This window comes from Rahnella bonaserana (genome assembly GCF_019049675.1).
Taxonomy (GTDB): domain Bacteria; phylum Pseudomonadota; class Gammaproteobacteria; order Enterobacterales; family Enterobacteriaceae; genus Rahnella; species Rahnella bonaserana.
On record NZ_JAFMOW010000052.1, the window covers coordinates 57,672 to 107,310 of the forward strand.

A 49,639-nucleotide genomic window follows, 5' to 3' on the forward strand; every position below is an offset into this window, starting at 1 on the left:
ACGGCCGCTGTGGCAGTAATCGATACCGTCATCCACACCCAGCGGCTGCGCGATAATAAAGTTGCCGCTCACCACATTGATGTGCGCACCCTGCAGTGGCGTATTATTCAGGCTCATTGAGAGCCGGGCGGTGATATCAAGCTGTAAAAGGCCAGCAGCCTGCTTAACCAGTTCCAGTGAACGGGCGTCGGTGACGCGAATATTTTTATGGTAAATCGGTTCGTAATTGTGCTCAGAAAGGTTTGCATCAATCTGCGGACGGGCGCCATAAACGACCACCAGACGAATGCCTAAGCTATGTAACAGCCCGATATCATTGACAATATTACTGAAGTTCTCATGTTCAATGGCTTCACCTCCGAGCATGACAACGAATGTTTTGCCACGGTGAGCATTGATATAGGGAACTGAGTGGCGAAATCCCTGAACCAGTTCAGTACTACGTTCCTTCACGGCAAAACCTCGTTTGAATTTTTATTCGTAATTTCTGTATTTTTATTCTTTTGGGGCTGTGTGGCAAGTAAGAAATCTCTGTTTTTGAATTAACACTGATTACATACAGGCAACAAATTGATAAATCGAATAAATGTTAAGGAATGACATGCGGGATTCGATTCGCTAGAATTCGCAAAATGATTTTTTTATCACCTGTTTTTTACTTTTAGATACTTTTGAGACTGCATGACTGACGATAATCACAATCCCGGACGACGACGCCTTCTTCAAACCGTAGCTGCCTCCTGGATGCTAAGTGTGAGTAAAGTAGGTTTTGCCGCCAGCTCACAGGTTATCGCGGTACGCATCTGGCCTTCCTCGACGTATACCCGCATCACTCTTGAATCCAGCACTCCCCTAAAATATAAGCAGTTCCTGCTCAGTTCCCCGCCGCGAGTGGTTATTGATATTGAGGGCGTCCACCTGAACAGCGTGCTTAAAGGCATTGGCGAGAAAGTTCAGCAAAGCGACCCTTATATCCGTCAGGCGCGGGTAGGGCAGTTCGATACCAAAACGGTTCGCATGGTGCTGGAACTCAAGCGTGCCATCAGTCCGCATGTCTTTACGCTCAAACCGGTGGCGGAGTTTCATAACCGTCTGGTTGTCGACCTTTATCCGCAAGAAGGGGAAGTCAATGTTCAGGACGATCCTCTGCTGGCATTACTTGAAGATTACAACCGCGGGGATGTCGCAAGAACCTTGCCGCCGGAAACGAAGAAAGACGGGCAGGCGGGGCGAAGCAGGCCACTGGTGATCATGCTTGATCCCGGCCATGGTGGTGAAGACCCCGGGGCTATCGGCAAATACAAAACCCGCGAGAAAGATGTCGTGTTGCAGATTGGCCGCAGATTGCAGAAACTGATCGCGCGTGAACCCAATATGAAAGCACACATGACCCGCAATGAGGACGTATTTATTCCGCTGAAAGTCCGCGTGGCAAAGGCGCGAAAGCTAAGGGCAGATCTCTTTATCTCTATCCATGCGGATGCGTTTACCAGCCGTGCAGCCAAAGGATCGTCGGTATTTGCGTTATCAACGAAAGGCGCCACCAGTTCTGCCGCACGTTTTCTGGCACAAAGCCAGAATGAATCGGATCTGATAGGCGGCGTCAGCAAAAGCGGTGACCGCTATCTCGATCATACGATGTTTGATCTGGTTCAGACGGCGACCATCAGCGACAGCCTGAAATTCGGTAAAGAAGTTTTGACGCGCATGGGCAAAATTAATCATCTGCACAAAAACAAAGTCGATCAGGCAGGATTCGCCGTTCTTAAAGCGCCGGATATACCTTCGATTCTGGTCGAGACTGCCTTTATCAGTAATATCAATGAAGAGAAAAAGCTCCGGACTGCGCATTTTCAGCAGCAGGTAGCGGAGTCCATTCTGGCCGGGATCAAGGCGTATTTTGCTCAGGGTGGGATGTCGGCGAAAGGATGATTCTGGTATGGGGCGGGAAGTTCATTCCCGCATTTCGCCGGAATTCAGATACAAAAAAACACCCGTTAAGGTGTCTGATGTTTTACTGTGCTGCTTGTGTTTAGTAGTTGGTTGCGGGGGCCGGATTTGAACCGACGACCTTCGGGTTATGAGCCCGACGAGCTACCAGGCTGCTCCACCCCGCGTCCGTCACTACTTGGTACTGCTTTACTTCATCACATTATCCGAACTGAGCATCTTCATACTTCAGTCTCGAATTGGTTGCGGGGGCCGGATTTGAACCGACGACCTTCGGGTTATGAGCCCGACGAGCTACCAGGCTGCTCCACCCCGCGTCCGTATACTGCTTTACTTCATCGTACAATTCAACTGAGCATTTAATGCATCGAAATCGAATTGGTTGCGGGGGCCGGATTTGAACCGACGACCTTCGGGTTATGAGCCCGACGAGCTACCAGGCTGCTCCACCCCGCGTCCGATGGAGGCGAACTATACTCCCCATGAGATTTCGTGCAACCCTTTTTTGAATTTATTCAAATAAAGCACTTAGTTGCTGACTTTTTATCCATAAAATGGCCATTTGAGACGCAATTTGGTTCAGTACACTTTTTTCGACTGGGGCAATTCCTTTCTGACAGGTCGTTTGTTATCGTTTCGCCAGTCATTTCCCTGAATGTAAGAGAGCGCAGCAATAATGAAAGGACGTTGGAGTAAATATCTGCTGGGTGGTCTGGTGATAGCGGTTCTGGCGGGGTGTTCATCGCGACCGACCGACCGTGGCCAGCAGTATAAAGATGGTCGTCTGGATAATGCGCTTGAATACGTGAATGAGCCGAATGCGACAGGCAAACCGGTGAATGCGCTGGATTACTCCAATCAGGTTGCCGCAGTCCAGATTGCCTCTTCTTCTTTATATGGTCGTAATAACACGACGTTTCAGGCTGTCGAACAATGGTTACGTTCGGGCGCGGATACCCGCAATCTGAGCCAGTACGGCATCAGTGCGTATCAGATGGAAGGCGCCGACAATTTTGGTAACGTCCAGCTGACCGGTTATTACACGCCGGTGGTGCAGGCGCGCTATACCCGTCAGGGCGAATTCCAGTATCCGCTGTACCGTATGCCGCCAAAACGTGGCCGTCTGCCCGATCGCGCGTCGATTTATTCCGGTGCGCTGAGCGATAACTACGTGATTGCCTGGACGAATTCCCTGATGGATAACTTCATGATGGAAGTGCAGGGCAGCGGCTATGTCGATTATGGCGATGGCCGACCGTTCATGTTCTTTGGTTATGCAGGCAAAAATGGCCATGCTTACCGCAGTATTGGCAAAGTGTTGATCGACCGTGGTGAAGTGGCGCGTGAAAACATGTCGATGCAGGCTATCCGTCAGTGGGCCGATACGCACAGCGCGGCAGAAGTCCGTGAACTGCTGGAACAAAACCCGTCATTCGTGTTCTTTAAACCTGAACCGTTCGCCCCGGTTCGCGGTGCCAGCGGTGTTCCGCTGATTGCCAAAGCGTCGGTAGCGTCTGACCGTTCGCTGATCCCGGCCGGTACAACCTTGCTGGCTGAAGTGCCCGAGCTCAACGATAAAGGTAAGTTTACCGGTAAATATCATATGCGTCTGATGGTAGCGCTGGATGTTGGCGGGGCGATTAAAGGACAACATTTCGATATGTATCAGGGGATTGGGCCTGATGCAGGACATTCTGCAGGATATTATAATCACTACGGACGCGTCTGGGTGTTAAAATCAGCGCAGAACGGCAAACCGTTGTTCACGGCCTACGCGCCCTCTCACTAGATTTCGATATAACGCACTGAGGTTTATCTTTTCATGACAGCTACATATTCCGACGCTTACCAGCAACGTTTTGGCGGAACTGCCCGGCTTTATGGTCAGCAATCGCTGGAGTTGTTCTCGCAGGCGCATGTCTGCGTAATTGGTATCGGCGGAGTGGGTTCATGGGCGGCGGAAGCGCTGGCGCGAACCGGCATTGGTGCGATAACGCTGATTGATATGGATGACGTCTGCGTGACCAACACCAATCGTCAGATTCATGCGCTGCGTGAAAATGTCGGGCAGGCGAAAACAGAAATCATGGCACAGCGCATTCTGGCGATTAATCCGGAGTGCAAGGTGACGTGTATAGACGATTTTATTACGCCGGATAACGTCGCAGAGATGCTCAACCAGGGTTTCAGCTACGTGATTGATGCTATTGACAGCGTACGGCCTAAAGCGGCGCTGCTGGCTTATTGCCGTCGTTATAAGATCCCGGTGGTAACGACAGGCGGTGCGGGCGGACAAATCGATCCAACCCAAATCGCTGTCGTGGATCTGGCGAAAACCATTCAGGATCCGCTGGCGGCAAAACTGCGTGAACGTCTGAAAAATGATTTCAATGTGGTGAAAAATAGCAAAGGTAAGCTCGGGATTGACTGTGTATTTTCCAGCGAACCGTTAATGTATCCGCAGGCTGATGGTTCTGTGTGTGCTTCAAGAGCCACGGCAGAAGGGCCGAAGCGGATGGATTGTGCTTCCGGTTTTGGTGCGGCGACGATGGTGACCGCGACGTTTGGTTTTGTCGCGGTGTCTCATGTGCTGAAGAAAATGATGGCGAAAGCACAGCGTCAGGCTCAGGCCGCCTGACGGGCAAGCGCGATTACGCCTTCTGCCAGCGCATTAAGGCCGCTTGCGCGGCTGGTGCTGAGCTGCTCACGCAATCCTAATACATCAAACAACGCCAGCGGATCCCGGTTTAAGATCTCGTCTGGCGTTTTGCCTTCTACGGCAGTCAGCAATACAGCCAGCAAACCTTTCACGATTCGGCCTTCACTGTCGCCATAAAAATGCATCGTCCCGTTATCTGCTTTTTCCGCGCCCAGCCAGACCCGGTTTTCACATCCGGATAGCTCATTTTCAGGTGTTTTCAGCGTAATATCCAGCGGTGGTAAGGATTTTGCGAGCAGGATTAACTGACGGTAGCGGTCTTCCCACTGACGAAATGACGCAAATTTTTCGGTCAGTGAGGCTTCAGTGATCTCATGGCCGAAAGGATGTGGCGCTGACATGGTATTCCCCAAACAATGAATTAATCGGCTAATAAGTCGAGGGCGTATTTTACCGCAACGACCAGCCGCGTAACGTCCTGTTCATTATTATACGGCGCAAACGAGGCCCGTAATGTTCCGCTGATGCCCAGAGCGTTCATCAGGGGCTGAGCGCAATGCTGTCCGGCGCGCAGGGCGATAGCCTGTTCGGCCAGCAAAGCGACAAGATCACTGTGATGTTCACCGGCGATATCGAATGCCAGAACGGACGAATGCTGAACACGAAAACTGCGGAAGCCTTCAATTTGCGCAAGCTGTTCCTCAGCCAGTGCCGCCAGATGCTGTGCATGTTTCTCCGCCGCTTGCATATCCACGGTTTTTAACCATTTCAGTGCAGCAGACATTCCGATCACACCGGCAATATTTGGCGTTCCCGCCTCGAAACGGTGCGGAACGGCCTGCGGTGTGAAATCCGTCATAGAAGCCTGCGTCAGCATTTTTCCGCCGCCCTGCCACGGCGACATACTTTCGAGTAATTCAGTTTTGCCATACAACACACCGATGCCGGTCGGCCCATAAAGCTTATGACCGGAGAAAGCATAAAAGTCTATATCGAGCTGTTTTACATCCGGCGCGCAATGCACCACGCCCTGTGCGCCATCGATAAGAACGGGCGTGCCGTTAGCGTGTGCCAGTTCAACGGCGCGGGCAATATCAGGCATTGCGCCCGTCACGTTCGACATTTGCGTCAGCGCCAGCAGGCGTGTTTTGCTGCTCAGCAGACGGGGAAGGGTGCTGATATCCGGTATGCCAAGTTGATCTACCGGCAGCGTGACGACGTGCGCCTGACACTGCTGCGCCACCATCAGCCACGGAATAAGGTTAGCGTGATGTTCTGCCTGGCTGACAATAATTTCATCACCAGGCAGCAGGCGCGGACGTAGCCAGCTTTGCGCCACCAGATTGATGGACTCCGTGGTTCCCCGCGTCCAGACGATATTTTCGTTACGCGGCGCATTGATCCATTGCGCCATCTGTAATCTGGCCTGTTCGTATTGTTCCGTCAGGGTTTGCGCCGCACGATGCTGGCTGCGGTGGACGGTAGCGCCTTCCTGAGAGTAGAAATTCACAGTGGCATCGATCACTGCCTGCGGCTTCAGCGCGGTGGCTGCGCTGTCGAGATAGCATTGTCCCTGAGACAGTGCAGGAAAGTGCTGGCGGAAACCGGCAGGGTTAAAGTCAGTCATACGAAATCAAATCCTTCAGCCTGAGTTAAAGAATGCAGGTTTTTTTGTAACACAAGCCGCTTATCCATTTTAGGAATGGTTACCTGGAAATTTATCAGAAGTTTGTTATGCTGAATTACGTTAACTAAATACATTAGCCTGGAAGTTTAACCAGGAATTTTAAGCATTTTAATCTGCAAGGAGTCTATGATGAAGAAGATCGCCGCCGTAATTTCAGCTGCACTGCTGACCACAACACTTGCCGCCTGTTCAAGCAACTACGTGATGCATACCAACGATGGCCGTACCATTGTTGCTGATGGCAAACCTAGCACGGACAATGATACCGGTATGATCAGTTATACCGATGCGTATGGCAACAAGCAGCAGATCAATAAATCTGAAATCAAAGAAATGGCAGAAGGGAACTAATCCCTCAGGTGAATTCCCCGATGGGTTGAAGCCGGGGTAACCTCACATTCTGCTTTATGACAAAACCGGCTCTTCTTGCGATGAGGCCGGTTTTGTCACATTATGCGCCCGCATAACGCCGTACTTGCCTTAATTTGTCCTGAAAAACCAACAGGCAAAAAAAAGCACCGCAAATTGCGGTGCTGAAAAATCACTTTGGACAGACAGGGTAATGTACAGGAAGTGAAAAGTTTGTAGCATTCAAGCTACGTGTCTGGATTGCCAGACAATTGCAAACACAACATCACAACCACAAGCCAAAAGTATTTCAGCATCCTCATACCAATCTACTTTTCGTTCCGGCTCAGGAAGTGGCGCCACTATAGGTTTTTGCCTGTACATCCTCAACGGACAAATTATAATGTCTCGGATTAAAAAAACTAATATCTAAACCCGCGGACAGGCGCTCCGCTTACCGGCGAATAAGAAGTATCCATTCTATGTCAAAACGTTTACCGCCTTTGAATTCTCTGCGGGTATTTGATGCCGCAGCGCGCCACCTTAGTTTTACTAAGGCTGCCGAAGAATTGTTCGTCACGCAGGCCGCTGTTAGCCACCAGATTAAGTCACTTGAGGACTTTTTAGGGTTAAAACTGTTTCGAAGACGTAATCGCTCATTGTTACTGACCGAAGAAGGGCAGAGCTATTATCTGGATATTAAGGAGATATTCTCCTCCCTGAATGAGGCGACGAGAAAACTTCAGGCGCGCAGCGCTAAAGGCGCACTGACGGTAAGTTTGCCGCCGAGCTTTGCGATTCAATGGCTGGTGCCAAGATTGTCTGGCTTTAACTCAGCTTATCCGGGCATTGATGTGCGTATTCAGGCCGTGGACCGTGAAGAAGACAAATTATCCGACGATGTTGATGTGGCGATTTTCCATGGACGGGGCAACTGGCCGGGGCTGCGGGCCGAGCGTTTATATGCTGAATATTTACTTCCGGTTTGTTCTCCTTCTTTTCTGATGAGTGATAATCCGCTGAAGGAACCGGCTGATTTAAGCCACCATACGTTGTTGCACGATGCTTCGCGCCGCGACTGGCTGGCCTACACCAAACAACTCGGGTTACAGCAGATCAATGTCCAGCAAGGGCCTATTTTCAGCCACAGCGCGATGGTGGTTCAGGCTGCCGTTCACGGGCAAGGCATAGCGCTGGTGAATAATGTCATGGCGCAGACTGAAATTGAGGCCGGACGTCTGGTCTGCCCGTTCAGCGAAGTTTTGATCAGTAAAAATGCTTTTTATCTGGTTTGTCATGACAGTCAGGCAGAACTGGGTAAAATAGCCGCCTTTCGTCAGTGGATCCTCGCGCGAGCAGCCAGCGAGCAGGAAAAACTGCGCTTTCGTTTCGATCAGGCATAAGGCCGGATCCCCTGGGATAGAAAGTTCTGAGTCTGCTTATCAGACTGATTGATTTGGATTTTCATCGGCAAATAACGATAACAGGTAACGCATAATGACCAGTCGTTCAATGTTGATCTTCGCTGCAATCAGCGGTTTTATTTACGTCGCTTTCGGTGCCTTCGGCGCACATGTGTTGAGCCAGTCGCTTGGCGAAGCAGAAATGGCGTGGATCCATACCGGATTAACGTATCAAAGTATTCATACCCTGGCGGTGATGATTTTAGCTGTTGCGATGCAGCGCCAGCGTAATGTGTGGTTCTACTGGAGCAGCGCCTTTTTAGCGCTGGGAACCGTGTTATTCAGCGGCAGCCTTTATTGTCTGGCGCTGTCGCATCTCCGTTTATTCGTTTTTGTAACTCCGATTGGCGGTACCTTGTTCCTGGTCGGTTGGATTTTGATGTTGATCGGCGCACTGCGCCTGAAGAAAAAGGCCGAACGCCATGAATAAAGTTGCTCTCTACTGCCGTCAGGGTTTTGAAAAAGAATGTGCAGCAGAAATTACCGACAAAGCCGCAAAGATGGAAATCTTCGGTTTTGCCCGCGTGAAAGAAAACAGCGGATATGTGCTGTTTGAATGCTACCAGCCGGATGATGCTGACCGTATCGCTAAAGATTTGCCCTTCCGCGAACTGATTTTTGCCCGTCAGTTAATAGTGGTCGGCGAATTGCTGAAAGATTTACCGCCGGAAGACCGTGTTTCTCCGATCGTCGGCATGGTTCAGAACGTGATCACCAATGGCGGTGAGCTTCGCGTCGAAGTGCCGGACACCAATGAAAGCAAAGAACTGACTAAGTTTTGTCGCAAACTGACCGTGCCGTTGCGTGCTGCGATGCGTGAACGCAAAGTGCTGGGTAAGAAAGAGAATGCGTTGCGCCCGGTCGTGCATGTGTTCTTTATTGCGCCGGGTTGTTGCTATGTGGGGTATTCCTACAGCAACAACAATTCACCTTTCTACATGGGTATTCCGCGCCTCAAGTTCCCGTCCGAAGCGCCAAGCCGTTCAACGCTGAAACTCGAAGAAGCTTTCCACGTCTTTATTCCGGCGGATGAGTGGGATGAACGTCTGGCCAGCGGCATGTACGCGGTCGATTTAGGCGCGTGTCCGGGCGGTTGGACGTATCAGCTGACACAACGCAGCATGATGGTCACGGCTATCGACAATGGTCCGATGGCGCCAAGCCTGATGGAAACCGGTCAGGTTATTCATCTGCGCGAAGACGGCTTCCGCTATAAATCCACCAGTACTAAAAACTACTGGCTGGTCTGTGACATGGTAGAGAAACCGGCGAAAGTGGCTGCGCTGATGTGTGACTGGCTGGTCAACGGCTGGTGCCGCGAGGCAATTTTCAACCTGAAGTTACCGATGAAAAAGCGTTACGAAGAAGTGTCTAACATTCTCGAGCGCATCGACGAACGGCTGAAAGAAAATGGTGTGAACGCGGAGATCTTTGCGAAACAGCTTTATCATGACCGCGAAGAAGTCACCGTGCATATCCGCCGTTTCTGGTCAGCTATTGGCGGGCGTCGCGATGAGCGTGATCGCTGATACTCTTCATACTTCGAGTTGCTGATGCGTTGGCTGCATGCGCTCACCCGAATCACTTACTTATGTAAGCTCATCGGGATTCACTTAATTGCCGCCTTCCTGCAACTCGAATTATTTTGAGTATCTGATTATGGCGTTTCTTAATAAGAAGCGCCTTTTTTACACCCATTTTATGGCAGACGCAGTTGCTGTAAGTTGCCGTCGAGCGCCACGTCGGTTTGCAGCGTCGAAACCCGTTTGCAGATATAAGCCTGTTCGCGGTGTTCCTCCAGCTTCTTACGCCATTTTTCCGGCACGCCTTCCAGATTATCGTAAAGCTCATCCAGCGAGCCGGTTTGCGTCAGTAATGTCACCGCTGTCTTCGGACCAATGCCCGGCACGCCTGGGATTTTACTGCTGCTGATCCCCGCCAGACCCCAGTAATCGGTGAGTTGCTGAGGCAGAACGCCAAAGGTTTCCTGCACAAAAGGCATATCCAGCCAGCGTTTCTGGAAATAATCGCGGATCTGAACATTCGGAGCCAGCAACTGGCAGTATCCTTTATCGGTTGAAACAATAGTCACCTGATGACCGCCGGACGATACTTTTGCCGCCAGCGTGGCAGCCAGGTCATCCGCTTCATTGCCCGCAGAATGCCAGCAGGCGATGCCCTGCGCTTCGAAGCCGGCTTTCAGATCGGGCATTTCTGTAAACAGATTCTCCGGCATCGGTGTACGCCCGGCTTTGTAGTCGGGCAGGCACTGATGACGCCAGCTGTCGGCACGGTCATCTTCGTCAAATACCGCAACGGCGTGTGTGGGTTGAGTATGCTGAATCAGCTGGCCGATAGCATTCTGGCAGGTAATAAGACAAGGCGAGCTCTGTACTGCGTGAATACGGCGGATCAGGTTCAGGGCATCAATAATCAGCAGATGTATTGCCATGTTAATCTCCATAATAAAGGCGACTTGCGTCGCCCTTAGATCTGCTTTAGAAGTGTGACTTGCCGTGTGAACGGTTAATCAGGCACAAATCTCATAACAAGGAATGTACGCACTGCCCGGCAATTTCATGCGGTGCTGTGCGACGAACCCTTGCAGCAGGCTGTCCATTTTTTTCATCAATGCCGGATCGCCATGCAGTTTGAAGCGACCATGTTGCTCGATGGCGTGGATCCCAAATTCTTTCACGTTACCGGCCACAATCCCGGAGAAGGCGCGGCGCAGTGCGGCGGCCAGTTCCTGCGGTGGCTGGTTTGGATAAAGGTTCAGGTTCGCCATGTTTTCATGGTTTGGCTCGAACGGATGCTGCAAATCAGGCGCAATGCGAATCGACCAGTTAAAGCTGTAAGCATCGCCGCTGTTACGGCGGTTTTCTTTCACCAGCGGCATCGCATGTTTCATCTGACGGGCTACTTCTGTCGGATCATCGATAATGATGGTGTAGAACTTACAGGCTTCTTCGCCCAGCGTTTCTTTAATGAAAGCATCGAGCACATGGAAGTAATCGGCGCTTTCTTTCGGGCCGGTCAGGATCAGCGGGAGAACCTGATTGCTGTTTTCCGGATCCATCAGGATCCCCAGCAGATAGAGCAATTCTTCTGCGGTGCCGACGCCGCCAGGGAAAATAATGATCCCGTGGGCAATACGCACGAACGCCTCAAGCCGTTTTTCGATATCCGGCATGATAATCAGTTCGTTGACCAGCGGATTAGGCGGTTCAGCGGCAATGATTGAAGGTTCGGTCATGCCGATAAAGCGGCCTGATTTGTAACGTTGTTGCGCGTGACCGACTGCGGCACCTTTCATTGGCGCTTCCATCGCACCCGGCCCACAGCCGGTGCAAATGTTCAGTTCGCGCAAACCCAGCTGGCTGCCGACGTTGCGGGCGTACTGGTATTCGATTTCATTAATAGAGTGACCGCCCCAGCATACGACCATATTTGGATCTTCATCCAGATGCAGGGCGCGGGCGTTACGTAAGATAGAAAATACCAGATTGGTCAGGTGTGCTGAATTTTCGGTATTCAGGTGCTGAAAACGACCGGCGTTGTCGATTTGCCCGCTGACGAAGAGAATATCGCGCAGCACGGCAAACAGGTTGGCCTGTAATGAACGGATGATCCGCCCGTCCACAAAGGCATCTTCCGGCGGGTTTACCAGTTCAAGTTTCACGCCACGCTCTCTGCGCAACACATTGATATCAAAGCTTTCGTAACGATCGAGAAGTTCTTTACTGCTGTCAGTCTGACTGCCGCTGTTAAGGACGGCCAGTGAACAATTTCGGAAAAGGCGATAGAGGTCGCTGCTCGCCGTGCGTTTGAGCATGTCGACTTCCAGCTGCGACAACAAATCCATTGAGCCTAACGGGCTGATATGTGTAATCAAAGTTGCTCCTTGACACCAACGGGTGCAGTGATTCTTTCTGCTACCTGATTGCGGCGCATGATTTTTCGAATCATGTTTTTTGCGCCGTATGCAATTTAACAGTAACCCTGTCATCAGGCTTTTACCAATGCTGACAGAGCGTTAGCTCAGTTCTTGAGCAACGTCTCGCATTATTGTCTGACAAGTCTCGCTGTTGCAGGTTCAAACGGGAAGTTGGATCTCCACGGATTGATATCCAGTCCGCCTCGACGTGTATAGCGCGCATAAACGGCAAGCTTTTCCGGCTGGCAGAAACGCAGGAGATCATTGAAGATGCGTTCAACGCATTGTTCGTGGAATTCGTTGTGATGACGGAAAGACACCAGATAACGCAGCAGGGCTTCACGGTTGATTTTCGGACCGCGATACCGGATTTGCACGGAACCCCAGTCTGGCTGATGGGTGATCAGACAGTTGGATTTCAGCAGATGACTTACCAGCGATTCTTCAACAGTTTCCTCGCCTTTAGCATTGACCAGATAATCAGTGCTGAACTCATAGCTGTCGATTTCAATATCCTGCTCATCAATACAGATGCCGTCGAAATGTCCTACCGGTGACCCTTCAATTTCAGACAGACGGCTGACTGTCACTGTGACGTCACCTTGTGCGCAGGCGCTCAGGTCACGTGTTAAGGTTTCCTGCACCGTTTTCCAGTCGGGGAAGACGGTTTGATTAAAACTATTCAGATAGAGTTTGAAACTTTTGGATTCGATCAGGTTCTGACTGTTGGCATTCAGGCTGATTTCGCCCACAGCAACCTGTGGCAATCCCTTCGCGTTGAGCCAGGACAGTTCATACAGCGTCCAGATATCGGCGCCATGAAACGGTAAGTTATCCGGATACAAGCCCAGCGGCTCACGGTTCATGCTGCGCGGAACGGCCTGCAATAAAGACGCATCATAATGGTCAACGTAAGCCGTACTTTTGCCCAGCGTCAGTTGCGCCAGAGCGGGGTTATCCTGATATGAGGACATGCTGTCACCTTGCTTAGAGATCGGTACAATAGAGAATAGCCACCAGTTTAACCCAGCCTTACCGGAAGATGAGAGAATTATGGAGTCTGAAGTTTCAGTAGCATTGCGTGAATTTACTCAGCGTTTTGTCGATCTCTGGCAACAGGAAACCGGCATGCCTCCTTCCAGTGAAGCCCTGTTTGGGGTGGCTTCGCCGTGCGTGGTGAAGACGGAAGAAGATAAAGTGTACTGGCTGACTCAGACGTTCAGCCCGCAGGCAACCCTGGAAAATGTCGAACGCGCGATGGAATTACAACTGCGTCCTGAGGCGCATGCGTTTTATACCACGCAGTTTGCCGGAGACATGACCGCCAGCTGGCAGGGCAATGCGCTGACCCTGTTGCAGGTGTGGAGCCCGGAAGATTTCACCCGTTTGCAGGAAAATCTGATTGGTCATCTGGTTACGCAAAAGCGTCTGAAGCTCACGCCAACGATTTTTCTGGCGACCACAGATTCCGAGCTGGATCTGGTTTCGCTTTGTAATGTGACGGGTAATGTTGTGCTGGAACAATTCGGCAGTAAAAAACGAACTATACTCTCGCCATCGTTGTCAGAATTCCTTACAATGCTGACCGCTGTTTATCCCGCCTGATTTTATTAACCATGTCCCCATCCCGCAGAGCACAAATGGCTCACAAGCGTGTGAGAGATCTCTCACAAAGGCTGTAAGAGATCTCGCTAATTTGACTTAATCACTTCACTCTAAAAATCCATATAACTATCAAGATCAATAAGTTAACTCGATTATTTTTTGTAAGAAGGCTTACACCCCATGTTTTTGGCTTACACCCTGTCTTGTCCTGAAAGGCAAAATCGACGATTCTAGTCGTGCACCAAGGAAGCATGAGACAGAACATCAGGATGATGGCTGAATCATTAAAGAAGGGGACGGCTCAGGAAGAGTCAGGACGGCATCGGATTATGCCAGGATGTTTCAGGACGAAACCAGGGACACCTCCAGGACGGAGAAGAGAGCTCACAAAGGAAGCTGAGCGGGTCACAGATGACCAAGGGATATCAGTCAGGATGACTTAGGACAGACCGTCAGGATGAAAGTTGGACGATGCGAAGGATAGCCGGTTAGGATAACCGCAGGAAAAGTTTTCAGGGATTGAGCAGGGAGCACTTAGGTAGCTGGATTGCTATAAAACGAACCGGGGGCACTGTGTAAACAGTGCCCCCAATTTTTTGTCTGAATTTTGTCGCAATGTCTGAAGCGTGTTATAGCAACAGGCTCCGCAATATCCGAAGCGCCCCTTAATTATCAGCCAATTGCCCCTAAGACATCATCCTGCCCCTGTTTTTTCGGCAGCAGGAATAGAGTAGCGAAGATATCCAGCAGATAAATTGCCGCCAGTAGTGTAATTGCTGCGGTAAACGAAACCTGAGCAACCAGTATCCCGATCACCAGCGGACCAAAACCCCCTACGCCACGACCCAGATTAAATAACAGATTCTGCGCCGTTGCTCTGACGTGTACCGGATAGAGGTCAGATATCAGGCCGCCGTAGCCGCCAATCATGCCATTCACAAACATGCCCATCAGCGCGCCCGCGAACAGCATCAGGGTAGGATCGGTAAGCTGCGCATAACACACCACCATAATCACGGCACCGACCTGATAAATCAGGAAAATTTTCCAGCGCGGGAAACGGTCAGAAAGCACGCCGAACAGCCAGATGCCAAACGTCATGCCGACAACCGTGACTGCCGTCCACAGTCCGGACTTCGTCAGAGAGAAGCCGAAGTTTTTCGACAGATAGCTTGGCATCCAGATCATCAGCCCGTAATAGCCAAAGTTCTGCACAGAACATAAGATCAGAATACCGATACTGGCTTTTGTCGTGACTTTATCGCGGAACAGTAACTTAATGCGGCTGAACAATGAGCCATCATTATTGCTGGCAGTGTGTTTTACGAAAGCTTCCGGTTCGCCCATTGTGCGACGGATAAGGAAAGAGGCCAGTGCCGGTAACAGGCCGACCAGAAACATACCGCGCCAGCCAATAATGCCCAGCAACATCGGTGTCAGGAAGGCGGCCATTAACACGCCAAGCTGCCAGCCCATGCCGACATACGCCGAGGCGCGGTTACGTTTTTCCGCCGGCCACGCTTCTGCAATCAGCGCCATGCCGATACCGAACTCGCCACCGAGCCCGACGCCTGCCAGCGTGCGGTAAATCAGTAAATCCCAGTAGCCTTGTGCGAAAGCGCATAAACCGGTGAACAGTGAGAACATCAGAATGGTGAATGTCAGTACGCGGATACGGCCAAAGCGATCGCTGATTGGCCCGAAAATTACGCCGCCCAGTACGGCACCAATCAGAGTCCAGGTGACCAGAGAACCACTTTGTGAGGAAGACAAACCAAATTCGCTGGTAATAGCCGGGAGCATGAAACCGAGGATCAGTAAATCAAAACCGTCCATGGCGTAGCCAGTGACGGAGGCCAGCATGGCTTTTGCCGGTGTTGCGTGTGCTTTTTGAGCGTGTGCTTTTTGAGTATGTTGTGCGGACATGTTTACACATCTGTGAAGAAAAAAGTGGCGGTAGTTTGCCCGTAACGGGCGTTTATCGCCACCATGAAAAACTTATGGCTGGATTGATTAATTGGATACGATGCAGAAAGTTGGGGCATCAGTCCTTCAATGTTATGCTTTGCGCCCCCGGCGAAGGCTGCCCGGGGCCATGAACGAAGAGAGTCATTAATGAATACAGAAAACCAGGTTCGCCAGATTTTAGAAGATATCGAGCAGGTCATGCGTGATGACAAGCTGTGGCACGCCACGCCGCCGGAAGCGGAAGCCTTTGAAAGCAAAGAGCCGTTTTCCGTAGATACCATGTCAGCTGAGCAATGGCTGCAATGGGTGCTGGTTCCCCGTATGTACGCGTTGCTGGAGGCTAAGACGCCACTGCCAACCCGTTTTGCTATCACCCCCTATTTTGAAGTGGCGATGCCGGAAGCACTCCGTTTGCTGACACAACTGCAACGCCTCGACGATTTGCTGAATATAGAAGACTGACATGCTGGAAATTTTGTATCAGGACGAACACCTGATTGCAGTGAATAAACCTGCGGGTATGCTGGTTCATCGCAGCTGGCTGGACCGCCATGAAACGGTGTTTGTGATGCAAACGTTGCGTGATCAGATTGGTCAGCATGTCTTTACGGTCCACCGGCTGGATAAGCCGACGTCAGGCGTTTTGCTGCTGGCGCTGTCGAGCGAGGTGGCACGTTTGCTGTCGCAGCAGTTCGAAAATAATCAGATGAGCAAGGTGTATCACGCTGTGGTTCGCGGTTATGTGCCACAAGACGGCACCCTGGATTACGCGCTGACCGAAGAGCTGGATAAAATCGCCGATAAGTTTGCGAATCCGGATAAAGCGCCGCAGCCTGCGGTCACGCATTACCGCGTCGTCGCACAGGTTGAGATGCCGGTGGCTGTCGGACGTTACGACACCGCGCGCTACACGCTGGTTGAACTGAAACCGGAAACCGGTCGTAAGCATCAGTTGCGCCGTCATATGTCGCATCTGCGCCACCCGATTATCGGTGACAGCGCCCATGGCGATTTAAAGCAGAACCGTGGCATGACCGAACATTTCGGCTGTTCCGGACTGATGCTGCACGCCAGCCATATGGCGCTTCCTCATCCTGTGACAGGTGAACCGCTGTCGATTCAGGCGCGCTGGGATCATCGCTGGCAGAATGTGGTGACACAGTTTGGCTGGCAGGGAAAAATCCCTGAGCTTGAAAGGGTTGAGTTTGCAGAAACTTGCGGTCAGGATAGTCCACAAATTTAAGTCCTTTGATTGAAATATTGGCATCACACAGGAGTGAAACTCATGGCAGAAGTCGGAATTTTTGTCGGTACGGTGTACGGCAATGCGTTACTGGTAGCAGAAGAAGCGGAAACCGTGCTGAAAGGCCAGGGCCATGACGTCAAATTGTTTGAAGAAGGCACGCTGGAAGCCTGGCAGTATTACCGTCATCACTTTGTCCTGATTGTGACTTCCACCACCGGTCAGGGGGATTTGCCGGACAGCATCGCGCCTTTGTATGCCGCTATCCGCGACACGGTCGGGTATCAGCCGGAACTGCGCTACGGCATGATTGCGCTGGGCGATATCAGCTACGATCATTTCTGTGGCGGCGGTCATAAACTGGATGATTTATTGCAGGAACAGGGTGCGTCGCGTATCGGCGAACTGCTGGAAATTGATGCGATGGAAACCGCCGAACCGGAAACGGTCGCTGTTCCCTGGGTGGAAAAATGGGGTCAGTTGCTTAAATAACGTCGTATCCCGTCTTTTCTCCGCGCAATAAAAAAGGTCAGGCAAATGCCTGACCTTTTTACTTTCTCAATCTTCTGACTGCGACTATCAATCAGCGGCCGTTGGTCAGTTTTTCCAGATCGGATTCAATCTCAGAAATTTTATTCGCCACAACAGATTCAAGGTGACGCAGATCATCAAGAATCTTACGCTTCAGATCCACTTCAACCTGATCGCGCTGGCAGATTTGGTCAAGCTCATCAATCACATAGCGCAGGTTAGGGCTGATTTCATGAATTTCTTTATAACCTTGTCCCGCGTTATCGGCAACGATGGTTTTGCGCTGGCGTGGATATTTAAATTTCACGCTTTTAGCAAAGAATTCACCTTTATCTCTGCGGAAGTAGATCTTCAGAATATCGTTATTTGCCTCCTGACGCAGGCTGTAACGATCAATATCGTCGGGATTATTAATGCCCAGGCTTTTCAGATTGTCATACATAGCGCTACCTTCGTTTAGGAGAATATTTAACGGTCATGATGAACCGAAGAAGAATTCGAATCGTTGATTAATGACACAATTTGCTATCAGCAAGATAAAAAAATAGCGGGTAACTGATGACCCGCTATTTTTAATCTTAGTCGATGGTACGCAATAACTCATTCAGGCCCGTTTTGCCCAGAGTTTTCGCATCTACTTTCTTGACGATAACTGCACAATACAGGCTGTATTTACCGTCTTTAGAAGGCAGGTTGCCGGAAACGACAACGGAACCCGCGGGGACGCGGCCGTAATGCACTTCGCCGGTTTCACGGTCATAAATTTTGGTGCTCTGGCCGATGTAAACGCCCATGGAAATCACCGAGCCTTCTTCAACAATCACGCCTTCAACGATTTCTGAACGCGCGCCGATGAAGCAGTTGTCTTCGATGATGGTCGGGTTAGCCTGCAGTGGCTCAAGGACGCCGCCGATGCCAACGCCGCCGGACAGATGTACGTTTTTACCAATCTGAGCGCAAGAACCTACGGTCGCCCAGGTATCAACCATGGTGCCTTCATCAACGTAAGCGCCGATGTTGACGTAAGAAGGCATCAGCACGGTGTTGCGTGCAATGAATGCGCCTTTACGCACGGCGGCAGGTGGCACCACGCGGAAACCTTCACGCTGGAAACGCGCTTCATCGTAGTCAGCGAATTTCATTGGCACTTTATCGAAGTAACGGCTTTCACCGCCTTCCATCACCTGATTGTCATTGATTCTGAACGAGAGCAGTACCGCTTTCTTCAGCCACTGATGCGTCACCCATTCGCCATCAATCTTCTCAGCCACGCGCAATTCGCCGCTGTCGATTTTGTTGATAACCTGAGTGATGGCGTCGCGCGTTACGCTGTCAACGTTAGCCGGAGTAATGTCTGCACGGCGCTCGAAGGCTTGTTCAATAACGGTTTGTAGTTGCTGCATCCTGTTCTCTTTCCTGAATTGGTTTTAAAAGATAGTGGTACTTGTATCACATTTTATCGCCAGGGTTGAGTGCCTCAGTTAATCGGCGCGTGATTTCCTGACGAGTTTGCTTATCCAGCGCACGGCGCTCAGCATTGGCCAGAATAAATAAGTCTTCCACGCGTTCGCCGATGGTCGAGATGCGTGCACCGTGCAGCGAAAGCCCGAGATCAGAGAACACTTCCCCGACGCGGGCCAGCAGGCCAGGCTGATCCAGCGCCACCAGTTCCATGTACGTGCGGCGGTCGGTATGCGTTGGCAGGAAACTGACTTCGGTCTGTACGCTGAAATGACGCAGTTTCGGCGAAGGACGTCGGGCGCGTGGCGGCTGATAAGCCTGCGTCATCGACTGTTCCAGCGCGTAACGGATCGCTTCATGCCGGTCTTGTGCCAGCGGACTGCCGTCCGGTTCCAGTACGATAAAGGTATCCATCGCCATGCCGTCGCGATTAGTGAAAATCTGCGCGTCATGAATGCTCAGGTTACGTCTGTCCAGCTCACCGGCAACGGTGGCAAACAGATACGGGCGGTCAGGACTCCAGATAAATATCTCCGTACCGCCGCGCGTTGCCTGACGGCTGACCAGCACCAGCGGTTTGGTGGAGTCATGCTCAAGCAAATGTCTTGCGTGCCACGCCAGCTGATTTGGGGAATGGCGCAGGAAATAATCTGCCCGGCAGCGGCTCCAGATGCGGTGCAACGCTTCCTCATCAATATTATCCATGCGCAGCAAGGCCAGCGCCTGCAGGCGATGATGGCGTACGCGCTCGCGCAGGTCCGGCGTATTTTGCATACCACGACGTAGCTGTTTCTCGGTGGCAAAATACAGCTCGCGTATCAGACTCTGCTTCCAGCTGTTCCACAGGGTTTCGTTAGTGGCACAGATATCGGCTACGGTCAGGCTGACCAGATAGCGCAGACGAACTTCGGTCTGCATTTCGGCGGCAAATTGTTGGATCTCGTTCGGATCCTGAATATCGCGGCGCTGCGCCGTCACTGACATCAGCAAGTGACAACGAACCATCCACGCGACCAACTGCGTTTCACGGGAATTCAGTCCGTGCAGTTCGGCAAATTCCAGCACATCTTGCGCGCCCAGAATCGAGTGGTCTCCGCCACGGCCTTTGGCGATATCGTGGAACAGAGCGGCCATCAATAACAGTTCCGGCTGCGGCAGGCGAGGGTACAATTCCACGCATAAAGGATGTTTCGGCCGCGTCTCTTCATGGGCAAAACTTTCCAGTTTTTGCAGCACGCGGATGGTGTGTTCATCAACCGTATACGCATGAAACAAGTCGAATTGCATCTGCCCGACGATTTGCCCCCATTGCGGCATATAAGCCCACAACACGCTGTGGCGGTGCATCGGCACCAGCGCCCGCGACACGGCGCCCGGATGGCGCAGAATCGACATAAACATTTCGCGTGCCTGGGGGATCATACACAGCGGCTCTTTAAGATGGCGGCGGGCGTGGCGCAGTAAACGCACGGTCGTCGAGTAAATCCCTTTGATTTCGCGATGACGCACCATCAGGTGGAACATGCCGATGATGGTTTCCGGGCAGGTTTCGAACAGGGATTCGTCACGCAGATCGATAAGGTCGCCGCGCAGCTGAAAATGTTCATCCAGGGGACGCGGTTTTTCATTCGGGCCAATCGCCAGAATGGCTTCATCGAACAACTGCAATAACATCTGATTCAGCTCGCCGACCCGGCGGGTCATACGGTAGAAATCTTTCATCATTCGTTCGACGGGCTGGTTGCCTTCACCCTGATACTGCAACAGCTGCGCCACGCTTTGCTGGCGGTCGAAAAGCAGGCGGTTGTCGTATCTCGGCAAGACCAGATGCAGGGCAAAACGGATACGCCACAGGAAGCTCTGACATTCCAGCAGCTCGTTGCGCTCGGCTTTGGTCAGGAAGCCAAATGCCACCATTTCATCGAGCGATGTGGCGCCAAAATGGCGGCGGGCCACCCACAGAATCGTGTGGATATCACGCAGGCCGCCTGGGCTGCTCTTAATGTCCGGCTCAAGGTTATAGCTGGTGCCGTGATAACGCTGATGGCGCTCATTCTGCTCTGCAATTTTAGCGCGGAAAAAGTTCGGTGAAGGCCAGAACCCGTCGCTGAAAATGTGTTTCTGCATACTGAGAAACAGTGCCACGTCGCCGCAAATCAGGCGGGATTCGATCAGGTTAGTCGCGACCGTTAAATCGGCCAGCCCCTCTAACAGGCATTCTTCCAGCGTGCGGACGCTGTGGCCGACTTCAAGTTTGAGATCCCACAGCAAAGTGATCAGCTCGCCAATCCGCAGTGCCTGTTCGTCGTTGAGGCGTTTCTGGCTCAGTACCAGTACATCAATATCGGATAAAGGATGCAGTTCACCACGGCCGTAACCGCCGACGGCCACCATCGCAGTTTCAGGAATATTGTCGAACCCGTAGAACGTCCACAGACGTTGCAGGAGTTGGTCGATGTAATGCGTTCGCGCATCCACCAGCTCTTCCGCCCGTTGCCCGGCATTGAAGGCATCCGCCAGCCATACCTGAAACTGTTCCATATGCTGTTTCAGGCTCTGACGGTTTAAATCGTCATCCGGATAGACAGAAGGGGAGGCAGGCTGTGGGGGGAAAGTCTGGGTAAGATCCTGCGTGGTTTGCGGTTGCAGACTCTTTTCAGCCGGAAAATTTTCAATCATGGGTGCGCAGCCCTACACGTGAGAGACCAATAAACGTGAAAGATAAAAAAACCGGCTTTCGCCGGTTTGATTCACAGATTTATACCCTCTCCGCAGAGCGGGCGACTGTTAGTCGTGCGTCAGAATAGCCGGGATGGTGTCATCCTTACGCAGCGTCATAATTTCACAACCGTTATCTGTCACCACAATAGTATGCTCGTACTGAGCCGACAAGCTGCGATCTTTAGTTTTTACTGTCCAGCCGTCTTTCATGGTACGGATACGGAAATCACCGGCGTTGACCATCGGTTCAACGGTGAAAGCCATACCAGCTTGTAATACCACACCGCCGTCATCTGCATCGTAATGCAGAACCTGAGGTTCTTCGTGGAAACCTTCACCGATACCGTGACCGCAGTATTCGCGAACCACAGAGAATTTCTCGGCTTCGACGAATTTCTGGATCTCTTTACCCAGCGTGCGCAGACGAATACCCGGTTTGATCATACGCAATGCGATATACAGACTTTCCTGCGTGATGCGGCAAAGACGCTCACCCAGAATAGTCGGTTTACCCGCGATGAACATCTTTGAGGTGTCGCCGTGGAAACCGTCTTTAATCACGGTGACATCGATGTTGACGATATCGCCATCTTTAAGGATTTTGTCGTCACTCGGAATGCCGTGGCACACCACTTCGTTAATCGAAATGCAGACAGATTTCGGAAAACCGTGGTAATCCAGACAAGCAGAAACCGCTTTCTGTTTGTTCACGATGTGATCGGCACAAATGCGATCAAGCTCACCGGTGCTTACGCCAGGTTTGACGAAAGGTTCAATGATTTCCAGCACTTCAGCGGCCAGACGGCCAGCAACGCGCATTTTTTCGATGTCTTCAGGGGTTTTGATTGAAATAGCCATGTGTTGTCCTGCAGGTTCTGTGCATCAGGTGTGCTTTATTTCTACACCGATGTCGTCAATAATTAGCTGTGGCTTATGGTATCAGCCCTGATATTTGCTGCCAAACTATCATTTCCCGCTAAGCAATTCGGTGAACAAAAGTTGCTGTCCGGCCGTTATTTATGGTATAAAGCGCGCCGGCAATCCGCTCTGGGTCTTACGACGCTGAGGGATTAAAGCCAAAATCACTCATTGTGTACTTATTAACGTAAGTAATAACACACACGTATCGACACATACGCCGGGGTGCCTTGGGAATTCGTTCTTCGGGGTCGGTTGTATGGGATACGTGGAGGCATAACCCCAACTACTTAATAGAGGTTTTATCATGGCAACTGTTTCCATGCGCGACATGCTCAAGGCCGGTGTTCACTTCGGTCACCAAACCCGTTACTGGAACCCGAAAATGAAGCCATTCATCTTCGGCGCTCGTAACAAGGTTCACATCATCAACCTTGAGAAAACTGTTCCAATGTTCAACGAAGCTCTGGCTGAGTTGCAGAAGATCTCCTCCCGTAAAGGTAAGATCCTGTTCGTTGGTACTAAACGCGCAGCAAGCGAAGCGGTAAAAGAAGCTGCACACAACTGCGACCAGTTCTTCGTGAACCATCGCTGGTTGGGCGGCATGCTGACTAACTGGAAAACTGTTCGTCAGTCCATCAAACGTTTGAAAGATCTGGAAGTTCAGTCTCAGGACGGTACTTTCGAGAAGCTGACCAAGAAAGAGGCGCTGATGCGTACTCGTGAACTGGCTAAGCTGGAAAACAGCCTGGGTGGTATCAAGGATATGGGTGGTCTTCCTGATGCTCTGTTCGTAATCGACGCTGATCACGAACACATTGCAATCAAAGAAGCTAACAACCTGGGTATCCCGGTATTCTCCATTGTTGATACCAACTCCGATCCGGATGGCGTTGACTTTGTTATCCCTGGTAACGATGACGCAATCCGTGCAGTAAATCTGTACCTGAGCGCTGTTGCTGCCACTGTTCGTGAAGGCCGTTCGCAAGATCTGGCTGTTCAGGCAGAAGAAAGCTTCGTAGAAGCTGAATAATAAGGCAAGCTCAGCAGAGCCCTTATTAACCAGGTATTGAAATATGTTGGTTAGGGGGCCTTTATTGGCCCCCTTTGCTTATCTTAAATGCGAGAAATATCTCATCGCAAAAACTCTTTTTGCACTGAGATAATCGAGGAAAATACAATGGCTGATATTACCGCTGCCCTGGTAAAAGAACTGCGCGAACGTACTGGCGCTGGCATGATGGATTGTAAGAAAGCTCTGGTTGAAGCTAACGGCGACATCGAGCTGGCAATCGAAAACATGCGTAAATCTGGCGCGATCAAAGCTGCGAAAAAAGCAGGCAACGTCGCTGCTGATGGCGTGATCAAAACCAAAATCGAAGGCAACTTCGGCGTGATTCTGGAAGTTAACTGCCAGACTGACTTCGTGGCTAAAGATGCTGGTTTCCAGGCTTTCGCTGACAAAGTGCTGGACGCTGCTGTTGCTGGCAAAGTGACTGACGTTGAGGTTCTGAAAGCTCAGTTCGAAGAAGAGCGTATTCAGCTGGTTGCTAAAATCGGTGAGAACATCAACATCCGTCGCGTTCAGATTCTTGAAGGCGATGTGCTGGGCAGCTACCTGCACGGCGCACGTATCGGTGTTATGATCGCTGCTACTGGCGCTGATGAAGAACTGGTTAAGCAAATTGCAATGCACGTTGCAGCAAGCAAACCAGAATTCGTTAAGCCTGAAGATGTGTCTGCTGAAGTTGTAGAAAAAGAGTACCAGGTTCAGCTGGACATCGCGATGCAGTCTGGCAAGCCGAAAGAAATTGCAGAGAAAATGGTTGAAGGCCGCATGAAGAAATTCACCGGCGAAGTTTCTCTGACTGGTCAGCCTTTCGTTATCGACCCAAGCAAAACTGTTGGCCAGGTTCTGAAAGAACACAACGCTGACGTGACTAACTTCATCCGCTTTGAAGTGGGCGAAGGTATCGAGAAAGTTGAGACTGACTTTGCTGCTGAAGTTGCAGCAATGACTAAACAGTCTTAATCAGTATCTGATACACCCTAAAATGGAACCGCTGCGAAAGGGCGGTTCCGTTTTATCCAGCCCCAAATTCCTATTACATTGTGCGTAAAGTCATTCTGGCAGCGCTATGATGTAAAGACCGACTATCCATTAAGACACATTGCTTCTAGGACAGACACCATGGCTACCAATGCGAAACCCGTTTATCAACGTATCCTGCTCAAACTCAGTGGCGAAGCCCTGCAGGGCAGTGAAGGTTTTGGTATCGACGCGAGTGTATTAGATCGTATGGCTCAGGAAGTAAAAGAGCTGGTCGAACTCGGCATTCAGGTAGGCGTTGTGATCGGCGGCGGTAACCTTTTCCGTGGCGCGGGCCTCGCACAGGCGGGCATGAATCGTGTTGTAGGCGACCATATGGGTATGCTGGCGACTGTCATGAACGGCCTGGCAATGCGCGATGCATTACACCGTGCCTATGTTAACGCGCGCCTGATGTCTGCAATCCCTTTGAACGGTGTTTGTGATAATTACAGCTGGGCTGAAGCTATCAGCTTGCTGCGTCATAACCGTGTGGTGATTTTCTCCGCCGGTACCGGCAATCCTTTCTTTACCACTGACTCAGCAGCCTGTCTGCGCGGTATCGAAATCGAAGCTGATGTGGTATTAAAAGCCACCAAAGTTGACGGCGTGTATTCTGCTGATCCGGTGAAAAACCCGGAAGCAACGCTGTATGAAAGACTGACCTATCAGGAAGTGCTGGAACAGGAATTGAAAGTGATGGATCTGGCGGCCTTTACGCTGGCCCGCGATCACAATCTGCCAATTCGTGTTTTCAACATGAATAAGCCGGGCGCTCTGCGTCGCGTGGTGATGGGTGAAAATGAAGGGACGCTGATTTCTAAAGCGGAGTGATCCTTCACAATTGAACATTGTGTTCAGCCAGCCTCTGCTGGCACGAGTATTCACGGACTATACTGATGTTATGGTCTGCCAGGTAACCCGCTTTCAAAGGTTAACAACGTGATTAACGAAATCAAAAAAGACGCTGAAATTCGTATGGAAAAATGCGTTGAAGCATTTAAAACCCATATCAGCAAAATCCGCACCGGCCGTGCGTCACCAGGCATCCTGGATGGCATCATGGTGGAATATTACGGTTCAGCTACACCTTTACGCCAGCTGGCGCAGGTGACTGTTGAAGATTCCCGTACTCTGGCAATCTCCGTATTTGACCGCTCAATCAGCGCAGCGGTAGAAAAAGCGATCATGACCTCTGATCTGGGTCTGAACCCTTCTTCAGCAGGCGCGACTATCCGCGTTCCACTGCCAGCACTGACCGAAGAACGTCGTAAAGACCTGATCAAGGTTGTTCGTGGCGAAGCAGAGCAGGGCCGTGTGTCTGTGCGTAACGTTCGCCGCGATGCGAACGACAAAACCAAAGCGCTGTTGAAAGATAAAGAAATCAGCGAAGACGAAGATCGCCGTTCTCAGGACGATATTCAGAAACTGACTGATACTTTCATCAAGAAAATCGACGTTGCTTTGACTGAGAAAGAAGCTGAGCTAATGGAGTTCTGATCCAACGTTCAGCTTCCTACAAAGCGCCGCAATTGCGGCGCTTTGTTTTTATCGGGCTTTAATTCTTTTACCCGTTCGCACAATCTCATAGACAAGCCAGATAAGAGGTTTCAGACTGTGCACTTTCCCAATCTACGAGCGCTATCCCGGGCATTTTCATGAAACAAATGACTATTCTTGGTTCGACAGGGTCTGTCGGCACCAGCACGCTTTCCCTTGTCCGGTCTAATCCTGACGACTTCACCGTTAAAGCACTGGTTGCAGGGCGTAATGTTGACGTTATGGCGCAGCAGTGCCTTGAATTTCAACCGGCTTACGCTTCAATGGCGGATGAAGCTTCTGCACGCGCGCTGAGAGCCATACTGGCTGAACAGGGAAGCCGTACTGAAGTGCTATCCGGTCAGGATGCTGCCATAGAACTGGCGGCACTTGATGATGTGGATCAGGTGATGTCGGCTATCGTGGGTGCGGCTGGCTTGTTACCGACACTCGCTGCGGTCCGTGCCGGTAAACAGGTACTTCTGGCCAACAAAGAGTCGCTGGTCACCTGCGGGCGTATCTTTATGGATGCCGTTCGTCAAAGTCAGTCTCAGCTTCTGCCTATCGACAGCGAACACAATGCGATTTTTCAGAGCCTGCCAGAAGCTGTTCAAAAACAGCTGGGTTTTGCTTCTCTCAAAGAACACGGAATTTCCCGCATTATCCTGACCGGTTCCGGCGGCCCGTTCCGCGAACTCCCTTTGGATCAGTTTAGCGACGTGACGCCTGACCAGGCCTGTGCTCATCCAAACTGGTCAATGGGGCGCAAGATTTCCGTGGACTCAGCCACCATGATGAATAAAGGCCTTGAATACATTGAGGCTCGCTGGCTATTTAATGCCTCTGCGGCAGAGATGGAAGTTATCATTCATCCGCAATCCGTCATCCATTCCATGGTCCGTTATTGCGACGGGAGCGTACTGGCTCAGCTGGGCTCGCCGGATATGCGCACACCTATTGCACACGCGATGGCCTATCCGCAACGTGTGAAGACTGATGTAGAAGCGCTGGATTTCTGCAAAATGGGTGCCATGACCTTCGGAGCGCCTGATTATGCGCGTTATCCGTGCCTGCAACTGGCCATTGAAGCCAGCAATACCGGGCAGGCTGCCACTACGGCGCTGAATGCCGCCAATGAAATTTCCGTCGCTGCTTTCCTCAATGGTGAACTCCGCTTTACTGATATTGCTTCTCTTAACCGCGAGGTTATGGAGCAACTGGTGAGTGCCGAACCCGATTCTGTTGAGGAAGTGTTGCAGATTGATGCATTGGCGAGGGCGCGTGCGAAAGATAAACTTCGTACTTTTGCGGTCTAGGCCTGTTTTAGTACTTATGCAGCAGTTTGTTAGCATCACACTGAGATGATATAGTCTGCGCCACACTGGCAGTAGATTTGGCTTTTCAGAGACTGAATGTTACAGGTGGAATCGGTGAGCTGTCAGTTAAGCCGTGCCTGAAAGGGAGACACGGCTTTTTTGCGCGTGTAGTCGCATTAGCGACAAATAGGTGCAGCGCCAGCTGGCTATTCTGGTGTAAGCCTGAAGAGCGTTATGCCAGCCTGAAAGCCGTTGTGTTCTGATAAAAGGAAATGAGTACGCGTTATGTCCCTCGAAAATCAACAGATGTCTGATATGTGTTGCTCTCAACCTCGCCATGTTGCCATTATCATGGACGGTAACGGACGCTGGGCAAAACGTCAGGGTAAAATGAGGGTATTTGGTCATAAAGCGGGAGTGAAGTCAGTGCGCAAAGCCGTGAGTTTTGCTGCCAGTCATCACCTCGATGCGCTCACGCTTTATGCCTTTAGTAGTGAAAACTGGAATCGCCCGGCTCAGGAAGTTTCCGCACTCATGGAATTGTTCGTTCGTGCTTTGGACAGTGAAGTGAAAAGCCTGCACAAACACAATGTCAGGCTGCGAATCATCGGCGATGTTAGTCGCTTTAGTGCTCGTCTGCAGGAACGCATTCGTCGTTCAGAAACACTTACTCAAAATAATGACGGTTTGACGCTCAACATCGCTGCGAATTACGGCGGCCGATGGGATATTATTCAAGGCGTTAAGACACTGGCTGGTCAGGTTGAAGCCGGTACACTGCGGGCAGAGCAAATTACAGAAGAGTTGCTGAATTCAGCGGTCTGTATGAGCGAACTGGCACCCGTCGATTTGGTGATCAGAACCGGTGGGGAACATAGGATCAGTAATTTCCTGTTGTGGCAGATTGCCTATGCAGAGCTGTATTTTACCGATGTCCTCTGGCCTGATTTTGATGAAAATACCTTCGAAGGTGCGCTGACTGCTTTTGCACAACGCGAGCGCCGTTTCGGGGGGACTACACCTATCGGCGCTGATGCGTCCTAGGGAGAACATTTGCTGAAGTATCGCATTATCACAGCTTTGATTTTAATACCGATTGTTATTGCAGCACTCTTTCTGCTACCACCGGTAGGTTTCGCCATCGTCACCTTAGTTGTGTGCATGCTGGCTGCGTGGGAGTGGGGGCAACTGGCGGGTTTTGCAACACGTAATCAGCGTATCTGGCTTGCCATACTCTGCGGTTTTTTGCTGGCCGCCATGTTGCTGAGCATACCGGCTTATCAGCAAAGTGTGCATCTGATGCAGGTTGGGGGTTCTTTATGGGCCGGCCTTGCATGGTGGTGTGTGGCGCTGGTGTTAGTGGTGGGGTATCCGGCTTCGGCAGGATTCTGGCGCCATTCCCGCGTGTTGCGGGTAATATTTGGTGTGCTGACGATTGTGCCATTCTTCTGGGGCATGATCGCATTGCGCCAATATGGTTATGCTGAGAATCATCACACTGGCGCATGGTGGTTGTTATATGTGATGCTACTCGTCTGGGGGGCAGACTCCGGGGCGTATCTGTTTGGTAAATTATTTGGTAAGCACAAACTGGCACCCAAAGTCTCACCGGGTAAAACCTGGGAAGGGTTTGCCGGCGGTCTTCTGACTTCTGCCCTGATAGCCTGGTTGTTTGGCCGCTATGCACCATTAACTGTGCAGCCTTCAATCCTGCTGATTTGTTCCGTTGTCGCAGCGCTGGCTTCTGTGCTGGGCGACCTGACGGAAAGTATGTTCAAACGCGAGGCAGGAATCAAAGACAGTGGTCATATGATCCCTGGCCACGGCGGAATACTCGATCGTATCGACAGCCTGACGGCTGCGGTGCCTGTATTCGCCTGTCTGATGCTGTTAGTGTATTAATCCGTCGCAGACGGTGATGTTTCTAAGGAATAGTTAGACATATGATGAACATACTCTGGAGCCTGGCCGCCTTTATCGTTGCATTGGGGGTGCTTATCACCGTGCACGAGTTCGGCCATTTCTGGGTTGCTCGTCGCTGTGGTGTGCGTGTAGAACGTTTCTCTGTCGGTTTTGGACGTGCGCTCTGGCGCAAAACTGACCGGCAGGGGACTGAGTATGTGCTGGCCATTATTCCTCTCGGCGGCTACGTCAAAATGCTCGACGAACGAGTCGAAGCCGTTGCTCCTGAATTTCGTCATCAATCATTCAATAACAAAAAGGTCTGGCAACGTGCTGCTATCATCAGTGCCGGACCGATTGCCAATTTCATTTTTGCCATTTTTGCGTACTGGCTGGTCTTCGTGATCGGCGTGCCCAGCGTGCGTCCTGTTATCGCGAACATCACTGCAAATTCAATCGCTGCGCAATCGAATATTTCATCAGGTATGGAACTAAAGTCTGTTGCGGGTATCGAAACGCCTGATTGGGAATCAGTTCGTATGGCGTTAATGGGCGAAATTGGTGATGATCAAACGACCGTAGGTGTTGCGCAGTTTGGCTCATCTCAGGTCGTTGAGAAAACTCTGGATTTGCGCCAATGGCAGTTTGATCCTGAAAAACAAGATCCGGTCGTTTCTCTGGGTATGATTCCCAGAGGTCCGCAGATAGAATCTGTTCTGCAGGAAGTGCAGCCTGGTTCAGCTGCCGAAAAGGCGGGTTTGCAAGCCGGGGACAGGATCGTTAAAGTCGATGGTCAGATTCTGGAAAGTTGGCAGTCGTTTGTCATTCAGGTTCGTGACAATCCGGGCAAACCTATCGCGCTGGGAGTAGAGCGGGGGGGAGATTCGGTCGCTTTAACATTAACGCCGGACACGAAGTCCGCAGGTAAAGGCAAAATACAGGGTTTTGCTGGCGTGGTACCGAAAGTGATACCGCTGCCTGACGAATTTAAAACAATCCGTCAGTATGGTCCGTTTGTGGCGTTTTATGAGGCCGGGGATAAAACCTGGCAACTGATGAAACTCACTGTGAGCATGCTGGGTAAGTTAATTACCGGAGATGTGAAGCTGAACAATCTGAGTGGCCCAATATCCATCGCACAGGGCGCAGGAATGTCAGCAGAGTATGGTTTGGTGTCGTACCTCACGTTTTTGGCACTCATTAGTGTCAATCTGGGGATCATCAACCTCTTCCCATTACCGGTATTAGATGGTGGACACCTGCTCTTTCTCGCAATAGAAAAGCTAAAAGGTGGGCCAGTTTCCGAGCGAGTTCAGGACTTCAGTTACCGCATTGGTTCAGTTTTGCTGGTGTTGTTGATGGGGCTTGCACTTTTCAATGATTTCTCCCGTCTTTAAGGCCGGAGATTAGGTTAGGAAGAACGCATAACAACGATGGCGATCAAAAAGTTGCTCATAGCGTCGCTGCTGTTTGGCAGCGCCACCGTATACGGTGCAGACGGTTTCGTAGTGAAAGATATTCATTTCGAAGGCCTGCAGCGAGTTGCCGTCGGTGCGGCGTTACTCAATATGCCGGTTCGCGTCGGTGATACGGTTACTGACGATGATATCAGTAACACCATTCGTGCATTGTTTGCCACTGGCAACTTTGAGGACGTCCGCGTCCTGCGCGATGGTGATTCTCTGATTGTTCAGGTCAAAGAACGCCCAACTATTGCCAGCATCACTTTCTCCGGTAACAAATCGGTGAAAGATGACATGCTCAAGCAAAACCTGGAGGCCTCTGGCGTCCGTGTTGGCGAAGCGCTTGACCGCACCACCATCGGCAGTATCGAGAAAGGTCTCGAAGACTTCTATTACAGCGTGGGTAAATACAGTGCGTCGGTGAAAGCGGTTGTGACCCCTTTACCGCGTAACCGTGTTGACCTGAAACTGGTCTTTACCGAAGGTGTCTCTGCCAAAATTCAGCAGATCAACATTGTAGGTAACCACGCCTTTACAACTGATGAACTGATCTCACGCTTCCAGCTGCGTGATGAAGTGCCATGGTGGAACGTCGTCGGTGATCGTAAATACCAGAAACAAAAACTCGCGGGTGACCTTGAAACCCTGCGCAGTTTCTATCTGGATCGCGGTTATGCCCGTTTCAATATTGATTCGACTCAGGTCAGCCTGACGCCGGACAAGAAAGGCATCTACATCACGCTGAACATTACAGAAGGTGAGCAGTACAAACTTTCTGGCGTGGAAGTGACTGGCAGCATGGCGGGTCACTCAGCAGAAGTTCAAAGCCTGACAAAAATTGATAAAGGCGAGCTGTATAACGGCGCCAAAGTCACCAAAATGGAAAACGACATCAAACAGATGTTGGGGCGTTATGGTTACGCTTATCCACGTGTGACGACACAGCCAGAAATTAATGATGCAGACAAAACCGTTAAGCTGCACATCAACGTTGATGCGGGTAACCGTTTCTACGTGCGTCATATCCGCTTTGAAGGCAATGACACCAGTAAAGACAGCGTACTGCGCCGTGAAATGCGTCAGATGGAAGGTGCCTGGTTAGGCAACGATCTGGTCGATAAAGGCAAAGAGCGTCTGAACCGTCTGGGTTATTTCGAAACTGTCGATGTTGATACGCAGCGTGTTCCGGGTTCACCGGATCAGGTTGATGTGGTCTACAAGGTGAAAGAACGTAACACCGGTAGCTTCAACTTTGGTGTGGGTTACGGTACAGAAAGTGGTGTCAGCTTCCAGGTCGGTGTCCAGCAGGACAACTGGCTGGGAACGGGTAACTCTGTCGGCATCAGCGGTACCAAGAACGATTACCAGACGTACGCGGAATTCACTATTACTGACCCATACTTCACCGTTGACGGCGTAAGTTTGGGTGGTCGTATCTTCTATAACGACTTTAAAGCTGATGATGCCGATCTCTCCAGCTATACCAACAGAAGTTATGGTATTGGCGGGAACCTGGGCTTCCCGATTAATGAGAATAACTCATTACGTCTGGGTCTGGATTATGTTCATAACGATCTGTCCAATATGGAACCTCAGATTGCTATGTTCCGTTATCTGAACTCTGTTGGCCTACAACCTGCTGTCACGACCAGTGACAACGCGGATGCTGACTTCAGCGCGGATGACTTCTTCGTGAATCTGGGTTGGGGTTATAACAACCTTGACCGTGGCTACTTCCCGACTTCAGGGACTAAAGCCAGTCTGAACGGTAAAGTTACTGTTCCGGGCTCTGATAACGAATATTACAAAATTACTTTCGATTCAACCAGTTACTTGCCACTGAATCAGGATCGTGATTGGGTGCTGATGGGCCGTGCGCGTGCAGGTTACGCAGATGGTCTGGGCGGTAAAGAAGTGCCGTTCTACGATAACTTCTATGCCGGCGGTTCAAGCAGTGTTCGTGGTTTCCAGTCGAACACCATCGGTCCTAAAGCAGCGTATTACAAATGTACTACTGCTAATACCTCTTACAGCACCTGTCCGATCGATAACTCGAACGATGCAGTGGGTGGTAACGCAATGGCGGTAATGAGTGCGGAACTGATTGTTCCTACTCCGTTCGTCAGCGAGAAATATGCGAATTCACTGCGTACTTCCCTGTTTGTGGACAGTGGTACAGTGTGGGATACCGGTTGGGAAAATACCCCAGAGTCTCTGGCCGCGGGCGTTCCTGACTATAGTAAACCAGGCAACATTCGTGTTTCTTCAGGTCTTGCATTGCAGTGGATGTCTCCACTGGGACCATTGGTCTTCTCTTATGCACAACCTGTTAAGAAATATGAAGGCGATAAGGCAGAACAGTTCCAGTTTAACATTGGTAAAACCTGGTAACGTCCTGCCTGGGCAGAATTTGTTCAGAAGAATCGCAAAGGCCAGATGCTGAATTTGATACACGGGTCTCGGCCCGTGTATCGTTTTCTTATCGGGTGTTTTGTGTAATTTACTGTGCCATCTGGCACAAACGGGTGATGGAAGGAGTTTATAGTGAAAAAGTGGTTATATGCCGCAGGCCTCGGTTTAGTTATGGCTTCTTCAGCTAGCGTTCAGGCTGCTGATAAAATTGCTATCGTTAACGTAGCAAGCATTTTCCAACAAATGCCTGCTCGTGAAGCAGTAGCAAAACAGCTGGAAAACGAGTTCAAAAGCCGTGCGACAGATTTGCAATCTCAGGAACGTGATCTGCAAACCAAAATGCAACGTCTGCAACGTGATGGCTCTACCATGAAAGCCAGCGATCGTTCAAAACTTGAAAAAGACGTTATGGCTCAGCGTGAAGCTTTCTCTTCTAAAGCGCAGCAGTTCGAGCAAGACAACCGTCGTCGTCAGGCTGAAGAACGTAACAAAATCCTGAGCCGTATTCAGGATGCTGTTAAATCTGTCGCGAGCAAAGAAGGTTATGATGTTGTTATCGATGCAAACGCCATCGCGTATGCAAACAATGACAAAGATATTACTGCTGATGTGCTGAAACAGGTTAAATAAACATGTCTTCAATTCGACTGGCTGATCTGGCACAGCAGTTGGATGCACAATTGCACGGTGATGGCGAAATTGCCATCACCGGCGTTGCTTCAATGCATTCCGCACACTCTGAGCAAATCACGTTTTTATCAAACAGCCGTTACCGTGAACAGTTGGCTTCTTGCAATGCAGGTGCCGTAGTGTTGACGGAAGCGGATCTGCCATTTTGCCCTACAGCGGCATTAGTGGTTAAAAACCCTTACCTGACCTATGCGCGTATGGCGCAGTTGCTGGATACCACGCCAGCACCGGCACATGATATTGCCGCGAGTGCGGTGATTTCTGACAGTGCTTCTTTGGGTAAGAATGTCTCGGTTGGCGCAAATGCAGTCATCGAATCCGGCGTTGTACTGGGTGATAACGTCATCATCGGTGCCGGCTGCTTTATCGGTAAAGACGCGAAAATAGGGGCGGGAACCCGACTTTGGGCTAACGTTTCTATTTATCACCGCGTTGAGATTGGCGAACAATGTCTGATCCAGTCCGGAACAGTCATTGGCGCTGACGGTTTTGGTTACGCTAACGATCGCGGTAACTGGATCAAAATTCCTCAGCTCGGCACGGTAATTATCGGTGACCGGGTTGAAATTGGCGCCTGTACCACAATCGACCGTGGCGCGCTGGATGACACCATTATCAGCAACGGCGTTATTATTGATAACCAATGCCAGATTGCACACAACGTCGTGATTGGAGACAATACGGCGGTTGCCGGTGGTGTTATCATGGCCGGTAGTCTGAAAATCGGACGCTATTGTCAAATTGGCGGAGCCAGTGTTATCAACGGTCACATGGAGATTTGTGACCAGGCTGTCGTGACGGGAATGGGAATGGTAATGCGACCAATCACCGAACCTGGGGTATACTCCTCCGGTATCCCGTTACAACCGAATAAAGTTTGGCGTAAGACGGCTGCATTGGTAATGAATATTGACGAGATGAATAAGCGCTTGAAAGCTGTCGAGCGTAAAATCGAAAAAGACTAATTACCACCTACGATGCTGCTTTGTGTTCCCTTTGTTGAGTGAACCTGCGACATACGTTCCTATTTGCGGCCTGCCTGATGACCTTCTTTTGGGGTCTGGCAGGCCGTGTTATTGATGCCATCAGTTTTTATAGACAGGAAGAGTATTTTGACTACTGACACTCATACTCTGCGTATTGAAGAGATACTGGATTTATTGCCACACCGTTACCCGTTCTTGCTGGTTGACCGCGTGCTGGACTTTGAAAAAGGGAAATTTTTGCGCGCCGTGAAAAACGTTTCTTTTAACGAGCCGTTCTTCCAGGGGCATTTCCCGGGTAAACCTATTTTTCCAGGCGTTTTAATTCTGGAAGCGATGGCTCAGGCCACCGGTATTCTGGCGTTTAAAAGCGTAGGAAAACTGGAACCGGGCGAATTGTATTATTTTGCAGCAATCGACGATGCACGTTTTAAACGTCCGGTCTTACCAGGTGACCAGATGGTTCTGGAAGTTGAATTCATTAAAGAGCGTCGTGGCGTTGCTCGATTCAAAGGTGTCGCGAAAGTTGATGGTGAGATCGCTTGCGAGGCATCAATGATGTGCGCCCGTCGCCGGGAGTCTTAATACATGATTGATAAAACCGCCTTTATTCATCCAAGCGCTATTGTTGAAGACGGTGCCGTAATCGGCCCTAAAGTCCATATCGGTCCTTTCTGCTACGTGGGATCCCAGGTAGAAATTGGTGAAGGTACTGAGCTTAAATCACACGTAGTGATTAATGGCGTGACCAAAATTGGTCGCGATAACCGCATTTTCCAGTTCGTTTCCATTGGTGAAATTAACCAGGATCTGAAATATGCCGGTGAACCAACACGCGTTGAGGTCGGCGATCGCAACAATATTCGTGAGAGCGTTACCATTCATCGTGGTACCGTTCAGGGCGGTGGTCTGACAAAAGTGGGCAGCGATAACCTGTTAATGGTTAACGCGCATATTGCCCACGATTGTGTCATTGGTAATCGCTGTATTCTGGCGAACAACGCGACCCTCGGTGGTCACGTTGAAGTTGATGATTTCGCGATCATTGGCGGTATGACGGCGGTGCATCAGTTCTGTATTATCGGCGCGCATGTCATGGTGGGTGGATGTTCCGGGGTTGCTCAGGACGTTCCTCCGTTTGTGATTGCGCAGGGTAACCATGCGACACCTTTCGGTATCAATATTGAAGGGCTTAAGCGTCGTGGTTTCGAAAAAGCCGATCTGCATGCTATCCGCAATGCCTATAAGTTACTGTATCGCAGCGGTAAAACGCTGGAAGAAGCCCAGCCGGAAATCGCTGCTATTGCGGCTGAATTCCCGAAAGCTAAACCCTTCAGTGATTTTTTCGCCCGCTCAACGCGCGGCATTATTCGCTGATCTGGGCTACGGAAAACAATGCAAAAGCCTGTTCTGACAATTGGCCTGGTGGCCGGTGAAACGTCCGGTGACATTCTTGGCGCCGGGCTGATTCGAGCCTTGAAAAAGCATCATCCTGATGCCCGTTTTGTGGGTGTCGCAGGTCCGCTGATGCAGGCGGAAGGATGCGAAGCCTGGTACGAAATGGAAGAACTGGCGGTGATGGGCGTGGTGGAAGTTCTTGAACGGCTGCCACGCCTGTTGAAAATCCGCAAAGATCTGACTCAGCGTTTTAGCGAACTCAGGCCTGATGTGTTTGTGGGCATCGATGCCCCGGACTTTAACATCACGCTGGAAGGCCGCCTGAAGCAGCGTGGTATCCGCACGATTCATTATGTAAGCCCGTCTGTCTGGGCCTGGCGACAAAAGCGTGTTTTCAAAATCGGGAAGGCGACAGATTTAGTTCTGGCATTCCTGCCTTTTGAAAAAGCGTTCTATGACAAATTCAATGTTCCCTGCCGTTTCATTGGTCATACCATGGCTGATGCGATGCCGTTGCATCCTGATAAACAGGCGGCACGTCTGGCGTTAGGGATCCCTGAAGAAGTTCATTGCCTGGCGTTATTACCGGGAAGTCGTCATGCGGAAGTGGAAATGCTCAGCGCAGATTTCCTGAAAACCGCATTGCAATTGCGACAGACCTATCCTGATTTACACATCGTTGTACCACTGGTCAATGCCAAACGTCGCGAACAGTTCGAGCGCATCAAGGCTGAAATTGCGCCTGATTTACCTGCTCACTTGCTCGATGGTAAAGGCCGTGAAGCGATGATTGCCAGTGACGCGGCATTGCTGGCTTCAGGGACGGCAGCGCTCGAATGTATGCTGGCGAAATGCCCGATGGTGGTGGGCTATCGTATGAAGCCGTTCACTTTCTGGCTGGCTGAGCGTCTGGTGAAAACGCCGTACGTGTCATTGCCAAACCTGCTGGCAAGACGCGAAATCGTTACCGAATTACTGCAAACCGAATGTGTGCCTGAAAAGCTTTCTGTTGCGTTGCTGCCTTTACTGGCCGGTGGCGAGAAAAGCCACGAGCTGCGCGAAACGTTCCTTGAACTGCATGAAAGCATCCGCCGTGATGCAGACGAACAGGCTGCTCAGGCCGTCATGGAGCTGGCAAACCGATGAGCGAAGTATTTATCTATCCGCAGGCCGTATGTATTGCGGGTGTGGATGAAGTGGGACGTGGTCCGTTAGTGGGCGCCGTGGTGACGGCTGCGGTGATCCTTGATCCTGCCAATCCGATTAAAGGTCTGGCGGATTCTAAAAAATTGTCTGAAAAGCGCCGTGAGGCGTTGTACATCGAGATTAAAGAGAAAGCGCTGGCCTGGAGCCTCGGGCGCGCCGAACCGCACGAAATCGATGAACTGAATATTCTGCATGCCACCATGCTGGCCATGCAAAGAGCGGTTGCTGGTTTGGTTATCACGCCTGATATGGTGCTGATTGATGGCAACCGCTGCCCTAAACTTCCGATGGCGTCACAGGCGGTAGTGAAAGGGGACAGCAAAGTCGCTGAAATCAGCGCTGCTTCAATTCTGGCTAAAGTCACCCGTGATCGCGAAATGGTTGAACTGGATCTTCAGTTCCCTGAATATGGTTTTGCGAAGCACAAAGGTTACCCTACGCCGGTGCATCTCGAAAGCCTTGCCCGCCTTGGAGCAACAGCACATCACCGTCGAAGTTTCTCTCCGGTGAAACGCGCGCTCGGGCTGGCATAACGCGTCACTTGTTCCTGCCCCGTTTTGCGGGGTATACAACCCTTAATTCACTCATTTCTGGACTCTGGATATGGCCGAACCTCGTTTTATTCATCTGCGTGTACATAGCGACTATTCCATGGTGGATGGGCTCGCGAAAGTGGGCCCGCTTGTGAAATGCGCAGCGTCACTCGGCATGCCCGCTCTGGCGATTACCGATTTCACCAACCTTTGCGGACTGGTGAAATTTTATGGTGCTGCTCACGGTGCCGGTATTAAACCGATTATCGGTGCAGACCTGAATGTGCAGAGTGAAATCCTCGGGGATGAGCTGGCTCAGCTGACCGTTCTGGCGATGAATAATCAGGGCTATCAAAATCTGACGCTGCTCATCTCCAGAGCTTACCAGCGCGGTTATGGCGCAGCCGGACCGATTGTCGACCTCCAATGGCTGGCGGAGCTGAACGAAGGCCTGATCCTGCTCTCCGGCGCGAGAATGGGCGACGTCGGTAAGTTCCTGATCCGCGGCAATGATTTGCAGGTCAATCAGTGTCTCGATTTCTACCAGCAGTATTTCCCTGACCGCTATTACCTCGAATTAATCCGCACCGGTCGTCCGGAAGAAGAGAACTATCTTCATGCTGCCGTTGCGCTGGCGACAGAACGTGGTCTGCCAGTCGTGGCCACCAACGACGTACGTTTTATGGTACCGACCGACTTCGATGCCCATGAAATCCGCGTTGCTATCCACGACGGTTTTACTCTCGACGACCCTAAACGCCCGCGTAATTATACTTCGCAGCAATACATGCGCAGTGAAGACGAAATGTGCGAGCTGTTTGAAGATGTTCCCGAAGCGCTGCAAAATAGCGTGGAAATCGCCAAACGCTGTAACGTGACCATCCGACTGGGCGAATATTTCCTGCCCCAGTTCCCGACCGGTGATATGACCACGGAAGACTTCCTGGTCGAAAAATCAAAAATCGGTCTGGAAGAACGCCTCGAGTTTTTATTCCCGGATCCTGAAGTGCGTGCTCAGCGACGTCCTGAATACGACGAACGTCTGGATATCGAACTTAAAGTGATCAACCAGATGGGATTCCCCGGATACTTCCTGATCGTTATGGAATTCATCCAGTGGTCGAAAGATAACAGCGTGCCGGTTGGTCCCGGTCGTGGTTCCGGTGCCGGTTCTCTGGTGGCGTATGCGCTGAAAATTACCGATCTGGATCCCCTTGAGTTTGACCTGCTCTTCGAACGTTTCCTTAACCCTGAACGTGTTTCCATGCCCGACTTTGACGTCGACTTCTGTATGGAGAAACGCGACCGGGTTATCGATCACGTTTCTGAAATGTACGGTCGTGAAGCCGTTTCGCAGATCATCACTTTCGGTACGATGGCTGCCAAAGCGGTTATCCGCGATGTGGGACGCGTCCTCGGTCATCCTTACGGCTTTGTTGATCGCATTTCAAAACTGGTGCCACCTGATCCGGGGATGACACTGGAAAAAGCGTTTGCCGCAGAACCTCAGTTGCCAGAAATTTATGAGGCTGATGAAGAGGTTAAATCGCTGATTGACATGGCCCGTCAGCTGGAAGGTGTCACCCGTAACGCCGGTAAACACGCTGGTGGGGTGGTCATCGCGCCAACCAAAATTACCGATTTCGCGCCGTTATATTGCGATGCTGAAGGTAACCATCCGGTTACTCAGTTCGATAAAAACGACGTTGAATATGCCGGGCTGGTCAAGTTTGACTTCCTCGGTCTGCGCACGCTGACCATCATCGACTGGGCGCTGGCAATGATTAACGCCCGCCGCGAGAAAGCCGGTGAGCCGCCGCTGGACATTGCGGCTATCCCGCTCGATGACAAGAAAAGCTTCGACATGCTGCAACGCTCGGAAACCACGGCGGTATTCCAGCTTGAATCGCGCGGTATGAAAGATTTGATCAAACGACTGAAGCCAGACAGCTTCGAAGATATGATCGCACTGGTGGCGCTGTTCCGTCCGGGGCCTTTGCAGTCCGGCATGGTAGATAACTTTATCGACCGTAAACACGGGCGCGAAGAGATTTCCTATCCAGATATTCAGTGGCAGCATGAATCCCTGAAACCTGTACTGGAGCCGACTTATGGCATCATCCTGTACCAGGAACAGGTCATGCAGATTGCGCAGGTTCTGGCGGGTTATTCGCTGGGTGGCGCAGACATGCTTCGTCGTGCGATGGGTAAGAAAAACCCGGTTGAAATGGCCAAGCAGCGTGGCGGCTTTGAAGATGGTGCCAAATCTCGCGGCATTGACGGCGAACTGGCGATTAAAATCTTCGACCTGGTAGAGAAATTCGCCGGTTATGGATTTAACAAATCTCACTCCGCAGCTTATGCTTTAGTGTCGTATCAGACGCTGTGGCTTAAAGCGCACTATCCGGCAGAATTCATGGCGGCGGTAATGACCGCGGATATGGATAACACCGAGAAAGTGGTCGGGTTGGTCGATGAATGCTGGCGTATGGGGCTGAAGATTCTGCCGCCTGATATCAACAGCGGTTTGTACCATTTCCACGTGAACGACGAAGGTGAAATTGTCTACGGTATTGGCGCCATCAAAGGCGTGGGCGAAGGCCCGATTGAAGCCATTATCGAAGCGCGTAACGAAGGCGGCTATTTCAAAGAGTTGTTTGATCTCTGCGCGCGCGCTGATGTTAAAAAACTGAATAAACGCATTCTCGAAAAACTGATCATGTCCGGTGCCTTTGACCGCCTCGGGCCACACCGTGCTGCGCTGATGAGCTCTCTGCCGGACGCACTCAAAGCGGCGGATCAGCATGCTAAAGCTGAAGCGATTGGTCAGGTGGATATGTTTGGTGTTCTGGCAGAAGCGCCGGAACAGGTCGAAAAATCTTACGCTAACGTGATGCCGTGGCCGGAACAAACGGTGCTGGATGGTGAGCGCGAGACGCTTGGGCTGTATCTGACCGGCCATCCGATCACACAGTATCTGAAAGAAATCGAGCGTTATGGCGGCGGCCAGCGCCTGAAAGATATGCACCCGACGGAACGGGGCAAAATGACCGTCGCAGTGGGACTGGTGCTTGCTGCACGTGTCATGGTCACCAAGCGCGGTAACCGCATTGGGATCTGTACACTGGATGACCGCTCAGGTCGTCTGGAAGTCATGTTGTTCACCGAAGCATTGGAAAAATTTCAGCATTTATTGGAAAAAGACCGTATCCTTATCGCCACAGGACAGGTCAGCTTTGATGACTTCAGTGGCGGGCTTAAAATGATGGCCCGCGATGTAATGGACATCAGTGAAGCACGGGAAAAATATGCTCGCGGTCTTGCTATATCGCTGACTGACAGGCAAATTGATGACCAGCTTTTGAACCGTCTCCGCCAATCGTTGGAACCTCATCGATCGGGGACGATACCAGTGCATCTGTATTACCAACGAGAAAACGCAAGAGCCCGGCTACGATTCGGGGCGTCATGGCGTGTTACGCCAACAGACAAACTGTTGCTGGATTTGCGAGGCCTGGTCGGTAGTGAGCAGGTGGAACTGGAATTTGACTAAAATAGGAATGCTATGAGTCTGAATTTTCTTGATTTTGAACAGCCGATTGCGGAACTGGAAGCGAAAATTGACTCGCTGACTGCAGTCAGCCGTCAAGACGAAAAATTAGATATTAATCTGGACGAAGAAGTTGCACGCTTGCGCGAAAAGAGCGTTGAACTGACTCGTAAGATTTTCTCTGATCTGGGTGCCTGGCAAATTGCCCAACTGGCGCGCCATCCTCGTCGCCCTTACACCCTGGATTACATCAAACATATCTTTACCGATTTTGATGAACTCGCAGGTGATCGTGCCTTCGCAGACGATAAAGCTATCGTTGGCGGTCTCGCCCGTTTAGGTGAACGTGCCGTGATGATCATTGGTCATCAGAAAGGCCGTGAAACCAAAGAGAAAATTCGTCGTAACTTCGGTATGCCTGCGCCGGAAGGGTATCGCAAAGCGTTACGCCTGATGGAAATGGCCGAACGTTTCAAACTGCCAATCATCACCTTTATCGACACTCCGGGTGCTTATCCTGGTGTTGGCGCTGAAGAACGTGGTCAGTCTGAAGCTATCGCCCGTAACCTGCGCGAAATGTCCCGCCTGAATGTTCCGGTTATCTGCACCGTTATCGGTGAAGGTGGTTCCGGTGGCGCACTGGCGATCGGCGTTGGCGACAAAGTTAACATGCTGCAATACAGCACCTATTCGGTAATTTCACCGGAAGGTTGTGCGTCTATCTTGTGGAAGAGCGCGGATAAAGCGCCTCTGGCTGCGGAAGCAATGGGTATTGTTGCGCCACGCCTGAAAGAGCTGAAACTGATCGACTCCGTGATCCCGGAGCCTTTGGGTGGCGCTCACCGCAACGTCGAAGCCATGGCAGCTTCTCTGCGTGCACAACTGGAAGCTGATCTCAGCGATCTGGATGTTCTCAGCACTGAAGAACTGCGTAACCGTCGTTATCAGCGTCTGATGACTTACGGCTACTGCTGATTTGCGAGTGATTTCGAAAAGGCCATGCTTATGCATGGCCTTTTTTATTGCCAGTTTTTCACCCGGACTTTCCTGCAGTCTTACCTGTAATCTTAAAATCACCCCCGTTTTACCTAAACTCACCAGCAAAGGGTACACAGCAGCGACCAACCGTGTTTCTATTAATGCCTGAGAGAAAAAACAACATAAGGATTTGTCAGATGAATATTATCGCTATCATGCGCCCGGAAGGGGCTTACTACAAAGAGGAGCCAATCCGCGAACTGGATAGCGCACTGACGCTTCTTGGGTTTCAGATAATTTATCCGCGTGACCGCGCTGACTTACTCAAACTCATCGAAAACAATGCCCGGATCTGTGGTGCGATTTTCGACTGGGATCAGCACAGCGAAGAGCTGTGTACCGAAATTAACGAACTTAATGAATACCTGCCGCTTTATGCTTTCATCAATACGCATTCGACACTGGACGTTGACGTCAATGAAATGCGTATGGTGTTGTATTTCTTTGAGTATGCGTTGAGTGCGGCCGATGATATTGCTAAACGCGTCCGACAGTACACCGATGAATATATTGATACGATTACGCCGCCGCTGACAAAAGCGTTATTCAATTATGTGGAAGAAGGGAAATACACCTTCTGTACACCAGGGCATATGGCCGGTACGGCTTTTTTGAAAAGTCCGGTTGGAACACTATTCTATGATTTTTTCGGCGCTAAAACGCTGAAAGCGGATGTGTCGATTTCGGTAACTGAGTTGGGTTCTTTGCTCGATCACACCGGCCCGCATCTTGAGGCCGAAGAATATATCGCGCGAACGTTTGGCTCTGAACAGAGCTATATCGTTACCAATGGTACCTCGACGGCGAACAAAATTGTCGGCATGTATGCAGCACCTGCAGGAAGCACAGTGCTGATTGACCGCAACTGTCATAAATCACTCGCGCATCTGATGATGATGACTAATATCGTGCCGGTCTATTTGCGCCCGAACCGTAATGCTTACGGCATTCTTGGCAGCATCCCGCAGCATGAATTCACCCGTGAAAGCATCGAAGAGAAAATTGCCCAGACCGAGAATGCCTCCTGGCCGGTTCACGCGGTCATAACCAATTCCACTTACGATGGTCTGTTGTACAACACCGATTACATCAAGAATACGCTGGATGTTCCGTCGATTCATTTCGATTCTGCATGGGTCCCGTACACCAACTTCCATCCGATTTATGATGGCAAAAGCGGAATGAGCGGGGAGCGGATCCCGGGGAAAGTCATCTACGAAACGCAATCAACACACAAGTTACTGGCGGCTTTCTCGCAGGCTTCAATGATTCACATTAAGGGTGATTACAACGAAAGCACCTTTAACGAAGCTTACATGATGCACACCACAACCTCGCCAAACTACGGCATTGTCGCCTCGGCGGAAACGGCAGCGGCGATGTTGCGCGGGAACCCCGGACGACGTCTGATCAACCGCTCAGTGGAACGTGCCCTGCATTTTCGTAAAGAGATCCAAAGGCTTCGCGAAGAGACTGACGGCTGGTTCTTTGATATCTGGCAGCCCGAACATATTGATGAAGCGGAATGCTGGCCGCTGAATCCGGATCAAAACTGGCACGGTTTTGCCAACGCCGATACCGATCATATGTATCTGGATCCGATCAAAGTGACCATCCTGACACCCGGCATGAATGAAATGGGTAAGCTGGAAGAGGAGGGGATCCCGGCGGCGTTAGTGGCGAAATTCCTGGATGAGCGCGGCGTGGTGGTGGAAAAAACCGGTCCGTACAATCTGCTTTTCCTGTTCAGTATCGGCATTGATAAAACCAAATCTATGAGCCTGATGCGCGGGCTGACCGATTTCAAACGCAGTTATGATCTCAATTTGCGGGTCAAGAATATGCTGCCAGATCTCTATGCGGAAGATCCTGATTTCTATCGCAACATGCGTATTCAGGATCTGGCGCAGGGGATCCACAAGCTGATCGTCCGCCACGACTTGCCGCGATTAATGCTGGAAGCATTCGATGTATTGCCGGAAATGAAAATGACGCCGTACGAAATGTTCCAGCATCAGGTTCGCGGACATATAGATGAATGTGATATCGATGATCTGATCGGCAAAGTATCCGCCAACATGATACTGCCTTATCCGCCGGGCGTGCCGGTAGTGATGCCGGGAGAAATGATCACCGAAGAAAGCCGCGCGGTGCTCGATTTCCTGATTATGTTGTGCTCGATAGGTGAACGTTATCCTGGCTTTGAAACCGATATTCATGGAACGCGTCTCACAGAAGACGGACGCTATCTGGTGAAAGTCTTAAAACTTCCGGAAGCGGAGTAACAAACAGCCCTCTTCGTGAGGGCTTTTTATTGACGACTCCGGACAGCCTGAGTAACGTTCACGTCAGAAATTAACAGGACATGACTATGCTTAATCTTCGCCAGATCCATCACATTGCTATTATTGGCTCCGATTATGAGAACAGCAAACACTTCTACTGCGAGATTCTCGGGTTCACGTTGCTGGGCGAGTTTTATCGTGAAGAGCGTGATTCCTGGAAGGCCGATCTGGCACTCAATGGTCATTACACCATTGAGTTGTTCAGCTTCCCGCAACCACCGGCACGACCAAGTCGTCCGGAAGCCTGTGGATTACGCCATCTGGCTTTTAGCGTGGACGATATCGAACAGTCCATTTCTGCACTCACTGCGGCGGGCGTTGTCAGTGAACCGGTAAGAATCGATCCTTATACCGGTAAAAAATTCACCTTCTTTAATGATCCTGATGGTTTGCCGCTGGAACTGTACGAATCCTGAATATCCTATGAACTCAAAAATTGCCGCGACATTTCTGACTGAACATCTGCGCCATAAAATCGGTGACTCACGAAAACTTTGCGTGGCATTCAGCGGTGGGCTGGATTCGGCTGTTCTGCTGGCCGGGCTGGCGGAGTTACGTGATACCACGCTACCGCAGGTCGAACTGCGTGCGCTGCATATTCATCATGGATTAAGTCAGTTTGCGGATGACTGGATGGCGCACTGTCAGGCGTTTTGTCATCAGCGGAATATCCCTTTTTCTGCGGTAAAAGTTCAGGTGGATGCGCAGGACGGCGGCATAGAAGCGGCCGCAAGAACGGCACGCTATCAGGTTTTTGCAGCCAATCTGGCTGAGAATGAAATATTACTGACTGCTCAGCATCTTAACGATCAATGTGAAACCTTTATGCTGGCGCTCAAGCGGGGCAGCGGACCCGCCGGTCTTTCCGCGATGAGCGCGGACAGTTCGGTTCACGGTTATCGTTTGTTGCGGCCTTTGCTGGATCTCAGTCGTGAGCAGCTTGAAGAATTTGCGGCACAACTTCAGCTCAGCTGGATTGAAGACGACAGTAACCGGGATGCCCGTTTTGATCGCAATTTTCTGCGGCTGGATATTTTGCCCGCTCTTTACCAGCGCTGGCCGCATTTTGCCTCTGCCACCGCCCGCAGCGCATTGCTCTGCGCCGAGCAGGAAACGTTACTGGACGAATTACTCATCGAGTCGCTCTGCGCGTTAACCGACGATCAGGGAAGTTTGGCAGTCGAGGGTTTGAAGGCGTTTTCATCCGTCAGGCGCTCTGCGCTGTTGCGTCGCTGGCTGGCATCGCGTGGTGCAAAAATGCCTTCACGGGAACAGTTGCAAAGAATATGGGACGAAGTGGCGCTCAGTCGCGAAGATGCGCAGGCACAGTTAGTGCTCGGCACTTTGGTCATCAGACGTTTTCGCCAGCGTTTGTATTTACTGCCAGAATTCCAGTCACTTAAAGATGTGGTGATCCGCTGGGATCCGGCTGAGAAATTAACGTTACCCGACGGGCTGGGTTATCTGAAGGCCGATCCGGCTCCGGCCTTGCAGATGGCTGAATGTGTGATCCGCCAGCCTCGCGCTGATGAAAAGGTCATTGTGCGTTTTAAGGCGCACGGTGTTATCGAAAAAGTCGGACGGGATCGGGCGCGTCAGGCAAAAAAACTGTGGTCTGAGCTGGGCGTTCCGCCGTGGCAGCGGGATCGTATTCCATTGATTTATTACGATGAACAGCTGATGGCTGCACCGGGATGGTTCACCACCCGCCAGTCTCAGCCCGAAAATAATGAAGCGCAGTGGCAGATCGTCTGGTCGGCTCTGCAATAAAAGAATTGAACAGTTTATTTGGGTGAACCTTATTCGCCCTGGGAGTGGTGATGCCGGTGACAATCGTTAAAAAGACAGTGATAAGGGCATTAACAGGGTGCGTGACGTTAATGCTCATCTCTTTACCGGCCTTGGCAGGCGGTAACATTACTGACGGGCAGTCAAAATCTGCCAGTTGCGCGGCATGTCATGGCGCAACGGGTAAAGCCGTTAATTCAATTTACCCTAATCTGGCAGGCCAAAATGCCGATTATCTGGCGCTTTCTTTACATGCTTACAAGAAAGGTGAGAGAAGTGGCGGGCAGGCAGGCGTGATGCAGGCTTTTAGTTCGTCATTATCCGATCAGGATATCATTGATTTGTCGGCGTACTACGCCAGTCTGACGCCACTGAAATAAGTCTGCCCTCAGAAATGCAAACGGGCAATCCTGAGATTGCCCGTTAGGTAAATTGACGGCAGTTGACGCTATTCAGCGCTGACCACAACGGTGCCAATTTCCGGATGGCTGAAGCTTTCAATGTGATCTAATCGCAGATCCCGTTGCTCGCCGTTCGCCTCAACCACCAGATATTCCACTTTTTTACGCATTAACAGATCGTTGGCTTTTGCCTCAACAATTTCTCCGCTACGCATCTTCAGCGTCAAAACCAGGTGATGCTGGCAGGCGAGCTCGAGATTATCGTAGTCATCACAATTGATGGGTTGGTACTCATCATTCATCGACATAATCGCTCACCAATAAGTTAGCGGCGGCATAGGCCGCCTGGTCCCTAACGGAAGACGGAAGTTCAGCGTTTGCTGCCACTTCGTCCAATGCTTTCAATACACAGCCCAACGCATCGGGCACATATCCGAGATCGCCACTGGCGATTTCAGAATATCTACGGCGCACCAACTCACAGTATTGTTGCATAACTTCTCCCTAAAAAGCGTATCCCTCTGAGGAAAGCGCAGAAAGATAAACTCTCAGTATTTAACGACTATAGCACAGGAGAGTGTGAGTTATTAGCGGGTCTGTAAAGGTAAATCGTTTGCGTAAAGCCATTATTGAGGATGACCATCGGGGGAAAACTGGTCGCGGCAGGACGCTTTCAAGTACACTGTGCGTCTATTATCAAGGGGTTTACCATGGCGTTAAAAGCAACTATTTATAAAGCAGCAGTCAATATCGCCGATATGGATCGCAATTTCTTTCATGATGCCAACCTGACACTGGCGCAGCATCCTTCCGAAACAGAACAACGCATGATGCTGCGTTTGCTGGCGTGGATTTATCATGCTGACGAAAGACTGGTGTTTACCCGCGGATTAAGCGCGGAAGATGAGCCAGAAATCTGGCGTAAGAATGACCACAACGGTATCGAATTGTGGGTCGAATTAGGATTACCTGATGAGAAGCGTCTGAAAAAAGCCTGTAACCAATCGCGCGAGGTTGTGCTTTACGCGTATGGTGAGCGTGCGGCGAAGGTCTGGTGGTCGCAAATCGAAGGGAAAGTCAGAGGTTTTGAGAACCTGCGCATCCGTTACATAGAAGATGAGTTACTGACTCAGCTGACAGCTTTTGGCAGCCGTACCATGAATTTGCAGGCGACCTTGCAGGACGGAACTATTTGGCTTTCTGATGCTCAGAGTAATTTAGAAATTCATTTTTCTGAATGGAAAGAGTCTGTTGTAAAAGAAACCAGGTAATCAGCGTGTTAATCCTTTCCGGAAAAGTTGAAATACCCGACAGCGAAATCGAATTAACCGCGATACGCGCTCAGGGTAACGGCGGCCAGAACGTCAATAAAACATCAACGGCTATTCATTTACGCTTTGATATTAAAGCGTCGAGTTTGCCAGAATATTACAAAGAGCGGTTAATGGCGTTCAATCATCATTCTGTTACCGCCGACGGCTGGGTCATTATTAAGTCCCAGGAATACCGGAGTCAGGAGATGAATCGTGAAGCCGCTCTGGCACGGCTTGGGGCATTGATTTCACAAGCGATGGTGGTAGAAAAACCACGACGGGCAACAAAACCTACCCGGGGGTCTAAAATTCGTCGGGTAGAAAGTAAAGTTCGCAAGGGTGCAACGAAAGCATTGCGGGGCAAGATACGTTAGCCCTAAATTCGTGCTGCAGGACAATTTTTATCGCAGCACTGTGGAATAGCAGTAGGGGAGAAACTGTGAAAAAAATCATTACAGGAGCAGTGCTGGCGCTCGGGGCGTTATCGTTGTTCGGCTGTCATACCGCCGCATTTAACCATGAGAAGCCTTTGCAGGCGATGCAGCAGAGTTACAGCGGTGTGTTGCCCTGCGCAGATTGCAGTGGGCTGGAGACGTCACTTTTCCTGCAACAGGACGGAACGTATATCCTGCAGGAAATTTATCAGGGAAGTAAGGACGGCGATCAGGCGTTCGCCAGTTACGGAAGCTGGGCGCGGACGGCCGACAAACTGGTACTCACTGGAAATGATGGTGAGAAGCGTTACTTCCATCCGAAAGATGAAAATCTTGAAATGCTGGATATGAGCGGCGAGCCTGTTACTTCTCAGTTCAACTATACCCTGAAGCCAGTGCAGCAGAGTTTGCCTAAGACACCGATGGCGCTGACCGGAATGATGCAATACAGCGCGGATGCAGCATCATTTAAAGATTGCGCCACCGGTAAAGTGTTCCCGATGTCGGCAAATAAATCACTGGAAGAAGGCTATCTTGCAGCACGCAAAGCACCGAACCAGCTGGTTTTCCTTTCGATGGATGGTCATTTCATGACCGAACCGTCAATGGAAGAAGGACAGATGCAGAAAGCTATTGTGGCGGATAAAAACGTTAAGTTTGACGCAACGAAGTCCTGTCCTTAAATCAAAAGCGGCCAGCGCAGCACAAACTGAATTGCATAAAGAGAAATGCCCGCATAAAGCGGGCA

General features: G+C 50.8%; 48 protein-coding genes and 3 tRNA genes (1 of these 51 running past the window's edge). 35 read left to right on the top strand and 16 right to left on the bottom strand.

Annotation, left to right across the window (positions count from 1 at the left end; all coding sequences use genetic code 11):
- Positions 1-453, bottom strand: partial view of an amino-acid N-acetyltransferase gene (gene argA / locus J1778_RS04070; RefSeq protein WP_217172109.1) — the start only. It extends 873 nt beyond the left edge of the window; the window shows 453 of its 1,326 coding nt (coding positions 1-453); its start codon is at positions 451-453; its stop codon lies beyond the left edge, outside the window.
- Positions 454-681: 228 nt separating this feature from the next.
- On the opposite strand from argA, the gene amiC reads away from it, so the two are divergent.
- Positions 682-1,932 (top strand): N-acetylmuramoyl-L-alanine amidase AmiC, encoded by a 1,251-nt coding sequence (gene amiC / locus J1778_RS04075; protein ID WP_217172110.1) that lies wholly within the window; start codon positions 682-684, stop codon positions 1,930-1,932.
- A 108-nt stretch (positions 1,933-2,040) separates the two neighbouring features.
- On the opposite strand, the gene J1778_RS04080 is transcribed toward amiC, so the two are convergent.
- The 3 genes from J1778_RS04080 to J1778_RS04090 form a co-directional block, all read right to left on the bottom strand.
- A tRNA-Met gene (locus J1778_RS04080) sits at positions 2,041-2,117 on the bottom strand.
- 73 nt (positions 2,118-2,190) lie between these two features.
- A tRNA-Met gene (locus J1778_RS04085) sits at positions 2,191-2,267 on the bottom strand.
- Between the two features lie 62 nt (positions 2,268-2,329).
- Positions 2,330-2,406: transfer RNA gene (locus tag J1778_RS04090), tRNA-Met, on the bottom strand.
- Between the two features lie 220 nt (positions 2,407-2,626).
- On the opposite strand from J1778_RS04090, the gene mltA reads away from it, so the two are divergent.
- On the top strand, positions 2,627-3,739 hold the full coding sequence (gene mltA, locus J1778_RS04095; protein ID WP_217172111.1) for a murein transglycosylase A: 1,113 nt from the start codon (positions 2,627-2,629) through the stop codon (positions 3,737-3,739).
- 33 nt (positions 3,740-3,772) lie between these two features.
- Positions 3,773-4,588: a tRNA cyclic N6-threonylcarbamoyladenosine(37) synthase TcdA gene (gene tcdA, locus J1778_RS04100; protein ID WP_217172112.1), complete on the top strand. Its 816-nt coding sequence runs from the start codon at positions 3,773-3,775 to the stop codon at positions 4,586-4,588.
- Here tcdA and csdE read toward each other — a convergent pair.
- Both csdE and csdA read right to left on the bottom strand, forming a co-directional pair.
- On the bottom strand, positions 4,576-5,010 hold the full coding sequence (csdE, locus tag J1778_RS04105) for a cysteine desulfurase sulfur acceptor subunit CsdE (RefSeq protein WP_217172113.1): 435 nt from the start codon (positions 5,008-5,010) through the stop codon (positions 4,576-4,578). The genes tcdA and csdE overlap by 13 nt on opposite strands.
- Positions 5,011-5,030: 20 nt before the next feature.
- On the bottom strand, positions 5,031-6,236 hold the full coding sequence (csdA, locus tag J1778_RS04110; RefSeq protein WP_217172114.1) for a cysteine desulfurase CsdA: 1,206 nt from the start codon (positions 6,234-6,236) through the stop codon (positions 5,031-5,033).
- A gap of 189 nt (positions 6,237-6,425) precedes the next feature.
- On the opposite strand from csdA, the gene J1778_RS04115 reads away from it, so the two are divergent.
- The 4 genes from J1778_RS04115 to rlmM all read left to right on the top strand — a co-directional run bounded on the left by J1778_RS04115 (position 6,426) and on the right by rlmM (position 9,636).
- Complete coding sequence (locus J1778_RS04115) at positions 6,426-6,647, top strand: YgdI/YgdR family lipoprotein (protein ID WP_112288311.1); 222 nt, start codon at positions 6,426-6,428, stop codon at positions 6,645-6,647.
- 479 nt (positions 6,648-7,126) lie between these two features.
- Positions 7,127-8,047, top strand: coding sequence for a transcriptional regulator GcvA (locus tag J1778_RS04120; RefSeq protein ID WP_217172115.1), 921 nt, complete (start codon positions 7,127-7,129; stop codon positions 8,045-8,047).
- 94 nt (positions 8,048-8,141) lie between these two features.
- A complete protein-coding gene (locus tag J1778_RS04125) occupies positions 8,142-8,537 on the top strand; it encodes a DUF423 domain-containing protein (protein WP_217172116.1) in 396 nt (131 codons plus the stop codon).
- Positions 8,530-9,636, top strand: coding sequence for a 23S rRNA (cytidine(2498)-2'-O)-methyltransferase RlmM (rlmM, locus tag J1778_RS04130; protein ID WP_217172117.1), 1,107 nt, complete (start codon positions 8,530-8,532; stop codon positions 9,634-9,636). The genes J1778_RS04125 and rlmM overlap by 8 nt, the downstream gene beginning before the upstream one ends.
- A gap of 170 nt (positions 9,637-9,806) precedes the next feature.
- On the opposite strand, the gene xni is transcribed toward rlmM, so the two are convergent.
- The 3 genes from xni to queF form a co-directional block, all read right to left on the bottom strand.
- Positions 9,807-10,559, bottom strand: coding sequence for a flap endonuclease Xni (gene xni / locus J1778_RS04135; protein WP_217172118.1), 753 nt, complete (start codon positions 10,557-10,559; stop codon positions 9,807-9,809).
- Positions 10,560-10,637: 78 nt separating this feature from the next.
- Positions 10,638-12,002, bottom strand: a complete 1,365-nt coding sequence (gene ppnN, locus J1778_RS04140; protein WP_217172119.1) for a nucleotide 5'-monophosphate nucleosidase PpnN — start codon at positions 12,000-12,002, stop codon at positions 10,638-10,640.
- A gap of 170 nt (positions 12,003-12,172) precedes the next feature.
- Complete coding sequence (gene queF / locus J1778_RS04145) at positions 12,173-13,018, bottom strand: NADPH-dependent 7-cyano-7-deazaguanine reductase QueF (protein ID WP_217172120.1); 846 nt, start codon at positions 13,016-13,018, stop codon at positions 12,173-12,175.
- A gap of 79 nt (positions 13,019-13,097) precedes the next feature.
- Here queF and syd point away from each other — a divergent pair, with 79 nt between their 5' ends.
- Entirely contained in the window at positions 13,098-13,649 is a 552-nt protein-coding gene (gene syd, locus J1778_RS04150; protein WP_217172121.1) for a SecY-interacting protein, read from the top strand.
- A gap of 672 nt (positions 13,650-14,321) precedes the next feature.
- On the opposite strand, the gene J1778_RS04155 is transcribed toward syd, so the two are convergent.
- On the bottom strand, positions 14,322-15,575 hold the full coding sequence (locus J1778_RS04155; RefSeq protein ID WP_217172122.1) for an MFS transporter: 1,254 nt from the start codon (positions 15,573-15,575) through the stop codon (positions 14,322-14,324).
- Between the two features lie 189 nt (positions 15,576-15,764).
- Here J1778_RS04155 and J1778_RS04160 point away from each other — a divergent pair, with 189 nt between their 5' ends.
- From J1778_RS04160 to J1778_RS04170, 3 genes are read left to right on the top strand one after another with little or no spacing between them, the layout of a single operon-like run.
- Positions 15,765-16,079 (top strand): YqcC family protein, encoded by a 315-nt coding sequence (locus J1778_RS04160; RefSeq protein WP_217172123.1) that lies wholly within the window; start codon positions 15,765-15,767, stop codon positions 16,077-16,079.
- Position 16,080: 1 nt separating this feature from the next.
- A complete protein-coding gene (gene truC / locus J1778_RS04165) occupies positions 16,081-16,860 on the top strand; it encodes a tRNA pseudouridine(65) synthase TruC (RefSeq protein ID WP_217172124.1) in 780 nt (259 codons plus the stop codon).
- A 42-nt stretch (positions 16,861-16,902) separates the two neighbouring features.
- Positions 16,903-17,352 carry a flavodoxin gene (locus tag J1778_RS04170; RefSeq protein WP_112288322.1) on the top strand — a complete coding sequence of 150 codons (450 nt, stop codon included), beginning with the start codon at positions 16,903-16,905 and terminating at the stop codon, positions 17,350-17,352.
- Positions 17,353-17,443: 91 nt separating this feature from the next.
- On the opposite strand, the gene J1778_RS04175 is transcribed toward J1778_RS04170, so the two are convergent.
- The 4 genes from J1778_RS04175 to map form a co-directional block, all read right to left on the bottom strand.
- Complete coding sequence (locus J1778_RS04175; protein WP_013574189.1) at positions 17,444-17,833, bottom strand: DUF3461 family protein; 390 nt, start codon at positions 17,831-17,833, stop codon at positions 17,444-17,446.
- Positions 17,834-17,969: 136 nt separating this feature from the next.
- The gene (gene dapD, locus J1778_RS04180; protein WP_101079222.1) at positions 17,970-18,794 is read right to left on the bottom strand and encodes a 2,3,4,5-tetrahydropyridine-2,6-dicarboxylate N-succinyltransferase; all 825 of its coding nucleotides are present in this window, start codon (positions 18,792-18,794) and stop codon (positions 17,970-17,972) included.
- 46 nt (positions 18,795-18,840) lie between these two features.
- Positions 18,841-21,531, bottom strand: coding sequence for a bifunctional uridylyltransferase/uridylyl-removing protein GlnD (gene glnD, locus J1778_RS04185; protein WP_217172125.1), 2,691 nt, complete (start codon positions 21,529-21,531; stop codon positions 18,841-18,843).
- 108 nt (positions 21,532-21,639) lie between these two features.
- Positions 21,640-22,431 carry a type I methionyl aminopeptidase gene (gene map, locus J1778_RS04190; RefSeq protein WP_113878223.1) on the bottom strand — a complete coding sequence of 264 codons (792 nt, stop codon included), beginning with the start codon at positions 22,429-22,431 and terminating at the stop codon, positions 21,640-21,642.
- A gap of 367 nt (positions 22,432-22,798) precedes the next feature.
- Here map and rpsB point away from each other — a divergent pair, with 367 nt between their 5' ends.
- From rpsB to J1778_RS04295, 21 genes are all read left to right on the top strand, one after another.
- Complete coding sequence (gene rpsB, locus J1778_RS04195; protein WP_095923217.1) at positions 22,799-23,524, top strand: 30S ribosomal protein S2; 726 nt, start codon at positions 22,799-22,801, stop codon at positions 23,522-23,524.
- A gap of 147 nt (positions 23,525-23,671) precedes the next feature.
- Positions 23,672-24,523 (top strand): translation elongation factor Ts, encoded by an 852-nt coding sequence (gene tsf, locus J1778_RS04200; RefSeq protein ID WP_217172126.1) that lies wholly within the window; start codon positions 23,672-23,674, stop codon positions 24,521-24,523.
- Positions 24,524-24,682: 159 nt separating this feature from the next.
- On the top strand, positions 24,683-25,414 hold the full coding sequence (gene pyrH / locus J1778_RS04205) for a UMP kinase (RefSeq protein ID WP_095923215.1): 732 nt from the start codon (positions 24,683-24,685) through the stop codon (positions 25,412-25,414).
- A 108-nt stretch (positions 25,415-25,522) separates the two neighbouring features.
- Positions 25,523-26,080, top strand: a complete 558-nt coding sequence (gene frr, locus J1778_RS04210; RefSeq protein ID WP_217172127.1) for a ribosome recycling factor — start codon at positions 25,523-25,525, stop codon at positions 26,078-26,080.
- 158 nt (positions 26,081-26,238) lie between these two features.
- Positions 26,239-27,435 carry a 1-deoxy-D-xylulose-5-phosphate reductoisomerase gene (gene ispC / locus J1778_RS04215; RefSeq protein WP_217172128.1) on the top strand — a complete coding sequence of 399 codons (1,197 nt, stop codon included), beginning with the start codon at positions 26,239-26,241 and terminating at the stop codon, positions 27,433-27,435.
- A gap of 285 nt (positions 27,436-27,720) precedes the next feature.
- Positions 27,721-28,479 carry a (2E,6E)-farnesyl-diphosphate-specific ditrans,polycis-undecaprenyl-diphosphate synthase gene (gene ispU, locus J1778_RS04220; RefSeq protein ID WP_095923213.1) on the top strand — a complete coding sequence of 253 codons (759 nt, stop codon included), beginning with the start codon at positions 27,721-27,723 and terminating at the stop codon, positions 28,477-28,479.
- A gap of 9 nt (positions 28,480-28,488) precedes the next feature.
- A complete protein-coding gene (gene cdsA / locus J1778_RS04225) occupies positions 28,489-29,337 on the top strand; it encodes a phosphatidate cytidylyltransferase (RefSeq protein WP_217172129.1) in 849 nt (282 codons plus the stop codon).
- A 41-nt stretch (positions 29,338-29,378) separates the two neighbouring features.
- Positions 29,379-30,734, top strand: coding sequence for a sigma E protease regulator RseP (gene rseP, locus J1778_RS04230; protein WP_217172130.1), 1,356 nt, complete (start codon positions 29,379-29,381; stop codon positions 30,732-30,734).
- A gap of 36 nt (positions 30,735-30,770) precedes the next feature.
- Positions 30,771-33,191: an outer membrane protein assembly factor BamA gene (gene bamA, locus J1778_RS04235; protein WP_217172131.1), complete on the top strand. Its 2,421-nt coding sequence runs from the start codon at positions 30,771-30,773 to the stop codon at positions 33,189-33,191.
- Positions 33,192-33,344: 153 nt separating this feature from the next.
- The gene (skp, locus tag J1778_RS04240; protein ID WP_112288332.1) at positions 33,345-33,842 is read left to right on the top strand and encodes a molecular chaperone Skp; all 498 of its coding nucleotides are present in this window, start codon (positions 33,345-33,347) and stop codon (positions 33,840-33,842) included.
- 2 nt (positions 33,843-33,844) lie between these two features.
- Complete coding sequence (lpxD, locus tag J1778_RS04245; protein ID WP_217172132.1) at positions 33,845-34,867, top strand: UDP-3-O-(3-hydroxymyristoyl)glucosamine N-acyltransferase; 1,023 nt, start codon at positions 33,845-33,847, stop codon at positions 34,865-34,867.
- A gap of 114 nt (positions 34,868-34,981) precedes the next feature.
- A complete protein-coding gene (fabZ, locus tag J1778_RS04250) occupies positions 34,982-35,470 on the top strand; it encodes a 3-hydroxyacyl-ACP dehydratase FabZ (protein ID WP_120163110.1) in 489 nt (162 codons plus the stop codon).
- Positions 35,471-35,473: 3 nt separating this feature from the next.
- A complete protein-coding gene (gene lpxA / locus J1778_RS04255) occupies positions 35,474-36,262 on the top strand; it encodes an acyl-ACP--UDP-N-acetylglucosamine O-acyltransferase (RefSeq protein WP_217172133.1) in 789 nt (262 codons plus the stop codon).
- An 18-nt stretch (positions 36,263-36,280) separates the two neighbouring features.
- Positions 36,281-37,429, top strand: coding sequence for a lipid-A-disaccharide synthase (lpxB, locus tag J1778_RS04260; protein ID WP_217172134.1), 1,149 nt, complete (start codon positions 36,281-36,283; stop codon positions 37,427-37,429).
- Positions 37,426-38,022, top strand: a complete 597-nt coding sequence (rnhB, locus tag J1778_RS04265) for a ribonuclease HII (protein ID WP_217172135.1) — start codon at positions 37,426-37,428, stop codon at positions 38,020-38,022. Before lpxB ends, rnhB begins: the two co-directional genes overlap by 4 nt.
- A gap of 70 nt (positions 38,023-38,092) precedes the next feature.
- Complete coding sequence (gene dnaE / locus J1778_RS04270) at positions 38,093-41,575, top strand: DNA polymerase III subunit alpha (protein ID WP_217172136.1); 3,483 nt, start codon at positions 38,093-38,095, stop codon at positions 41,573-41,575.
- 12 nt (positions 41,576-41,587) lie between these two features.
- The gene (accA, locus tag J1778_RS04275; RefSeq protein WP_217172137.1) at positions 41,588-42,547 is read left to right on the top strand and encodes an acetyl-CoA carboxylase carboxyl transferase subunit alpha; all 960 of its coding nucleotides are present in this window, start codon (positions 41,588-41,590) and stop codon (positions 42,545-42,547) included.
- A gap of 200 nt (positions 42,548-42,747) precedes the next feature.
- Positions 42,748-44,895 carry a lysine decarboxylase LdcC gene (locus tag J1778_RS04280; protein ID WP_217172138.1) on the top strand — a complete coding sequence of 716 codons (2,148 nt, stop codon included), beginning with the start codon at positions 42,748-42,750 and terminating at the stop codon, positions 44,893-44,895.
- Between the two features lie 86 nt (positions 44,896-44,981).
- On the top strand, positions 44,982-45,371 hold the full coding sequence (locus J1778_RS04285; protein ID WP_217172139.1) for a VOC family protein: 390 nt from the start codon (positions 44,982-44,984) through the stop codon (positions 45,369-45,371).
- A gap of 7 nt (positions 45,372-45,378) precedes the next feature.
- Positions 45,379-46,725: a tRNA lysidine(34) synthetase TilS gene (gene tilS, locus J1778_RS04290; RefSeq protein WP_217172140.1), complete on the top strand. Its 1,347-nt coding sequence runs from the start codon at positions 45,379-45,381 to the stop codon at positions 46,723-46,725.
- Positions 46,726-46,835: 110 nt separating this feature from the next.
- Positions 46,836-47,123, top strand: coding sequence for a c-type cytochrome (locus J1778_RS04295; RefSeq protein ID WP_217172141.1), 288 nt, complete (start codon positions 46,836-46,838; stop codon positions 47,121-47,123).
- Positions 47,124-47,191: 68 nt separating this feature from the next.
- Here the strand turns inward: J1778_RS04295 and rof are convergent, their stop codons facing one another.
- Together rof and J1778_RS04305 are read right to left on the bottom strand one after the other, a co-directional pair.
- On the bottom strand, positions 47,192-47,452 hold the full coding sequence (gene rof, locus J1778_RS04300; protein ID WP_015696107.1) for a Rho-binding antiterminator: 261 nt from the start codon (positions 47,450-47,452) through the stop codon (positions 47,192-47,194).
- The gene (locus J1778_RS04305; protein WP_013574215.1) at positions 47,439-47,639 is read right to left on the bottom strand and encodes a YaeP family protein; all 201 of its coding nucleotides are present in this window, start codon (positions 47,637-47,639) and stop codon (positions 47,439-47,441) included. Before J1778_RS04305 ends, rof begins: the two co-directional genes overlap by 14 nt.
- A 215-nt stretch (positions 47,640-47,854) precedes the next feature.
- Between J1778_RS04305 and J1778_RS04310 the strand changes: the two genes are divergently transcribed.
- The 3 genes from J1778_RS04310 (at position 47,855) to nlpE (ending at position 49,574) form a co-directional block, all read left to right on the top strand.
- Positions 47,855-48,415 carry a YaeQ family protein gene (locus tag J1778_RS04310; protein WP_120508882.1) on the top strand — a complete coding sequence of 187 codons (561 nt, stop codon included), beginning with the start codon at positions 47,855-47,857 and terminating at the stop codon, positions 48,413-48,415.
- The gene (gene arfB, locus J1778_RS04315; protein WP_238484559.1) at positions 48,382-48,831 is read left to right on the top strand and encodes an alternative ribosome rescue aminoacyl-tRNA hydrolase ArfB; all 450 of its coding nucleotides are present in this window, start codon (positions 48,382-48,384) and stop codon (positions 48,829-48,831) included. The genes J1778_RS04310 and arfB overlap by 34 nt, the downstream gene beginning before the upstream one ends.
- 65 nt (positions 48,832-48,896) lie before the next feature.
- Positions 48,897-49,574, top strand: a complete 678-nt coding sequence (nlpE, locus tag J1778_RS04320; protein ID WP_217172143.1) for an envelope stress response activation lipoprotein NlpE — start codon at positions 48,897-48,899, stop codon at positions 49,572-49,574.
- The last annotated feature ends 65 nt before the right edge of the window (positions 49,575-49,639 follow it).

Bases quoted from the DNA above. Each gene is read 5' to 3' on its own strand.
- amiC (WP_217172110.1), top strand. From the start codon at position 682: ATGACTGACGATAATCACAATCCCGGACGACGACGCCTTCTTCAAACC.
- mltA (WP_217172111.1), top strand. From the start codon at position 2,627: ATGAAAGGACGTTGGAGTAAATATCTGCTGGGTGGTCTGGTGATAGCG.
- tcdA (WP_217172112.1), top strand. From the start codon at position 3,773: ATGACAGCTACATATTCCGACGCTTACCAGCAACGTTTTGGCGGAACT.
- csdE (WP_217172113.1), bottom strand. From the start codon at position 5,010: ATGTCAGCGCCACATCCTTTCGGCCATGAGATCACTGAAGCCTCACTG.
- csdA (WP_217172114.1), bottom strand. From the start codon at position 6,236: ATGACTGACTTTAACCCTGCCGGTTTCCGCCAGCACTTTCCTGCACTG.
- J1778_RS04115 (WP_112288311.1), top strand. From the start codon at position 6,426: ATGAAGAAGATCGCCGCCGTAATTTCAGCTGCACTGCTGACCACAACA.
- J1778_RS04120 (WP_217172115.1), top strand. From the start codon at position 7,127: ATGTCAAAACGTTTACCGCCTTTGAATTCTCTGCGGGTATTTGATGCC.
- J1778_RS04125 (WP_217172116.1), top strand. From the start codon at position 8,142: ATGACCAGTCGTTCAATGTTGATCTTCGCTGCAATCAGCGGTTTTATT.
- rlmM (WP_217172117.1), top strand. From the start codon at position 8,530: ATGAATAAAGTTGCTCTCTACTGCCGTCAGGGTTTTGAAAAAGAATGT.
- xni (WP_217172118.1), bottom strand. From the start codon at position 10,559: ATGGCAATACATCTGCTGATTATTGATGCCCTGAACCTGATCCGCCGT.
- queF (WP_217172120.1), bottom strand. From the start codon at position 13,018: ATGTCCTCATATCAGGATAACCCCGCTCTGGCGCAACTGACGCTGGGC.
- syd (WP_217172121.1), top strand. From the start codon at position 13,098: ATGGAGTCTGAAGTTTCAGTAGCATTGCGTGAATTTACTCAGCGTTTT.
- J1778_RS04155 (WP_217172122.1), bottom strand. From the start codon at position 15,575: ATGTCCGCACAACATACTCAAAAAGCACACGCTCAAAAAGCACACGCA.
- J1778_RS04160 (WP_217172123.1), top strand. From the start codon at position 15,765: ATGAATACAGAAAACCAGGTTCGCCAGATTTTAGAAGATATCGAGCAG.
- truC (WP_217172124.1), top strand. From the start codon at position 16,081: ATGCTGGAAATTTTGTATCAGGACGAACACCTGATTGCAGTGAATAAA.
- J1778_RS04170 (WP_112288322.1), top strand. From the start codon at position 16,903: ATGGCAGAAGTCGGAATTTTTGTCGGTACGGTGTACGGCAATGCGTTA.
- J1778_RS04175 (WP_013574189.1), bottom strand. From the start codon at position 17,833: ATGTATGACAATCTGAAAAGCCTGGGCATTAATAATCCCGACGATATT.
- dapD (WP_101079222.1), bottom strand. From the start codon at position 18,794: ATGCAGCAACTACAAACCGTTATTGAACAAGCCTTCGAGCGCCGTGCA.
- glnD (WP_217172125.1), bottom strand. From the start codon at position 21,531: ATGATTGAAAATTTTCCGGCTGAAAAGAGTCTGCAACCGCAAACCACG.
- map (WP_113878223.1), bottom strand. From the start codon at position 22,431: ATGGCTATTTCAATCAAAACCCCTGAAGACATCGAAAAAATGCGCGTT.
- rpsB (WP_095923217.1), top strand. From the start codon at position 22,799: ATGGCAACTGTTTCCATGCGCGACATGCTCAAGGCCGGTGTTCACTTC.
- tsf (WP_217172126.1), top strand. From the start codon at position 23,672: ATGGCTGATATTACCGCTGCCCTGGTAAAAGAACTGCGCGAACGTACT.
- pyrH (WP_095923215.1), top strand. From the start codon at position 24,683: ATGGCTACCAATGCGAAACCCGTTTATCAACGTATCCTGCTCAAACTC.
- ispC (WP_217172128.1), top strand. From the start codon at position 26,239: ATGAAACAAATGACTATTCTTGGTTCGACAGGGTCTGTCGGCACCAGC.
- ispU (WP_095923213.1), top strand. From the start codon at position 27,721: ATGTCCCTCGAAAATCAACAGATGTCTGATATGTGTTGCTCTCAACCT.
- rseP (WP_217172130.1), top strand. From the start codon at position 29,379: ATGATGAACATACTCTGGAGCCTGGCCGCCTTTATCGTTGCATTGGGG.
- bamA (WP_217172131.1), top strand. From the start codon at position 30,771: ATGGCGATCAAAAAGTTGCTCATAGCGTCGCTGCTGTTTGGCAGCGCC.
- lpxD (WP_217172132.1), top strand. From the start codon at position 33,845: ATGTCTTCAATTCGACTGGCTGATCTGGCACAGCAGTTGGATGCACAA.
- fabZ (WP_120163110.1), top strand. From the start codon at position 34,982: ATGCCATCAGTTTTTATAGACAGGAAGAGTATTTTGACTACTGACACT.
- lpxA (WP_217172133.1), top strand. From the start codon at position 35,474: ATGATTGATAAAACCGCCTTTATTCATCCAAGCGCTATTGTTGAAGAC.
- lpxB (WP_217172134.1), top strand. From the start codon at position 36,281: ATGCAAAAGCCTGTTCTGACAATTGGCCTGGTGGCCGGTGAAACGTCC.
- rnhB (WP_217172135.1), top strand. From the start codon at position 37,426: ATGAGCGAAGTATTTATCTATCCGCAGGCCGTATGTATTGCGGGTGTG.
- dnaE (WP_217172136.1), top strand. From the start codon at position 38,093: ATGGCCGAACCTCGTTTTATTCATCTGCGTGTACATAGCGACTATTCC.
- accA (WP_217172137.1), top strand. From the start codon at position 41,588: ATGAGTCTGAATTTTCTTGATTTTGAACAGCCGATTGCGGAACTGGAA.
- J1778_RS04280 (WP_217172138.1), top strand. From the start codon at position 42,748: ATGAATATTATCGCTATCATGCGCCCGGAAGGGGCTTACTACAAAGAG.
- J1778_RS04285 (WP_217172139.1), top strand. From the start codon at position 44,982: ATGCTTAATCTTCGCCAGATCCATCACATTGCTATTATTGGCTCCGAT.
- tilS (WP_217172140.1), top strand. From the start codon at position 45,379: ATGAACTCAAAAATTGCCGCGACATTTCTGACTGAACATCTGCGCCAT.
- J1778_RS04295 (WP_217172141.1), top strand. From the start codon at position 46,836: ATGCTCATCTCTTTACCGGCCTTGGCAGGCGGTAACATTACTGACGGG.
- rof (WP_015696107.1), bottom strand. From the start codon at position 47,452: ATGTCGATGAATGATGAGTACCAACCCATCAATTGTGATGACTACGAT.
- J1778_RS04305 (WP_013574215.1), bottom strand. From the start codon at position 47,639: ATGCAACAATACTGTGAGTTGGTGCGCCGTAGATATTCTGAAATCGCC.
- J1778_RS04310 (WP_120508882.1), top strand. From the start codon at position 47,855: ATGGCGTTAAAAGCAACTATTTATAAAGCAGCAGTCAATATCGCCGAT.
- arfB (WP_238484559.1), top strand. From the start codon at position 48,382: ATGGAAAGAGTCTGTTGTAAAAGAAACCAGGTAATCAGCGTGTTAATC.